This window comes from Halomonas alkalisoli (assembly GCF_021412585.1).
GTDB classification, from domain to species: Bacteria; Pseudomonadota; Gammaproteobacteria; order Pseudomonadales; family Halomonadaceae; genus Halomonas; species Halomonas alkalisoli.
The window spans coordinates 115,343-170,830 of record NZ_JAKCMI010000012.1 but is presented as its reverse complement, the minus strand read 5'-3'; the positions used below and the strand labels follow the sequence as shown (position 1 = coordinate 170,830).

The following is a 55,488-nucleotide window of genomic DNA, read 5'->3' as shown; positions in this document are numbered from 1 at the left end:
AGCTGATCGACGAGAAGCACATCCAGGCGCGCGGCGTGATCGGGCTGTGGCCGGCCAACAGCGTCGACGATGATGTCATCGAGGTCTACGCCGACGAGTCGCGTACCCAGGTGGTCGAGCGACTGCACCACATCCGCCAGCAGACCACCAAGAACCGCGACGGGGTCTGCTACAGCCTCGCCGACTTCGTGGCGCCCAAGGCGTCGGGCAAGCCGGACTGGATCGGCGGTTTCGCCGTGACCACCGGTCATGGTGTCGAGGCACTGGCCGAGCGCTACAAGGCCGCCGGCGACGACTACAGCGCAATCATGGTGCAGGCCTTGACCGACCGCATGGCCGAGGCCTTCGCCGAACGCATGCACGAGCGGGTGCGCAAGGAGTTCTGGGGCTATGTGCCGGACGAACGCCTGGACAACGTCGAGCTGATCGCCGAGAAGTATCAGGGCATCCGGCCCGCGCCGGGGTATCCCGCCTGCCCCGACCACACCGAGAAGAGCACCCTGTTCCGCCTGCTCGATGCCTCCGAGAATGCCGGCATCGACCTCACCGAGAACTTCGCCATGTGGCCGGCGGCAGCGGTTTCCGGCTGGTATTTCTCGCACCCGCAGTCGAAGTACTTCTCCACCGGCAAGATCACCCGGGACCAGGTGGAAGCCCTGGCTGAGCGCAAGCAGATGAGCCTGGAGGAGCTGGAGCGCTGGCTGTCGCCGGTCCTCTCCTACGACCCCGCATGATCGGAATCGGGGCCTGAACGGGCTCCGGAAGCCCTCGTTCGCGAGGGCTTCCTCCCCAGTCACCCTTGTCGACCGGAAGCCGGATGCTGCCCGAATCGCTCCGCCGCCAGAAGATCCTGCGCCTGGCCCTGCCGATCATCGCCGGCATGCTGTCGCAGAGCCTGATCAACCTGATCGATGCGGCCCTGGTCGGTTCGCTCGGCCAGGTGCCCCTGGCCGGCATCGGCATCGGCGGCTACGCCATGTTCCTGATCACCGCCGTGGTGTTCGGCCTGTCGTCGGGGGTGCAGGCACAGACCGCCAGGCGCCATGGAGAGCAGGATTGGCCGAACTGCGCCATGCCGCTCAACGCCGGCCTGGTGATTGCACTCGCGGTTGCGCTGCCCATTGCCCTGCTCTGCCTGTGGCAGGCGCCCGCCCTGCTCGGCCTGATCAATCAGGACCCCGCCGTGAGCGCAGTGGCCGTGGAATACTTCCGCTGGCGCATTCTCTCGCTGATTGCCGTGGCGATGATCTTCTGTTTCCGCGGCTACTGGAACGGTATCCAGCAAACCGGGATCTACCTGCGGATAATCCTGTTCACCCATGTGATCAACGTGGCCGCCAGCCTGGCGCTCATCTTCGGCTACCTGGGGCTTCCGGCGATGGGGCGCGCCGGTGCGGGCGCCGGCACGACCCTGTCGCTGTTCATCGGGCTTGCCATCTGGGCACTGGTCAGCGTGAGGCATGCAGGAAAGCGTGGCTTCCTGGTCGAGCTGCCACGGCGCAGAACCTTCACCACCACCCTGCGACTGGCCCTGCCCCACTCCTTCCAGCAGCTGTGGTTCGCCGCAGGCTACGCGGTGCTGTTCTGGATACTGGGCCAGATCGATTCCGCCAGCGTGGCGGTGGGCCATGTCCTGGTCAATCTGTCGCTGCTGCTGATCCTGCCCGGCGTGGGGCTCGGCATGGCGGCCATGACGCTGGTCGGCCACTCCCTGGGCCAGCAGGCCCATCAGGAGGCACATCGCTGGGGCTGGGACGTGGTACGCCTGGCCTGGCTCTGCCTGGCGGCCCTGGCGCTGCCCATGGCGCTGTTCCCCGAGCTGGTGCTGGGCCTGTTCCTCCACGATCCCGCCCTGGTGGCCCTCGGGCGGTTGCCCCTGCAGCTGACGGCAGCCATGATCGTACTCGACGCCGCGGCGCTGGTGCTAGGCCAGGCCCTGCTCGGCGCCGGCGCCAACCGCACCGTGATGACCACCACGCTGACGCTCCAGTGGCTGGTCTTCCTGCCGCTGGCCTGGTGGGTCGGGGTGGTTCTGGATCAGGGGCTGCTGGGCATCTGGTGGGTTCAGCTCGGCTACCGCTGCCTGAATTCGGCCTGGTTCGCGCTTATCTGGCAACGTCGCCGCTGGCAGCGGCTTGCGGTATAGTCGCTGGCCACTGGACTTGACTCCTTATATTACTTTCAGTATAAAAAATATGAATATTTATTCTTTCATAGAATAACGCAGAGGCGTTAAGGTGCCCCTGACGCTTCGCCACTCTCACAGCAGCAGGACCGGCTGAATGTATCGCTACGACACCTACGACCAGACCCTCGTGGATGAGCGCGTCGCCCAGTTTCGCGACCAGATGGGCCGTCACCTGGCCGGCCGCCTCGGAGAGGAAGAGTTTCGCCCCCTGCGCCTGCAGAACGGCCTCTATATCCAGAAGCATGCGCCCATGCTGCGCATCGCCATCCCCTATGGCATGCTCGGCAGCCACCAACTCAGACGCCTGGCGGCGATCACGCGTCGCTACGACCGTGGCTATGGTCACTTCACCACCCGCCAGAATCTGCAGCTCAACTGGCCGGCGCTGGAGGACGTGCCCGATATCCTCGCCGAGCTGGCCGAGGTGCAGATGCATGCGATCCAGACCAGCGGCAACTGTATCCGCAACACTACCAGCGACCAGTTCGCTGGCATCGCTGCCGACGAGGTGGAGGACCCGCGCCCCTGGTGCGAGCTGATCCGCCAGTGGTCGACCCTGCACCCGGAGTTCGCCTTCCTGCCACGCAAGTTCAAGATCGCCGTGTCCGGGGCTGCCGAGGACCGTGCTGCCATCCAGGTCCACGACATCGGCCTGCGCCTGTGGCGCAACGATCACGGCGAGCTGCGGGTGAAGGTGCTGGCCGGTGGCGGCCTGGGCCGCACGCCGATGATCGGCGACGTGGTACGTGAGGACCTGCCCTGGCAGCACCTGCTGACCTATCTGGAAGCCTGCGTGCGGGTCTACAACCAGTTCGGCCGCCGTGACAACAAGTTCAAGGCGCGCATCAAGATCCTCGTCAAGGCACTGGGCATCGAGGAGTTCCGCCGCCGCGCCGATGCCGAGTGGGCGCATCTCAAGGATGGCCCCCAAACCCTCACCCCGGCCGCCGTGGAGGCCGCTCGAGGCCATTTCCCGGAGCCCGAGCGTCGCCCGGTAAGCGATGCTGCCATCGGCAATTTCGAGCGGCTGCGCGCCGAGAACCGCGCCTTTGGCCGGTTCGTCACCAACAACATCACCGACCACAAGGTGCCGGGCTACAAGGCGGTGACCCTGTCGCTCAAGCGCCGCGAGCATGCGCCGGGTGACGTCACCGCCGACCAGCTCGAGGCGGTGGCCGACCTCGCCGACCGCTTCAGCTTCGGCGAGGCACGGGTGACCCACGAGCAGAACCTGGTGCTCTCCGATGTGCCGGTGGATCAGCTCGAGGCGCTATGGCACGAGCTCGAGGGCCTGGGCATGGCCAACCCCACCATCGGCACCCTCAGCGACATCATCTGCTGCCCCGGTGGCGACTACTGCGGCCTGGCCAACGCTGTGTCGATCCCCATCGCCCAGGCGCTCCAGGAACGCTTCGAGGATCTCGACTTCCTCTATGACCTGGGGCCGCTGGACCTCAACATCTCGGGCTGCATGAACGCCTGTGGCCACCATCATGTCGGCCATATCGGCATCCTCGGCGTCGACAAGAAGGGCGAGGAGTACTATCAGATCTCGCTGGGCGGCAACGCCGGCGACGACGCCTCCCTGGGCAAGATCCTCGGCCCCTCCTTCTTCCGCGAGGACGTGCCCGAGGTGATCGACAAGGTGCTCAAGGTCTACGTGGAGCAGCGCCATGAAGATGAGCCTTTCCTCGACACCTATCGCCGTATCGGTCTGAAACCCTTCAAGGAGCGGGTCTATGCCTGACAGTCAACTCGAGCATGCCCAGATGCTGATCAAGATGGGGCAGCCGGAGCAGGACGAATGGGCCCTCTCCCGCGTCGAGGAAGCGCTGCCCACCCGGCGTCCGGTCATCGTGCCCCTGGCGCTCTGGCAGGCGCACCGTGATGACCAGGGCCTGGCGCCCTGGCTGCCCAGCGACACCGAGCTCAGCCCCGAGTTGGCCGAGGTTCTGGTCCAGTCACCGCTGATCGCCATCGACTTCCCGGCCTTCACCGATGGGCGCGGCTATACCCTGGCGCGGCTGCTCCGCGAGCGCTATGGCTACGGTGCGGAGATTCGTGCCATCGGCGACGTGCTGGTCGACCAGCTCTACTACATGACCCGCTGCGGCTTCGACGCCCTGGCGCTGCGCGAGGACCAGCACCTGGACGACGCCCTGCGTGCTCTGGGTGCCTTCAGCGTCAGCTACCAGCCGGCGGTGGACGTCAAGGAGGCGCTCTTCGAGCGCCGCCTGCGCGAGAACGGCGGCGCCTGAAGCCCGATCCGCTCGTCTCAACACCAGGGCCCCGGCAACTGCCGGGGCCCTGGTGCAAGAGCATTGCGATCAAGTCCCAAGCCAACCGCCCCAGTACCGGGGCTGATCCGGCGACAGGCCTCCGAGGAGGCGCTGTGAATACCTCCCTGTACGCTACCGATTCCTTCCCTGGAATCGGACCTCCTCTACGACCTGTCCCCGGCGCCCCTCCATCTTACAGCTGCAACCGTCAACCGCGACGCTTCTGCTGCCGCTCCCGATTCGCCGCCCTCGCCCGCTCACTCTTGCGCAGCATCACCCAGGTGGCCCCCAGGCCCCCATCGGCCTGCTGGGCGGAGGCGAACGCCTGCACCTCCTCGAACTGGGCGAGCCACTTGACCAGATAGGAGCGCAGCACATTGGGCGGGCTGTCGATCTCGCGGCCGCGTCCGTGCACGATCAGCACCGACCGCAGGTCATGGGCATAGGCTTCATGAATGAAGGACGGCAATACCCGGCGGCACTCCGCCAGCGGGCGGCGCAACAGGTGCAGCCGCGACTGGGCCGGGTAGCCACCGTGGCGGAGGCGGTCCACCACCCCCTGCTGGATGCCCTCGCGCCGATACTCGACCGGATCGAAGGGCGGCAGCAGCTCGACGAAATCGTCGGAGAGAAAGCTGTCCTCGCCGGTCTCGGCCTGGGCACTCTCGCGACGGGCCAGCTGCGCCTCCGTGGGACGACGCTGCCGCCGCCCGGGATTGGCCCGGTTGGCCGCGCCGGGCAGCGGCCGCACGTCACCCATCATCGCTCGGAAATCCTGATCGTCACGGGCAGACTGATTCATGGGCCACCTCCGTCAGCGTCAAGTTCGACAGGCTCCGCATATCCTACCAGAGCCCGGAAACGGGTTTTAACCGGACAGCGCCGCCATGTCGTGGCAGGATGAGCCGTGTCGCGTCTAGGAGGAAGCCTTAATGCAGGGAATGCGATACCTATTGGCCGCCCTGGTGGCCCTGCCGCTGGCCATCGCGGCCTGGCTCTGGTTCACCATGCTCAGTCCCTTCACCTATGATCGCCCCGATCACCTGCCGGAGGTGGCCGAAGGGCCCCATGCAGTCTTCGTCTATGGCACCCTGCGCCTTCCACCGGTGCGCTGGATCGTGATGGGCCGAGCCGGCGAATCCGAGCCCGCGGTGCTGGACGGCTTCCGCCGCGAGGGGCTGGACCTGGTCGAGGCGCCAGGCGAGCGGGTGGCGGGCGAAGTGATCGTGGTAAGCGCCGATGAGCTGGAACGGCTGGACCGCTACGAGCGACTGGGTATTCGCTATGCCCGCGTGGAAAAGCGCCTGCCGGACGGACGCTCGGTGTGGGTCTACCGCAGGCTGGCCGACGAGGACGTCGGTGTCGAGGAGCTATTGGAAGGGGATGTGTAGTTGTGGTGGGTACGGCGCCCCTTCTACAATAGCCGCACTTCCAAGGATCGAGGAACCCGCCATGACGATCACGCTCTACCACAATCCCCGCTGTTCCAAGTCCCGTGAGGCGCTCGCCCTGCTCGAGGAGCACGGCGCCGAGGTGACGATTCGTCGCTATCTGGACGAGCCGCTCGATGAAGCGGAGCTGCGCGACCTGATGTCGCGACTGGATGCGGACGGCGAGGCGCTGATAAGGACCCAGGAGCCCGAATGGAAATCCCTGGACGTCGATCTCAAGGATCAGGAGCAGGTGATCCAGGCACTGGTCGAACACCCCCGCCTGCTGGAACGTCCCATCGCGGATGATGGCAAGCGCGCCGTGCTGGGCCGTCCCCCGGAAGATGTGCTCGCTCTCCTGCACATCGACGAGTGACCCGAGCCCAGCCCCCCCGCCACCAGGAGCCAAGATGCGCGACCCCCTGCCCTATGTACTGATTCTCTACTACTCTCGCCACGGTGCGACCCGCGCCATGGCCGAGCAACTCGCCGCCGGGGTTGAGTCGAATTCCGGCATCGAAGCGCGGTTGCGAACCGTGCCGGCCGTCTCGCCCACCTGCGAAGCCGTCGAGCCCGAGATACCCGATGAGGGCGCCATCTATGCCAGCCTCGATGACCTGCGCCACTGCGCCGCGCTGGCGCTGGGCAGCCCGACCCGCTTCGGTAACATGGCGGCCCCGCTCAAGCACTTCATCGATACCACCACCACGCTATGGCTCAACGGCACGCTGATCGACAAGCCAGCCACGGCCTTCACGTCCACCTCGAGTCTTCATGGCGGGCAGGAAACCACGCTCATCTCCATGCTGCTGCCGCTGCTGCACCACGGCATGGTCTACGCCGGCCTCCCCTACAGCGAAACCGACCTGATGGACACCACCGCCGGCGGGACACCCTACGGCGCCAGCCATGTCGCCGGCCAGCGCAGCGACCAGCCTCTCGCCGACAGCGAACGGCGCCTGGTTCGTGCCCAGGGCAAGCGCATCGCCCGCCTGGCCTTGGCGCTGCAGAGCCTGAAGGAGACCTCATGAGACGCTGGCTGGAGGATCTCGAGGCACGCCATGGCCTGGACAACCTCACCGATCGCTCACGGCAACTGGTGCTGGGCAGTTTCGGCTTGCTGATGGTGTTATTGATCTGGAGCGGCCTGTCGATGCAGGCCGGCGACAATCCGCTGACACCGATTCTGGTGCGGATACTGCCACTGGTACTGTTCCTGCCCTCGATCCTTGGCCGACGTCCCCGGGGGCATGCCTGGCTGGCCTTCGTCAGCCTGCTCTACTTCACACAGGGCGTCATGGTCGCCACGCTGCCCGGCCAGGGCCTACTAGGCGGGCTCGAGGCGATCACCGCTCTGGGGCTGTTTACCGGCTGCATGTTCTACGCCCGCTTTCGCAGCCGTCAGATGAAGGCGGCCAACGGCGCATGAGACCCGGACGACTGAGGCGACAGGAACCACTGCAAGGCCCCGGCCGCTGGAATAGAATGGTACAGAAGACATGCCGCTGCCCCTGGCACAAGGAGGTTCCCCCGTTGCCCCGCCCTCCCTTGCACACAGGCTGGCTGCCAACGCCCCGTGTGATCTCTCTTTGCGGATGGAGCCCTTCGCTCGATGGATTGGCTCCATGCCCCAATGGGCTCATCCGAAGCGACACCGGCACTGGGTGTTGTGATGCAACGCGACAGCAGCGACCATGAACAAAATTTCTAGGAGAACGCCATGACACGCAAGATCGCCGATATACGGCGCGACTATGAGGGCGGCCAGTTGGTAGAGGACAAGGTGCCCGCTGACCCCATGGTGCTTCTGGACGAGTGGATCACCTTGGCGCTGGACGCCGAAGGCGACGATGGCAATGCCATGACGCTGGCCACCGTCGACAGCCAGGGACTGCCCCATGCCCGGATCGTCCTGCTCAAGGGATATGACGAAAAAGGCCTGGTGTTCTACTCCAACTACCATAGCCACAAGGGTAGCGAGCTGGCCAATGTCCCCCACGCCGCCCTGACCTTCTGGTGGCCGTCGCTGGGCCGCCAACTGCGCGTCGAGGGGCGTGTCGAGCTGGTCGATGGGAAGGAGTCGGACGCCTACTTCAATAGCCGTCCGCGAGCCAGCCAACTGGGCGCCTGGATCGCCACCCAGAGCGTGGTCATCCCCGGCAGGCAGTGGATCGAGGAGCGACAGCATCGCTTCGAGCAGGCCTATGAAGGCCAGGAAATCCCCCGCCCCGTTCACTGGGGAGGCTACCGGGTCATACCGGAGATGATCGAGTTCTGGCAGGGCCAGCCCAGCCGGCTGCATGACCGCATCCGCTACGAGTTGCGCGACGGCAGCTGGCACTTCTTCCGCATGGCGCCCTGACCGGGCTCGTCGACAGGGCCCGGGCGACCAGCGTAACCCGGCTGGCCGCTCGGGCTCTGCGCCGACCGGGGCCCACCCGCCTTCAGTCCGGCAGACTCTCCAGGCGATGCCGCTGCCATTCGTTCTCGGGCTCGTTGAGACGCAGCACGGCGTCCACCACCTGCTCCTCCATGTTGTAGCGACAGCGAAAACCCAGGTGCTTCATCAGCGCCCGCATGGGGTGGTTGTCGACCATGACCTTGCCGATCATCTCCAGGGTGCCCACGCTCTTGCAGTAGGCGATCATCTTCTTCATCAGCAGGCTCCCCAGCCCCTGCCCGGCCATGTCGTCCCGTACGATCACCGCGAATTCGGTACGGATATTGTCGGGGTCATTCCATACCCTGACCACGCCCAGCATCTCCTTGCTGCCATCATCCCGTAGATGTTCGGCGATGAAGGCCATCTGCCGGTCATAGTTGATGTGCGACAGTATCGAGAGATCGCGCTGGGTCAGGTCGGACTTGTTGTGAAAGTAGCGAAATCGAATGCTCTCTTCGGACAGCTGGCCGTGGAAGTTGGTGATCAGCGGTGCGTCCTCGGCCCGGATGGGACGCACTTCTACCGCCATGCCGTTCTTGAGCGTCGTCCACTCCCGCAGCTCTTCCGGGTAGGGCATGATGGAGAAGCGTGCCGGCGTGCCCAGGTCCATGGCGAAATCCACTGCCAGCATGCCGTCGCGGTTGAGCAGCAGGGGATTGAGTTCCAGGCCACGCAGCTCGAGCAGGTCGGAAGCCATCTGCGACAGCTGGACCAGCAGTTGGCAGAGGCGCTCCAGGTCCCGCTCCGGGTCGCTGGAGTGTTCGCGTATCAGGCGGGCGGCATGGGTGCGGCCCACCACATCGGCCGACAGCGTCATGTTCAGCGGCGGTAGCGCCACCTGGCGGTCGGCCAGTACGTTGACCTTGTAGCCACCGATACCGAACACGATGATCGGACCGAATATCGGGTCACGGGTGATCCCGGCACAGAGCTGCATCGAGTGCTTGCCCCGCTGCATGGGCTGCAGGCAGTACTCGCGGATTCTCACCGGCGGGAATCTTTCCCGCAGCTTGTCGCCGAGCCGCGTGACACCCTCGGCCGCCTGCTCGGGCGAATGAATGTCCTGCAGCAGGCCCGCCGAGAGCCTGTGGGGCTGTCGGCGATAGCGAAATGGCCGGCAGTTGCTTTCATGCACGACCTTCACCGCCATGGGGCCGTCGATGTCGCCGGCGGCGGCAAAGGCCTCTTCCGGTGTCTGTACATAGTGGCTGGGCGCCACGGATATCCCATAGGCCTCGAGTACCTGGGCGGTCTCGGAGTGGGACAGCGTCTCGCGCCCCTCCTCCCTGGCCGCTTCAATCAGGGTGCGGCAGCGGGCACGGATGTCGGGCGTGGTGGCAAAGGGCAACGTCGGCGGCGTCTCCTGCAGCAGCGCCTGGACACGCTGATAATCGACCATATGCATGAAGGCCTTAACCGCCTTTTCCGGCGAGACATAGGTAGGTATGCCGGCAATGCTGCACTCGTGGCGGGCATCGAGCGCCGCCTCGAGCCCCATCCAACTGGTCAGCAGGTTGCGGCGGAAACGCTTGCGGTTGGCGATTACCGCCTGAGCCGTGGCCTTGGATGGCGCCAGGCGCGTGGGCGCATGTACCACCAGCACGGCGTCTACCCCCGGATCGGCGGCGACGATCTCCAGCACCTCCACCAGCTTTTCCGGCGTGGCGTTGCCGCCGAGGTCCACCGGGTTTTCACCGGGCCTGCTCATGTCGAAATCGCCCTTCTTCAGCAACCGCCGTGTCTCATCACCGAAGTGAGCCAGCTTGCCACCCGCACTGATCAGCTTGTCGATGGCGAGCATGGCCGGCCCCAGGCCGTTGGAGACGATAGCCAGTCGATCGCCCTTGAGCGGCTTCATCTGGGACAGGGTCATCAGCGCATCGAACAGTTCGTCGGAATCGTTCACCCGAACCACGCCGGCACGGGAGAACGCCGCGTCGAAGACGACGTCGCGGTTGGCGATCCCCGGTGTCGGCGGCATGTTGGAGAGGTCGGATTCCGGCGTCCGGCCGCTCTTGATGGCGAGGACCAGTCGATTCCGCGAGGCATCGCGCAGCGCCGTCATGAAATGCTGGGAGTCCTGGATGCGCTCCAGGTGCAGCAGGATCGCCTGGGTGGGAGAGTACTGGTTGATGTAGTCGAGCAGGTCGGGCAGCATCACGTCGACGCTGTCGCCCACCGTGATGAGGTGGGAGAAACCGATGCCCCGACCCGCGGCCCAGTCGATCATGGCGTTGCCGAGCATCCCCGACTGCCCCAGGTAGGCCACCCGCCCCGCCTTGACCGGCTGACTGGCGTAGGAGGCGTTGAGCTTGCGCCCCGGCACGATCAGCCCCATGCACTCCGGACCCAGCACCCGGATACCCGACTCCCGTGCCGCCACCAGCATTCGCTCACGAATCGAACCCTTGTCATCATCGGCCTCATCGAGACGAGACCCTCCGGAGAGAACCAGGGTGGCCTTGACCCCCAGGCGACCCAGTCGGGTAATCACCTTGGGCAGGCTGTGTGCCGGCGTACAGATGACCGCCAGGTCGGGGGGTTCGGGCAGCTCTCGGATGCGCGCCACGCAGGGCTGGCCGAATACCGACGCGTAGCCCTTGAGGTTGACCGCCCAGATGGTGCCTGGAAAGCCGGCCTCCTGCAGGTTGCGAATGACCAGGCCACCAATGGATTGAGGCTTTTCCGAGGCCCCGATCACTGCAATGGTTCGCGGCTCGAAGAAGTGCCGTAGGAATCGGGTACCCAAGTCGCAACCTCCATCAAGTCAGTTCTTGCCATCTTGTGTACGACTTATTGACACTGTTATGCAAGGTCTTACCGGCATTATGGTGACCTCTGTCATCCTGGAGCGCCCGCATGATCACGGCTTACATTACGCACCCCGACTGCCACCTTCATCATATGGGCCCGGAGCACCCCGAGAGCCCCCTGCGACTCGAAGCCATTCGAGCACGCCTCGCCCTGTCGGGCCTGCTGCAGCAGACCATGCAATCGGATGCCCGTGAAGCCACCGAGGACGAACTGGCTCGGGTTCATCCCCTGCGCCACCTCCGGGCGCTGGACAAGTGCGTGCCCGAAACCGGTATCGTCACGCTGGACAGTGACACCATGATGAACCCCGACAGCCTACAGGCCGCGCGCATGGCTGCCGGCGCGGTCATCCGCGGCGTGGAGCAGGTCTATCGCGGCCAGGCCGACAACGTCTTCTGTGCCGTGCGCCCGCCGGGGCATCACGCCGAGGCCACCGACGCCATGGGCTTCTGCTTCTACAACAATGTCGCCGTCGGAGCCGCCCACGCCCGGGCCAAGTACGGTGCCCGGCGCATCGCCATCCTCGACTTCGACGTGCATCAGTGCAATGGCACCATCGATATCTTCAAGGATGACCCCGACATCCTGATCTGCACCAGCTACCAGTACCCGTTCTATCCCTGGCGCTACCTGCGCAGCGAGTGGCAGAACGTGGTCAACACCCCGCTGGATGCCGGTACCGACAGTACCGCCTTCCGCCGTGAGATCGAGAACGACTGGCTGCCGGCCCTGCACGCCTTCAAGCCGGAACTGGTGCTGCTCTCCGCGGGCTTCGATGCCCACCGCGAGGACCCGCTGGCCGAACTCTGCCTGGAAGACGAGGACTACCACTGGGTGACCCATATGGCCATGGAGATCGCTGCCCTCTACGCCGACAATCGCCTGGTATCGGTGCTGGAGGGTGGCTACGACCCGACCTCGCTCGGACGCTGCGCCGAGGCACACGTAAGAGCCTTACTGGGCCTGCCCTTCGATCAATGAGTCGTTCCACCGGGTGAGGAAACATTCTGTCGCGATCCGCTGCTCGGATGTCGCCATGGCAACGCGCTTTGCGCGATTTGTGGTACGCTTTGGGAAAACTTGTTTCCTATAGTGAATCTGCCCATGCCCGCCACCACCGACCAGCAGGCCGCGCTGCGTATCGCATCCGGCCGCAAGCCATTCGTGGAGCCGCTGCGCCTCGGCGAGCGACTCAAGGAGCTTCGCCTGGCCAACCACTGGACGCTCGAGGACGTCAGCCAGCGCACCGGCCTGGCCCGCTCGACCCTGTCCAAGATCGAGAACAATCAGATCTCGCCGACCTTCACCGCCGTACAGAAGCTGATCAACGGCCTCGGCATCGACCTGCCCCAGCTCCTCACCCCACCCCGGGCCAAGCCTCGCACCATGGGACGCCGCGACCTGACCCGACAGGGCAAGGGCGAGCACCACCCCACACCCACCTACGAGCATGAACTGCTGAGCTGTGAACTGGCCCAGAAACGCATGATACCGTTCAAGACCATCGTCCGGGCGCGCAGCTTCGACGAGTTCAGCGAGTGGGTGCGTCATGACGGTGAGGAGTTTCTGATGGTGCTGGATGGCGAGATCTGTCTCTACACCGAGTTCTACGAACCGTTGCAGCTCTCCCAGGGGGACAGCATCTACTTCGACAGCGACATGGGGCACGCGCTGGTCTCGACCAGCGAAACGGATGCCGTGGTGCTGTCGGTCTGTACCTACGGGGAGACGACCTGAGTTCAGCTGCGCCGGCGGTCGCCCGGCCGCCGTACCGGCACCGCATCCAGTTCGAGCCTAGTCCCGGCATTGATCGCCTGGAAGTGGCGCCCCTTGGCCCGGGCGATCAACAGCACGCCGAAACGCTCGGCCAGTTCAACGCCCTTCTGGGTGACGCCGGAACGTGACACCAGGACACTGATCCCCATCTGGGCCACCTTCAGCACCATCTCGGAGGTCAATCTTCCGGTGGTGTAGAAGATATCGCTGCCCGTGGTCTCGCTGGTACCCAGCCACTGGCGCCCGGCCAGGGTATCCACCGCGTTATGCCGCCCCACGTCTTCGACGAAATCCAGCACGTCGGCCTTGCGGCAAAGTGCACAGCCATGGACCGCCCCGGCGCTGCGATAGGTCTCGTTGTAATCACCCAGCCGCTCGAGCAGCGCATAGAGCACCGACTGCGCTAATCGTGTCTCGGGCAAGCGCTTCAACGAGGTCGAATCCAGCAGCCGACCGAAGACCGTGCCCTGGCCACAGCCGGTGGTCACGGTACGCTGCCCCAGCCGGGCCTCCATGTCGTCCGGCAGCCGTCGGGTCACCACGGCGGCTGCCTCCACCTCCCAATCGACCTGTACCACCTCGAGATCCTCGGCGCTCTGGAGTAGCCCCTGGTTGCGCAGATACCCCACCACCAACGCCTCCGGGTCGGCACCCAGCGTCATCAGGGTGACGATTTCACGCTTGTTGAGATAGAGGGTCAGGGAGCGCTCGGCGGCAATGGCCTGGCGACGGCACTCCCCGAACTCGTCGAGCACCTCGACTTCCAGAGTGGTGGGCAGGCGTGCCCGGCTAAGGCTGATGTCGTGCATTGACGGCTCCTCGACAAAGCGTTGATAGACGATGATGGCATTCCGACCGCCGAGTGTCTTTACTGAAGTGACAACTTCCGTGGGAGCGGCATCAATGACCAACCCAAGCAGTCATCGAACCCTGAGTCTTGATATTGCCAGCGAGACTCGGCGTATCAAGGGTTTCAGCGCCACCCGATGGCAGATCGTTGATCTGGTGCCGGGGGATGGTGGGCCCTGGGTCCTGACGCTGCAGCTGTACCTCACCGAAAGGGCCGCCTACCGCTTCAACCTCGATGCCGACACGCCCCGCCTGTTCGTGCGTTGCGGCGAGAGCAGTGGCGAGCCTCGTCCCTCGGCAATCACGGCCAGCCAGGACGTCGCCGCTTCCTGGCTCGATGGTGAGCAACAGGTGCTGGAAGTGGCGATGCCACTGGCGATCCAAGCTTGGCTGGAAGCCTACCTGGCCCGCCACGGCGAGGCCCCGGACGAGGGGCGCAAGAAGAAACGCAAGGGAGCCGGGCGCGCCAGGGAGCATGCCGTATGAGCCGGCTGAGTCGCTGGTCACACCGCAAGCTCAGCGAGGAGGCCGATGTCATTCAGGCCGATGAACCCGAACTCGTCGAGTCGGTGCAAACGTCGGAACAATCAATGCAGGGCCCGGGCAGCGATACGCCCCCCTCCCCTTCGGTGCCACCCGAGCCCGGCAGTCTCGACGCGACCCTTCCCGACCCCGACAACCTGCCCGCCGGCAGCGACTTCAAGGCGTTCATGCAGGCGGGCGTCAGCGATGCCCTGCGCCGGCGCGCCCTCCGCAAAATGTTCTCGGGTGGCCACTATGGGATCCGCGATGGTCTCGACGACTACGATGACGACTACCGCCAGCTTCTCAAACCGCTGGCGAGCGAGATGGCCCAGCGCCTCAGGCAGTGGACCCGCAAGCTCGAAGAGAGCGAACCAGATCCAGAAACCACCGATCCTGTGGAACGTGCAGAGCTCACCACGCCCGACGAGCCGAACATCCAGGCGTCCACACAGGAATCCCCCCGGGAATTGACGTCTTCCCGTGACGAGGACGCGGTAGATGCCCGACGTGCGCTGGAGACCAGCGCCGAAAGCAATACGTCGACATCAAAGGGAGATTAGACCAAGGGTGGTCTAGCAAGATCTCGATAATCAGCCAGACTGAGTATTAGAAACACAATATAACAATTAGGCACCCAGACCGTGAGGTGGCATGAATCATCTAATCCACACAATGCCGGTGGATGAAGCCGGCAATCGCCAGGCAAGGGAGGCGATGCATCGCCGGGTCTCCTGGCCTATCAACCTCACTCCATCCAGCGTCAGCTATGTCAGCCAGGGACATGCCCTGATACTCGGCAACGAGCGTGACGCACGCCGTGCCGCACGCGCACTTCACGACCACGGGCTGGCCTCGGTGTCCCTGCTGATCACCGAGCCGGTCGATCCATCCGCCATCGACGGTGCCCCCGCCGATGACGAAACCCTGTTGGCCGATACCCGGACAGTGACCTGCCACACCCTGACGCGCGAGCAGGCCGCAAGCCTGCGCGTTGATGGCTACCTGGGTCGCTTTCGGGTCACGCTCGAGCAGGGAGGCCAGTCTTTGGACCTGGCCCGGGCACTGGTCGAGCGTGACCATTTCGACCAGATCCTGGACCTTTGCGAGACGCCCGCACTTGCGTTGGAGTTGCCTCCACCGGGCTATGTCACCGTTCGCTGGGGTACTGCCGAAAGCGAATCTCACCTCGAGGCCTTCACTGCACTGGTCGGTGAATTCGACAAGCCCCGCTATTTCCAGATCAATCACGATCTCTGTGCCCATGCCGCCAGTGGCAATACGGGCTGTACCCGCTGCCTGGATGTCTGCCCGGCCGATGCTATCCAGAGCGTGCGAGGCCGGGTCGAGTCGCGCGTCGAAATAGATCCCTACCGCTGTCACGGGGTCGGCAGTTGCAGCAGCGCCTGCCCCTCCGGCGCCATCGAGTTTCGCATGCCCGAGTCCCATCGCCAGCAGGAAACCCTACTGGCCTGGCTGGCGGCCTACCGCCAGGCGGGCGGCGGCCAGCCGGTGGTGCGATTCGTGTCGAGCGAACACCTCCACCCCGACGAGACTCCGGCCGGCCACGTCCTCGACGTGCCTCTTGAGGAGCTCGGCGCGGCCGGTCATGACCAGTGGCTGACGGCCGTTGCGGGCGGTGCCGCTGAGGTTCGCCTTCAGCATCACCCTGACATGCCGGAGCGCCTGGTCGCCTTCCTCGACGATCAGTTGGCCCAGGCACACGCCCTTCTCGAGGCACTGGGCCACCCGCGCGAGCGGATTTCCGCGATCGCTGTCGGCGACACGACGGCCAGGGATGCCCTTCCCGCCCATCCGCCGCTCCCCGCCGACGGCCTCGTGCTTGACAGCACTGGCAAGCGCGATCGGCTCAACGGCGTGCTCGACCACCTTGCCGAGCTGGGTCGGCAGGACGGAGAGCGTCATGCCATACCGCCCGATGCCGCCTATGGCGGACTTGCGGTAGATATCCAGCGCTGCACGCTCTGCATGGCATGTGTCGCCGGCTGTCCGACGCCCGCATTGTCAGCCGGCAATGAGAGTCCCCAATTGAACTTCCGCGAGGCCGACTGCGTGCAGTGCGGCCTTTGCGCGGACGCCTGCCCCGAGGACGCCATCGCCCTGCTTCCCGGCTTCCTGGCCGACCCCGCTCGGAACCAGCGGCGCGTCTGCCACTCAGAGGCGGCCTTCGACTGTATCCGCTGCGGCAAGCCGTTCGCCACCGCCAGCACCATCGCCGTCATCAAGGCCAAGCTGGCCGACCATCCCTATTTCGCCGGCGATGCGATCTCACGGATCGAGATGTGTGAGGACTGTCGCGTGCGGGACGTGTGGCGGGAACTTGCACGGGACCCCGAATCGCAACTGAAGGTGTGAATCCATGAGCGACACTGTCATGCACGAGGAGGCTCGTGAGTTGGACGAAGACGATGCCCTGAGAGCCGATGTCTACCGGCTGCTGGCGCGCTTGCTGCGCGAGCCGCCCCACCCGGAGCTGCTGGCATGGCTGGCGAACCTTCAAGTGGAGGATGACACCAGCCCTCTGGCCGCTTCCTGGCGTGCACTCACCGAAGCGTCCCGTGGTTCGCGCCCTGAGACACTCGCTCGGGCGCACTTCCGCCACCTCGTCGGAGTCATCCAGGGCGACGTGGCGCCTTACGCCTCCTGGTACCGCAATGGCGAGCTGATGGATCAGGCATTGGTCGCGCTGCGCCACGATCTCAAGGCGCTGGGCATCGAACGCAACGAACCAACGCGTGAGCCCGAGGACCACCTCGCCGCACTCTGCGAGGCGATGGCCCTGCTCATCGAGTCCGGCTCTCACGCGGAGGCACGCTTTTTCATGACCCACATCGCCCCATGGGCATCGACCTGCCTGACGGACCTGGCCGGCGTGGAGAGTGATTTCTATTCCGGTGTCGGCCGACTCGGTCGGGCCTTCATCGACAGGGAAGAGGCGCTACTCGCTCGTGAGGCAGCGCATGAACCCGTCAGGCTGGTGGAACCCTGACTCCGGCTGATGCCCGTATACCGACAGCAAGGGAACGGGCAACAGCATCGAAAGAGTGACCATGAAAAACACAACAACGCCAACTCAAGGCCACGGCATGACCGAGGAAACCACCATGAACAAGACCAACAATCCGCAGCGCCGTCGCTTTCTCAAGACCCTGGGGCTCGGCACTGCTGCCGCCGGCGCGGCCGCCGCCGTCGGTCACGTTACCCTGGTACAGGCCGAGAACAAAGCCGAGCCGGTGGTCGATACGGCCCAAGGCTATCGGGAAACCGATCATATCCGCACCTTCTACGCCACCCTGCGGGACTGACGGCTCGACAGCCAATAGCCAGGAGATCACACCATGCGTCTGACTCGTAAAAGCGATGCCCCCAAGGCACACGGGCTGGGCATTTCCCGTCGGCAGTTCCTCAAGCGCACCGGCGCCACCACGGGCGGCCTCGCCGCGGCTGGCTTCATGGGTGCCCCGATGATGCGCCGCAGCGACGCCTCGGACAAGACCCCCGTCCTCGACTCTCCGGTGGAGACCAAGCGAACCATCTGCTCTCACTGTTCGGTGGGCTGTGGCGTCTATGCCGAGGTCCAGGAGGGGATCTGGACCAAGCAAGAGCCTGCCTTCGACCACCCCATCAACCGCGGCGCCCACTGCGCCAAGGGGGCCTCGCTACGTCAGCATGGCCACTCCAGCCGGCGCCTCAAGTACCCCATGAAGCTGGTGGGCGGCGAGTGGCAGCGTCTCAGCTGGGACGAGGCCATCGAGGAGATCGGCGACAAGGTACTCCAGCTTACCGAAGCTCACGGCCCCGACAGCGTCTACTGGCTGGGGTCGGCCAAGTTCAACAATGAACAGGCCTACCTGATGCGCAAGTTCGCGGCCCTGGCCGGCACCAATAACACCGACCACCAGGCGCGCATCTGCCACTCCACCACCGTAGCCGGGGTAGCGAATACCTGGGGATACGGGGCGATGACCAACTCGCTGAACGACATGCAGAACAGCAGGTCGATCATGTTCATCGGCTCCAACCCCAGCGAGGCCCACCCGGTGGCCATGCAGCATATCCTGCTGGCCAAGGAGCGCAGTCACGCCCAGATCATCGTCGTCGACCCGCGCTTCACCCGCACCGCCGCCAAGGCCGACAGCTTCGTGCGCATCCGCCCCGGCTCCGACGTGGCCTTCATTTGGGGCCTGCTGTGGCACATCTTCGAGAACGGCTGGGAAGACCGGGAGTACATCAACCAACGCGTCTATGCCATGGACGAGGTACGCGAGGAAGTGGCCAACTTCCCGCCCAGTGAGGTCGAGCGCATCACCGGCGTCCCCGAGACGATGATGCACGACACTGCGCGCCGGCTCGCCGATAACCGCCCCGGCTGTATCGTCTGGTGCATGGGCGGCACCCAGCACACCACCGGCAACAACAACACCCGGGCCTACTGCATCCTCGAGCTGGCGCTGGGTAACATCGGCAAGTCGGGCGGCGGCGCCAACATCTTCCGTGGCCACGACAACGTCCAGGGCGCCACCGACCTGGGCCTGATGTCCCACTCCCTTCCCGGCTACTACGGCCTCGCCGAGGGCGCCTGGGCCCACTGGGCCCGCGTCTGGGACCTCGACCTGGACTGGCTGAAGAGCCGCTTCGATCAGACCGAGTACGCCGATGGCCAGCCCATGTACAGCAACGGCATCACGGTGTCGCGCTGGGTCGACGGCGTGCTCGAGGAGGAAGACGCGATCTCCCAGCGCTCCCGACTCAAGGCGATGTTCTACTGGGGCCATGCGGTCAATTCCCAGACTCGCGGACCCGAAATGCAGAAGGCCATGCAGCAGCTCGAGATGATGGTCATCGTCGACCCCTATCCCACCGTGGCCGGCGTCATGCACGGCCGCAGCGACGGGGTCTATCTGCTGCCGGCGGCGACCCAGTTCGAGACAACCGGCAGCGTCACCGCCACCAACCGCGCCCTCCAGTGGCGCGACAAGGTCATCGAACCGCTGTTCGAGTCCAAGCCGGACCACGAGATCATGTACCTGCTGTCGCGCAAGCTGGGATTTGCCGATGAGCTGTTCAAGAATATCCAGGTGAACGGCACCGAGCCGCTCATCGAGGACATCACCCGCGAGTTCAACCGCGGCATGTGGACGGTCGGCTACACCGGACAGAGCCCCGAGCGGCTCAAGGCACATCAGCAGAACTGGCATACCTTCAGCTTCCGTACCCTGCAGGCCGAGGGTGGCCCGGCCGATGGCGACTACTATGGCCTGCCGTGGCCCTGCTGGGGTACCGCCGAGATGGGCCATCCCGGCACCCCGATCCTCTACGACACCAGCAAGCCGGTCTCCGAAGGCGGCCTGACCTTCCGCGCTCGCTTCGGCATCGAGCACAACGGCGAGAACATCCTGGCCGACGGCGTCTTCAGCGAGGGATCCGAGCTCAACGACGGCTATCCGGAATTCACCGCCGAGATGCTCAAGGACCTGGGCTGGTGGGACGACCTCACTCCGGATGAACAGGCCGAGGCGGAGGGCAAGAACTGGAAGACCGACCTGACGGGCGGCATCCAGCGGGTGGCGATCGCCCACGAGTGCGCCCCCTTCGGCAATGCCAAGGCGCGCTGCAACGTCTGGACCTTCCCCGATCCCATCCCCAAGCACCGCGAACCGCTCTACACCAGCCGCCGCGACCTGGTCGCCGACTATCCCACCTGGGATGACGTCGCCTCACACTATCGGCTGCCGACCCTCTACAAGAGCATCCAGGACAACGACAACTCCGATCGCTACCCCATCATCCTCACCTCAGGACGCCTGGTGGAGTACGAGGGCGGTGGCGAAGAGACCCGCTCCATGTCGTGGCTCGCCGAGCTGCAGCAGGAGATGTTCGTCGAGATCAACCCGGCATTGGCCAACGAGCTGGCGGTGGCCGACGGCGACATGGTCTGGGTCGAGGGCGCCGAGGGCGGGCGCGTCCGTGTCCAGGCTCTGGTGACGCCCCGAGTATCCCGTGAGGTGGTGTTCATGCCCTTCCACTTCGGCGGCATATTCCAGGGCGAGAACCTGCACGACCGTTATCCGGAAGGATCGGCCCCCTACGTGCTCGGTGAGGCGGCCAACACCGCCACCACCTACGGCTATGACACCGTGACGCAGATGCAGGAAACCAAGTGCACCCTGTGTCGTATCGAGAAAGCCAGCTGATTGCGCTCGCCAACAGGAGATTCCCATGGCCCAGATGAAATTCATGTGCGACGCGGAGCGCTGTATCGACTGCAACGGCTGCGTCACCGCCTGCAAGAACGCCAACGACGTCGAATGGGGCATCCAGCGCCGCCGCGTCGTGACCCTCGACGACGGCGAGCCCAGCGAGGTCTCGATCTCGGTGGCCTGCATGCACTGCGACGATGCCCCCTGCATGGCGGTCTGCCCCACCGACTGCTTCTACAAGACCGAGGACGGCATCGTACTCCACGACAAGGACCTGTGCATCGGCTGCGGCTACTGCCTCTACGCCTGCCCCTTCGGGGCACCGCAGTTTCCCAAGCAGAACGCCTTCGGCGAGCGCGGCAAGATGGACAAGTGCACCTTCTGCGCCGGCGGCCCGGCCGACTCGAAGGAAGAGGAGTACGAGAAATACGGCGCCAACCGCATCGCGGAGGGCAAGCTGCCCCTGTGTGCCGAGATGTGCTCCACCAAGGCGCTGCTGGCCGGCGATGCCCAGACCGTGGCCGACATCTTCCGCCAGCGGGTGGTCCAGCGAGGCCATCCCGACGGGGCCTGGTCGGGCAACCCCCAGGCGGCTGCCGACAACCTCGCCTATGACGCCACCCGCCAGGGGTAAGGAGGCAGCATGTACGTTTCCAATGCATGGCCTGGGTTCTGGCGGGCGGCGCTCTTGGCCCTGGCGTTGCTGGTCGGCCTGGGGGGCGCCCCGACGGTGCTGGCCCAGGCCGATCCCGACCGCGAAGCGGCCACCGCCGTCGGCGGCGTATCGCCGGATACCTGGCGCCAGGTGCGCAGCGGTGAGACCGGGCCCAACTTCCGCGACAGCCGCGCCGAGTCCACCTACAACCTGGTCAATGCCAGCGGGGAGACCTGGCGGCAGCTACGCAATCGCTGGGTCTCGCCCTTCGGCCTGATCGCCATCGGCGGCATGATCGTGGTGATCGCGGTGTTCTACGTGATCGTTGGCCGCAAGGACCTCAGCGGCCCACGCACGGGGCGCAAGCTGCTGCGCTGGCCACTGCTCGTACGCTCGATCCACTGGACTGTGGCCACGCTGTTTATCGTCCTGGCGCTCACGGGGCTGAACCTGCTGTATGGCAAGTTCGTCTTCCGGCCGCTGTTCGGGGATGCCGTGTGGGGCGCGATGATCTCCGCCTCGAAGGTCTCCCATAACTACCTGGGCCCGCTGTTCGGCATCCTGCTGATCGTGCTCCTGGCGCGTGTGCTCAAGCACAATTGGCCGAAGAAGCACGACCTGGAGTGGTTCAAGCAGGGCGGCGGCCTGGTCGGCAAGGGCCATCCCGATGCGGGGTTCGCCAACGGTGGCGAGAAGCTCTGGTTCTGGCTCCTGGCCACGGTGGGCATCGTGGTGGTGGTCAGCGGCTTCGTGCTCGACTTCCCCAACTACGGCCAGGGCCGAGACACCATGCAGTGGGCCAACATCATCCACGCGGTGGGGGCGCTGGGGCTGACCGCCGTGGCCCTGGGCCATATCTACATCGGCACCATCGGCTCCGAGGGATCGCTGGAGGGCATGACCACCGGCTACGTGGACGAGACCTGGGCCAAGGACCACCACAACCTCTGGTACGAAGAGGTGAAGGATCAGGCGGTCTCCGAACAACAGATCTCGGCCGGCCGGCCACCGCCCGACGACAGCGAGGAGGCTGCCACTCGTTCCTGATCAGCCTCGTTGATACACTGCCTTCTCGACACCGCCTTCGGGCGGTGTCTTTTGTTATGCTGGCAACACGCCTCACACCCTTCATGACCGGCAGGGAGACACGCTATGCAGCATCTCGACGATGCCACCCGTACCGAACTGGAAGCCGCGGCATTCCGCCGCTTGCTCAAGCACCTCGACGAACACAAGGAGGTGCAGAACATCGACCTGATGATTCTGGCCGACTTCTGCCGCAACTGCCTCTCCAAGTGGCTGGTGTCGGCGGCCGAGCAGCAGGGTGCCGATCTCGACTATGAAACGGCCCGGGAGTATGTCTACGGCATGCCCTACGACGAGTGGAAAGCCAACTACCAGCAGAAGGCCACGCCGGAACAGATGGCCGCCTTGGAGGCCCAACAGGCCCGTAAAGGGGAGCAGAAAGGGTCATGAGCGAAACGATGATACCGCTGAGGATAGCGGTACTGACCATCTCCGATACCCGGGACCTGAATACCGATCGCAGTGGCGCCCTGCTGGCCGAGCGCCTGGAACTGGCGGGGCATCGGCTCGCCGAGCGTCGGATCGTGATCGATGACATCTACCGTATCCGTGCGGTCGTCTCCGAGTGGATTGCCGAACCGGATATTCAGGTCATCCTGACCACCGGCGGCACCGGGTTCACCGGTCGCGATTCGACGCCTGAAGCCGTGTCCGTGCTGCTGGACAAGCGCATCGAAGGCTTCGGCGAACAGTTCCGCCAGCTCTCCTTCAATGACGTTGGCAGCTCGACGATCCAGAGCCGCTGCCTGGGCGGCCTGGCCAATGCCACCGTGATCTTCTGCCTGCCCGGCTCCAGCGGCGCCTGCCGCACCGCCTGGGATGGCCTGCTGGCAGAGCAACTCGACAGCCGTCACAAGCCGTGCAATTTCGCCAACCTGGTCATACCCGGCCGGGGTCAACATGGCTGAGCTTCAACCCATCGAGGCAGCACTCGCCGCGCTAGTCGAGGGTGTCGGCCCGCTACCGACGGAGGTCGTAAGCTGCAGCCAAGCCGCAGGACGGGTGCTGTCCGATCCGGTGCTGGCCCGACTCGACGTGCCGCCCTTCGACAATAGCGCCATGGACGGGTATGCCCTGCATCACGGCGATGCAGGAAAGACACTGCCGATCACGCAGCGTGTCGCCGCGGGGAGTGCCGTCCAGCCGCTGTCACCGGCAAGCTGCGCACGGATCTTCACCGGCGGCGAGCTGCCGCCCGGGGCCGATTGCGTGGTGATGCAGGAGCGCGTCGAGACGAAGGATGGCCTGGCGGTCATCCCCGCGGATATCCCGGCCGGTGATAACGTGCGCCGCCGGGGCCGTGACGTACGGGCGGGGGCGCCGCTGCTCGATGCCGGCGTACGCCTCGATGCCGCTGCATTGGGCCATATTGCCGGACAGGGCATCACCAAGGTGGCTGTGCGCCGTCGCCCCCGTGTCGCCCTGCTCTCCACCGGTGACGAGATCGTCGATCCGGGCCAGCCTCTGGCCCCGGGACAGATCTACAACTCCAACCGCCCCATGCTCAGGCAGCTGCTGGAACGCTTCGGCGCCGAGGTGGTGCTCGTCGCCTCGGTGCCCGACGACCCGGAAGGTACCCGCGCAACCCTGAGCCGGGCCGCCCGGGAAGCGGATGTGGTGGTCTCCACCGGCGGGGTGAGTGTGGGTGAAGAGGACCACGTCCGCGCGGCACTGGAATCCATCGGCCGGCTCGACCTCTGGCGCCTGGCCATACGGCCCGGCAAGCCGCTCGCCCTGGGGCGGCTGCCCGGGGAAGGCGGCAGGCCAGTGCGCTTCGTCGGCCTGCCGGGCAACCCCGTGTCGTGCTTCGTCGGTGCCTGGCTGTTCCTTCGCCCCCTGGTGGGCGCGCTGCTTGGCTGCCCGGCCCTTGCCGAGCTGCCGACGCTCCCCGCCCGTGCCGACTTCGCCACCAGCACCGGCCCTCGTCGCCACTATATGCGCGTGGCCATCGAGTTCGGTGAGCAAGGGATCGTGGCAAGCGCGTTTCGCGACCAGAACTCCGGCGTGCTCTCTTCCTGCGTCGGCGCCGATGCACTGGCCGTGATACCCGAGCAGTCACGCATCGCGCCCGGCGACGCCGTTGACTGCCTGTGGCTCAGGGTCGATTGAACGATGGGCCCTTCCCGGTATCGGGTACCTCGAGTTCGTCGTTCACTGCGGGCCAGAGGCGCTGAAAGTCCTTCTCCAGGCCGGCATAATCCGCCTCCAGCCAGGGCACAAGCTCCGCCAGGCGGTTGGGGCCCGAAAGCCGCTGACCGATACCGCGCACCGCCCGGCAGGTGAAATCGAAGTCGGCGTAGCGATGCAGCCAGTCCTGCTCCACCAGTACCGGCATCATGAGAGCCAGGCGGGCGGGGGCAGGACGCTGCTCCAGCAGGCGATAGCAGCGCAATACCAGCCGGGATTCCACCACGTCGAGTTGCAGCTGGCGCGCCACGAAGTGGTCCCACATCAGGTCCAGGGCGATACCGGTATAACGCCGAAGCGTCTGCGGCGCCCGGCTCCGTGCCGAATGGATCACCGGATGGCCATCGACGAAGGCATCGACCCGGCGATGGTGCCGGATACCGCTGGCGACCTCGACGGTCCAGGCCGAGAGGTCACTGCCCTTGACGCCGTCGGCAATCAGGTTGCCGTAGAGGAATTCGTCGCTGCCGCCGCGGGCCAGCCAGGCATGAGCCAAAAAATTCATGGGGAACGCTTCATCGAGAGTGCGCTTTCATGGCAAGACCTTCGTGGAAAACCCCTTCATCAGAGGCAATTCGCCGGCTTCGGCAGGCCTGCCAGCCGCGCCGCCACCTTGGCAGGGCTTTCCGGGAAGAGGCGCATGAGGTGAAGCGAACGCCCTTTCTCGCTTCCCAGCGACTGCGCCACGGCCTTGACCAGCGGCCGCATGGCCGGCGAGGCCTCGTAGCGAGCATAGAAGTCGCGCAGTACCGAAATGATCTCCCAGTGCTCATCGGTCAGCTCACGCCCCTCCTCGGCCGCCATGGCGCTGGCCACGGCCGGTGTCCAGTCATCGAGCGCTATCAGATAGCCCTCCGGATCGAGGGCAATGCGCTGGGCTCCCACCTGCAGATAGCGGTCGATTTCCGTGGAAGCCATCAGAACCAGCTCACTGTCTTGTCGGCTTCTTCGGTGAGCGCCACGAAGCCGTCGACGTCCACCACCTGGACACTGGCATCGCAGTGGCCATCCAGTCCGTGGGCCACCAGGTCCTCACGCAGGGCGAACAGCCGATCGCCGATCACCTCGAAATGACGAACCTGGGACGGCAGCGCGCCATGTACGCCATCTTCGACCAGCAACAGGCGATCTTCCGGCCCCATGCCGGCGAGGGCGTCACGGTAGACCAGGCTCGAGCTGGGAGAGCGATTGAGAATGTGCAGGATCATGATCGACCTCGCGATTATCGTCGTGTCACCGATGGCGTCAGAATGTCAGTACTAGCCGGTGCCCGGCTATCAGCGCCGCTATCGATGGCGGCTCGAGGGGGCTTACCGGCAGCTGCAGCGAATCGGTAGACAAGCCCAGGCGGGCAAGTGACGTCGCGTCCAGGAACAGCGACTCGATATCGTACATCGCCAGCATATCCAGCGTGGCAGAGGTGCCCTTCTGCCCCAGGGGACCGGGCCCCTGCCCCTGGAGCAGCGCCAGAACGCCATCGCCCTGGAACAGCAGGCTCACTGCCTGTCCGAAGGCCGCCGCCACCAGGGCGGCATCGAGGCCTTCACGCAGCCAGCTGCTGCCGTGGGGCGGATGGCGCAATATGACCAGCACATCTCCGTCCAGAACGGTCTCTGCTTGCATCGCATCCTCCTCCTCAGGGCGCAAAGGTCACCAGGCGATCGACGCCTAGCCCCAGGTCGATCAACTGGCCCAGCCCCGTCAGTTCGAAAGGGGGCTCGACGCTATGGCCCGACTTGCCGTGGCGGGAGGCCTCACGCTCATCGAGCAAACCCCGGCGCAGGGCGGCAGCGATGCAGACCTGAAGCTGGGTGCCGTGCTCCTCGTTCAGCCTCACCCAGGCGTCCACCAGATGGGGCTCATCCTGAGGGGGCGCCGCCAGCCGTGCGGCGTTATAGACACCATCATGATAGAAGAAGACGCACTCCAGGCGATTTCCCCGAGCCAGCAGGGCCGCGGCAAAGCGCAGAGCGGAATGCGAGGCCTGGCTGCTGTAGGGGGCGCCCTGAACGAGCAATGCGTAGCGCATGGACGGTTCCTGCCCTATCAAACGAGCAAGCCCCGCCTGAGCGGGGCCTGGGGATTACACTTCGAACCTGAGGTCAGTCGTTGCTCATGATACCGAGCAGCATCAGCAGGCTGACGAAGAGGTTGTAGATCGAGACGTAGAGCGTGATGGTGGCGAGGATATAGTTGGTTTCCCCGGCACGGTGCACGATCTCGCTGGTCTGGTAGAGGATCGCCGCCGAGGCGAACAGCACGAAACCGGCCGATACCATCAGCATCAGGGTCGGGATCTGGAAGATCAGGGCCGCCACCATGGCCAGGATCAGCACGATCGCCCCCGCCATCAGGAAATTGGAGAGGAAGCTGAAGTCCTTCTTGGTGATCAACGCCACGGCCGAGAGGCCGATGAAGGTCAGGCCGGTCATGGCCAGCGCATTCATGATCAGCGCGGCGCCATTGGGCAGTGCCAGGTAGGCGCTGAGGATCGGGCCCAGCGTGAAGCCCATGAAGCCGGTGAAGGCGAAGGTGGCCAACAGGCCGGCAGCGGAGTTTGCGGTCTTGTGCACCAGGAACATCAAGCCGTAGGCGCCCGCGAAGAATACGAGAATGTTCATCCGCTCGACGCCCATGGTCATGGCGACGCCAGCCGTCACAGCGGAGAACAGCAGTGTCATGGCCAGCAGGCCGTAGGTATTGCGCAGCACCTTGTTGGTACTGACTACCTGTGACGTATGCTGTGCCACATGTGTTTCGTTATAGGCCATTGATCCAGAGCTCCCTGTAATTGATCTGAGTGATCTCGGCAGTGGACAAAGAATGCCGCCGGTTGGTTCCCGACGCAACCCCTTAGTTCTGAAAGCCTCAACGCACCATCATCGCAGAATTCTCTCCGACAAGCAGCTGGTTCGCAATCATTCGGGCGCTGGCGCAGATCGCTGCGTCATCGTTCAGTGCTCCAGCATCCAACCAGTGGATTTCACTGGCATCGTCACGGGCCACTGCCGTCCCGCCCAGCCAGTGGCATCGTACCACCACGATAACGTAATGGCTCAGCAGCCCGCCACCGGCGTCATACTGCCTATCTTCAACCGCGGTCATGACACCAAGTGGCTCGGCCTCGATGTCGGTTTCCTCCCGTAGCTCGCGAACCGCGGCAGCCAACAGTGGCTCGCCGGGCTCGACCCGCCCTCCCGGCAGGGCGAGCATGCCGGCATTGGGTGGATGCCTGCGCCGGATCATCAATACTCTGCCCTCGTGCAGCAACGCCGCGGATACCGCCACGCGTGGCAAGATGACGGGCGTTGTCAGAGGCATCGCCATGGCCGCCTCCCGGTGCCGGTGCAGTGGAACCCCTTGACCTCATGAAGATAGCTGGTAATATTCGCCCCCGTGAGCCGGAGGGATGGCAGAGCGGTTGAATGCACCGGTCTTGAAAACCGGCGTAGGGTCAAACCTACCCAGGGTTCGAATCCCTGTCCCTCCGCCACCCTGCTCCCTGAGAACCCGCCCTGGTAGGCGGGTTTTTCCATTCTAGACCAGCATAATCGGGGCGTCCGCTCCCATTGGACCACACCAAACGGCAGCGATGAGGCGGGATTCTGTCTTTGGCCGCAGTAGCGCTTGTCGGCGACGGCACGCATCACCGCCGGTCGAGTGAACGCCGACTACAATGCTCACGTCATCGGCGCTTCGGGCAACAGCTTGCCGACTTCCACTTCCCAGTCGAAATCGTTGTTTGCCGCATCGAACGCGAGCTGCTCGGCTTCGCTGAGCGGCAGGGCACTGCCGTCGTCGTCGACCAGTTCGATGCCCTCCATTTCGAGCCTGCTCTCGCCGGCTTCGCTGAAGTCGATATAGAAGTCATAGGCATCTTCCAGTGACGCCTTGCCACCCTGGGCCGTCCAGTCGATAAGGTAGGAAATCTGCGGAAAGGCTTTCGCACGGAGCAGGCAAGTGCCGGACAGCCAGGAAATGTACTGGGTTATCATGGCCGGTTCGCCGTCAGCATCCAGCCCCACCGGTTCTTCAAACTTGTCCAACTGATGCTCGCCAACCTCGATCTCGTCGACGATCCATTCAAGAGCCTCGAACTCCTGTGTCGTGATGGTACGCATCGCACTGCCCTCCACCGGTCACCGATAACGTCGCCTCGGCGGGGCCTGAGGCTTCACCCTTGTCTCCTCTTACCCTAGACCAGGATGTTGCCGATGGGGCTCGCCTCGGTTGGCACACATGACCATCAAGTGGAAGGCGGCAATGCACCTTGAATCGACGGGGTTATTCACCAGCCTTCCCAACTGACCTGCCTAAAATATCAGCATCAGAAGGCCGATAACGACTATCAGTCCGATAAGAAAGATGATGCCTGCAGTGCTGGCGAGAAATTTCAACATGACTACCTCCGTGTATTGGCGCTTCGTGTCCAGGCGGTTTCGCATGGCAGCTTGATGGCTCACAATGCGCATGTAACGGTCCGACAGTTACATTACCCGGCAAAGACTTACGCTGATATTACGCTAATGGTTTTTCGTTTACTTTCGGGTACTTAACCAGTCGAGAAACGTAGACCCGACTGGTAGAAACGTAGACCTTTTACCTCCGGAATGGCAAGCCGGAAGTGAGCCGGCGTCCCCTTTTGTTGTCATCTTTACCGGCGTCGAGTCGAAGCGTGCCCGATTGTGGCATCATGGGCCCTCCTCTGAGCAAGGTATCGACGGCAAATGGCATCGAAGGCAACGATTCACAAGGCCCAGCTGCAGATCGCTGACATGGATCGGCATTACTATGCAGACCACTCCCTGACAGTGGCGCGCCACCCATCGGAAACCGATGAGCGCATGATGGTGCGATTACTGGCATTCGCTCGCCATGCGGACGAGTCGCTGGCCTTCGGCCGGGGCCTCAGTACCGATGATGAGCCCGACCTCTGGGTGAAGGATCTGACCGGGGCCATCGAACACTGGATTCAGTTGGGCCAGCCTGACGAGAAGGACATTCGCAAGGCCTGCGGCCGGGCTCGCCAGGTCACGCTCTATACCTACAGCGGGAATGGCGCATCGCTCTGGTGGGATCAGCACCACACCAAGCTCGCCACCCTTGCCAACCTGACGGTGGTAGATGTCGACGTCGCATCGGTTCAAGCCCTGGCCTCACTGGCAGCCAAAAGCATGTCGCTGAACTGCACCATTCAGGATGGCATGCTCTGGCTGGCGAGTCCCGAGCAGTCGGTGGAGGTCACGCTCACCGAACGCCAGCGAGCGAAGTGAAACGGAGCCCGCCCCACAGCTTCATCATGGCAAACGGCTCAATAGAGGCGTAGACCGACTCGCGTCACCCTGTTGCCATCCATTTCGCTGACCACCCAGTGGATGCCATGCCAGTCCACGTCATCACCGACGACCGGGTGGCCGCCAACCCTCAAGGAGACGAAGTCTGCGAGGGTCATATCGCTCTCGCCAGGGCTCAGGGTCAAGCCGTAGACGCCGGCGATATCGCGCATCAGCGCTTCCCCATCGAAGGTGAAGGTGCCGAAGAAAGCTCGCTCCTGCTTGAGCTTGGCATCGCCACTGAACAGTCGATTCAAGGCCGGGAGATCGTCGCTACGCCCGATCACGCAGATCACATCACCCAGCTTGAGCCGGGTACTGCCCTTGGGATGCAGCATGGCGTGCTGGCGGAACAGCGCCGAAATGACGGCACCGGAAGGAAAGCGCAGCAGCCGTATCGGCACATCGTCCAGGTCCTGGTTGTCGACCTTATAGACGAACATCTCGTAGTCGTTCTCGGGCAGAATACCCAGCGGGCCCCGGTGGTTGGGCGTTACACCCTGGGGGATCTCGACGCGCATCCAGCGCGCCATCAATGGCAGCGTCCCCCCCTGTATGAGTAGTGACATCAAGACCACGGCAAACGCGACATTGAAGTAGAGCTCCGCGTTATCGACCCCGCCGATTACCGGAAAGATGGCCAGCACGATAGGCACGGCCCCCCGCAACCCCACCCAGGAGAGGAAGCCGATCTCTCGCCAGCGAAACTTGAAGAAGGGCTTGACGGTAATCAACACCGCCAGCGGCCGGGCCACGAAGATCAGTGCCAGGGCCACCAGCGAAGCCGGCAGCGCATACTCCAGCAGGCCACTGGGGCTGACCAACAGGCCAAGAATGAGGAAGAGCCCGATCTGGCTCAGCCACGCCAGCCCATCGTGAACGGGCAGGATGAAGTTGAGGTGGCGTCCCGGCTGGTTGCCTATCATCAGGCCGGTCAGGTAGATCGCCAGGAAGCCGCTCCCCCCGAGGAAGCTGGTCAGGCCGAAAACGAAAAAGCCAAGGGCCAGGGCCAGCAAGGCGTACAGGCCCGGCGCGAGATCCAGCCAGCGCAGGAGCTTGCCGCTCAGCCAGCCCGCACCCAGGCCAATCAAGAGTGCCAGGCCGAACTGGGTGATCAGGAACAGCAGGGTGGACGACACGCCCCGGATGTCGCCCACCAGGACCTCGACCAGCAGCAGGGTCAGGAAGATCGCCATGGGGTCGTTGGTGCCGGACTCGATCTCCAGGGTGGCACTGACACGCTCATTGAGATGGACTCCGCGCCCGCTGAGCATGGAGAAGACGGCGGCCGCGTCGGTGGATCCGACGATCGCCCCCACCAGCAGGCCCTGGACGATGGTGAGATCGAACACCCACATCGCGATGACACCGACCAGCGCACTGGTGACGAACACACCGAACGTCGCCAGTGACAAGGCTGGCTTGAAGCCTACCCGAAAGGTCTTGAGGCGTGTGCGAAGCCCCCCATCCAGCAGGATCATGGCCAAGGCCAGGTGTCCGATGAGGAAGGCCATAGAGTAGTCGTCGAACTGGATGCCCAGCACGCCCTCCTCGCCCGCCAGCATCCCCAGCCCCAGGAAGATCAGCAGCAGGGGCAGCCCCACCATGGAGGAGAGACGGCTGGCCAGTACGCTGAGAGCGATCAGAAAACCACTTAACAGGAAAAGGGTATTGATGGTATCCATAGAGGCCTCAAGGCGCGGAGCCCATCATTATGCCATGCAAGGAGGAACGGGGCAGTGAATGGCGCCGCTGGCCTTCGGCCGTTCAGCAAGGCTAAACTGGCCCTCCCCGATTGATTGCTATCGCTGCCGGAGACGCCCCCATCCCATGGCTAGATCCTATCGATGGTTCGCAGTACGCGTTCTGGCGCCAATGGTCTTGTCGTTTTCCCTCACTCCAGCCCTAGCGCTCGCCGATTCCCCGCTGGAATCCTCCGACGCCCTGGTCGCACCGCCACTGATCCTGAAAACCGAAGTCGTCGTTCCTCCGGCGGCATTCTACCGGGCGGAAGCCCTGGCACAGAGTGAGTTGACCCCGCTCGTCCAGCTACCGCCGCAGGTCCCAGAGCCCTCCTTCATCGAACTGTTTCTGCCGGAGGAGCCCACGTCCGTCGCCGACATGGAAGAGGCCGAGATCCCCTCCGTCGCCAGCACACCTGCCGAGCCGATCGTTCCACCCCCCCTGATTCGGCTCGAGATCACCCTGGACTGGTACCTCAACCCCCAGCATGCCGCCCTGCTGGTGGCACGAGAGAAGGGAATGTTCGCTCGCCGAGGGCTGGATGTCACCCTGGTCAGCCCGGCGGACCCCAATGTGCCGGCCAAGCTGTTGGCGGCCGGCAGAACCGATCTGGCGCTGGGCAGGCAACCGCAGCTACATCTGCTGGCGAGCAAGGGGCTGCCATTGATTCGTGTCGCCACGCTCGTCGGCACCCCGATGGCGGGGCTGTTGCTGCGAGATCCGCCGGCCACCGACAATGGCGAACTCGGCCTCGACGGCGCACACCTCGGCTATACCGACCTGGACGGGCGCGACATCCTGCTCTCCCGGCTGCTGGCCAACCTGCTGACCCTGGAGAAGGGGATCGAGCTGGTGGACGCCCGTGACGTGCATTACACGGCGCGGGACAGCCTGCGAGAAGGAATCGTCGATGGCGTGATGATCAACCACCGCTTCCTGCTGCCGCGGCAACTGGTGGATGAAGGCGTCTCCTCCCGCTTTCTGAGCGTCGAGGAGCACGGCATTCCCAGCCATGATGGCCTGATCCTGATGGCCAACCGGGACAAGCTGAACGGCAAGCGCGAGGCCATCCGCGCTCTCGTGGCGGCCATCGAGGAGGCAACCCTCTGGATATTCAATCATCCCGAACGAGCCTGGGAGCTGCTGGCGGCGTCGGAACCGGCGCTGGATGACCCGGCCACCCGCGAGGCCTGGAGCCACATCTTCCCACGTCTCTCGCTGCAGCCTGCCGCCGTGGACCACGGACGCTACCACCGCTTCGAGCAATACCTGCTTGACGCAGGCGTAGTCGAAACGACGACCCCACTGGAACGACTCGCCATCGACCTTGGCGCGCTCACGCCCTGATTCGTGCCCTCGGGAGCGTCAGCTCTCCAGCGAGTCGAGGAAGCCGTTCACCGCTGCCTGGAAGGCGTCGGGATCTTCCGCATGCAACCAGTGTCCCGCCCCTTCCAGGGTCTTGATCTCGGCCCGGGGCAACACCTCACGCAGCCTCGGTATCATCTCGTCGGTGACGTAGCGGGAGTTCCCCCCACGCAGTACCAGCGTGGGCCCATCGAAGGCCCCCTGGCCTGCCGGCGCCTGCATGATCTCCTGATAGCCCGCTTCGATCTCGTCGAGACCGATACGGAGCTCGAGCTCGCCAGCCTCACCGCGCTGAAGGTTGGTGGCCAGGAACAGGCGCGTGCCACGCTCCTCGACGTGCTCCGCCAATAGTGCGTCGGCCTCGCGTCGGTTGGCAGGCCTGCCCTCCTCCAGTCGGCGAAGTCCGGCAAAGACGTCGTCGTGGCCATGGCCGTAGGCCTGGGGCGCGATATCGGCGACGATCAGCGAAGCGACACGCTCCGGGGCCAGCCGCGCGAGTGAGACAACCACCTTGCCGCCCATGGAGTGTCCCAGCAGGTGAGCCCGCTGGATACCGAGTCGCTCCATCAGCGCCAGTAGGTCCTGAGCCATCTCGCTGTAGCTCATGCCCTCGACATGGGGAGAGCGGCCATGGTTGCGAAGATCCACGGCCACCACTCGGTGGCGCTCCTGCCATTGCTTGACGTGGGAACGCCAGTTGTCGGCGCTGCCCAGCAGGCCGTGCACAACGAACAGCGGCGTACCTTCGCCACCGGTATCGACATAGTTGAGTTCGACAGTCATCGGGCCTCCAGTGCAGGTTCGAGTCGGAACGGTTCGAGTCAGGGGTGCTGCGGCGCCAGGTCCTGCTGGCCGGTCAGGATGACCAACCGGCGGCTCAGCCAGGCGAGGAGCACACCGTAAAGCGGAAGGAAGAACAGCAGGCTGATGCCAAGCTTGATCACATAGTCGACGGTGGCGATCTCGACCCAGTTGGCTGCCATGAAGGGGTCGGGGCTGCGGTAGAACGCCGTGGCGAAGAAGGCTGCGGTATCGGCCAGGTTACCGAAGACGGTCGATATCGCAGGCGCCACCCACCAGGACTTCAACCCGCGAAGCCGGTCGAAGACCTGGACGTCGAGCAGCTGTCCCAGCACATAGGCCATGAAGCTCGCCAGGGCGATACGCGCCACGAAGAGGTTCCACTCGCCCAAGGCCTCCACCCCGGCAAAGCCCCCCCGAGGAAAGATCACCGATACCACATAGGAGATAACCAGTGCCGGCAGCATGACGCGCATGACGATGGCGCGCGCCGCTTCCTTGCCGAATAGCCGAACGGTCAGGTCGGTGGCCAGGAAGATGAAGGGAAAGCTGAAGGCGCCCCAGGTCGTATGGAACCCGAACAGCGTGAAGGGCAGCTGAACCAGGTAGTTGCTGGCCGCGATAATCAGGATATGAAACGCCACCAGCAGCATGAGGCAGCGGCGGTACTGGGCTTCCTTCAACACGAACATCGGCCGGTCCTTTTTGACGACCCCGCCGAACGGAGTCGTGTCGTTGCACAATGAGGGGTGAGGGAACCCTCGGAAAGGCGCGGATTATACGTGTGATGGCGGGCACTGGCCAATGCGCCGCCCCCGAACGCAATGACGCCACCCGGTGGGTGGCGTCACGCAGCCCAGGGGGCATGGTCAAGGCGGCACCGCTCAGACCTGGCGTGCCTCATGGGCAGCGCCCACCGAACGATCCTTCATCGCATCGTGGACGTCTTGCAGGCTGGCCGGGTCATCAATGGTCGAGGGGACCCCGAACTCCTTGCCATCGGCGATATTGCGCAGCAGCTTGCGCAGTATCTTGCCGGAGCGCGTCTTGGGCAGACGGTTCACCACCAGGACCTGCTTGAAGCAGGCAATGGGCCCGATCTTCTCCCGCACCAGGGCAATCAGTTCGTTTTCCAGGGCCAGCTCATCGCCTTCGAAACCATCCTTGGGAATCACAAGGCCCACTGGCACCTGCCCCTTGAGCGCGTCATGGATGCCGATCACTGCACATTCAGCGACGGCCTTGTGGGCACCCACGACTTCTTCCATCTCGCCGGTGGAGAGGCGATGCCCGGCGATATTGATGACGTCATCGGTGCGCCCCATGATGAACAGATAGCCATCCTCGTCGAAGTAGCCGCCGTCACCGGTCAGGTAGTAGCCCGGGAATGCGGCCATGTAGGCACTGTGAAAGCGCCGGGAATCTCCCCAGACACCGACCAGGCAGCCAGGAGGCATTGGCTGCTTGATGACGACGCTTCCCTGCTCCATCGGCTTGGCCTGCTCGCCCTCACGGTCGAGGACCTGAACGTCGAACCCGGGAACCGGCACCGTGGCACTACCGGCCTTGGTCGGCATCGGGTCAAGGCCATGCAGGTTGGCGGCAATGGGCCAGCCGGTCTCCGTCTGCCACCAGTGGTCGATCACGGGAACATCCAGCAGGTCGTCCAGCCAGTGGAAGGTCGGTGGGTCGAGCCGCTCTCCGGCAAGGAACAGCGCCTTCAGGCTGGAAATATCGTACTGCGCCAACAGCTTGCCGTCGGGGTCCTCCTTCTTGATGGCGCGAAAGGCCGTGGGTGCGGTAAAGAAGCTCTTCACGCCATACTCGCTGATCAATCGCCAGAAGGCGCCGGCATCCGGGGTGTTTACCGGCTTTCCTTCGTAGACCACGGTGGTACAGCCTCGCAGCAGCGGGGCATAGACGATGTAGGAGTGCCCCACGACCCAGCCCACATCCGAGGCCGAGAAGAACACCTCCCCGGGGGCCACGTCGTAAATCGCCTCCATCGAGTAGTGGAGTGCGACGGCATAGCCGCCGGTGTCGCGAACCACACCCTTGGGTTTGCCAGTGGTACCGGATGTATAGAGCACGTAAAGCGGGTCGCTGCCCTTGACCGGCACACACGCCACCGGCTCCGCTTTCGCCACCAGCTCTGCCCAGTCGTGGTCGCCTTCGCCAAGCTCGGCGAGCTGCTGGTCACGCTGAAATATCACGCAGGCGTCCGGCTTGTGCTCACTCTGTTCGATGGCGGCATCGATGATCGGCTTGTACGAGATGACACGGCCAACCTCGATGCCGCAGGAGGCCGCCACGACCACCTTGGGCCGGGCATCGTCAATGCGCACAGCCAGTTCGTGCGGCGCGAAGCCGCCGAAGACGACGGAGTGCACCGCCCCCAGACGCGCACAGGCATACATTGCCATGAGGGCCTCGGGCACCATGGGCATATAGATGACCACCCGGTCGCCCTTCTCGACCCCCAGCTCTTTCAGTGCCCCGGCGAATAGCGCCACCTGATCGCGCATCTCGCGGTAGCTCAAGGTTCGCTTGCTGTCGGTAACCGGAGAGTCCCACAGCACAGCGGGCTGATCGCCCCGCCCCTGCTCGACATGATGATCCAGCGCCGCATGACAGATGTTCAGCTCGCCATCGACGAACCAGCGCGCATGCTGCTGCTCATCGTAGGAAAGTATGGTCTTGGGCGGCGTAAACCAGGGAATGCGACGAGCCTGCTCGGCCCAGAAGGCTTCGGGCTGTTCGATGGAACGGCTGAATTCGGTTTTGTAGGTTGTCATGAGCGTCCTGTCCGACACGAGGTTGCCTTGGATTGTTGACACTCTAGAGAGTTTCCCGAGAATTTCCTTCATACCATCGGCTAATCAGCCCTAGCCATGGGGCAATTGTTGACAATATCGGCGGATTTTCCGACCGAAGTCAAAGTCCCGTTGATTCGACGTTTGACAGCTAATGGGCCACTATCAATGATAACTAAATGAGCAATGCCATAACCATGAAGGGCACTGCCACACCCCTGCCTCCTGCCGCAGCTCGCTGGACAGCTGTTGTCGCAGGCCGAGGTAGCCGCCCGAAGCCGCCCGCCCCGGCCTGCAGCAGCCGGGCAGCCAACACCGGGAGATCGACATGAGCACCTCGCACAGCAACGCATCCCGCCTGCTCGAAGCCGGAGATGTCGCCATCGACCAGGCCACTGCCCTTCTGAAGGCGCTGGCCAATGACAACCGACTACGCATTCTCTGTCTGCTCGACAACTCCGAGCTGTCGGTGACCGAGCTCAATCAGCGTCTAGCGCTGAGTCAATCGGCCCTGTCGCAACATCTCGCCATCCTGCGCCGGGAAGGCCTGGTGACAACACGCCGGGCATCGCAGACCATCTACTATTCCCTGCAGGGCGAACAGGCGAAGGAACTGATCGGGACGCTGGTCAAGCTACAGGAGCCGTGAGCGGCTTTGCTGGCTCAACGCTTCTCCCAGCGGCCGGCATCGAGACGCTCCATTACCCGCTCGATGCCGCCCTCGATCCCTTTCGATATGGCCATTCCGAGGCGCTCGCCCATGGCACGGCGCGCCTCGAGGCGCATGCTGATCACGCGGGCCTCCTCCATGCGCGATACCAGGTACGCCTCGCTGGTACCCAAGGCATCGATCAGCCCCTTGTCGAGGGCGTCCCGTCCATACCAGGTCTCGCCGGTAGCGACCGCCTCGATATCCAGCCGGGGGCGGCGCTCGGCCACATGGGTCTTGAACAGCTGATGGATGTTTTCCAGGTCCGCCTGGAACTTCTCCCGGCCCTCTTCGGTATTCTCGCCGAAGACCGTGAGGGTTCGCTTGTACTCGCCGGCGGTCAGCAGCTCGACATCGATATCGTGCCGCTTGAGGAGCCGATGGAGGTTCGGCAGCTGCGCTACCACGCCGATGGAGCCCAGTACCGCAAAGGGCGCTGCGCGCAGCTGGTCGGCGGCACAGGCCATGAGGTATCCCCCGCTGGCAGCCACCTTGTCGACACAGACGGTGGTCGTCAGGCCGGCATCCCGAAGCCGATCCATCTGGGCGGCGGCAAGGCCATAGGCGTGCACCAGCCCGCCGGGTGATTCAAGGCGTACCACCACCTCGTCGCCTTCCGAGGCGGCGGCAATGACGGCCGATATCTCCTCGGCCAGCCGCCCCACCCCCGATGCCTTGATGTCGCCGCGAAAATCCAGTACCCAGACCGTCTGTCGCGGCTCCCCCGGCGCCTTGCGCCCCTGGCGTCCCTGTGCCTTGTCATCCCGCCGGAACGCCTTGAGCAGTCGCTTGCGAGCACCTGGCTCGCTGGCGGCAAGGGTCAGCCGTCGCCGCCGGTACTCATGTCGATGGTTGAGCTCCTCGATACGCATGCGCAGACGGTCGCCACCTTCGCTCCTTGCCCGGGCGACGATGATCACCACGATTCCCACCAGCAGTATCAAGACCGTCAGCTGGGCCGTGAAGCGCCCGATATCCATCAGCCACTCGTTCACGTTGCTTTCTCCGCTTCCTGGTTGGACGACTTATCCTGACGCCGCCTGACGCCCGGTACAATGGCCTTGATTAAAACAGTTGTTTAAAATACCCTCATCAGAAGTGCCCGACCCTCCCTTGATCCCCAGACAGAGGAAGCCCTCGCATGTCCAGCAACACCTTCGACAAACTACAAGATCGCTTCGACCCTCAGGCCGCAAAGGGCATGGATGACATCTTCCAGTTTCACTTCAGCGACAATGGCAGCCACTATCTGGTCATCAAGGATGGCAACCTGGCCATTGAAGAGGGCGAGCACGATGATCCCTCGGTCAGCCTGAGCATGAGCACCGATACCCTGAAGGGTGTGATGAATGGCGAGATCAACGGCATGACCGCCTTCATGACCGGCAAGCTCAAGGCAACCGGTAATGTCATGCTGGCAACCAAGCTGACGAGCCTCTTCCCGTCACGCTGATCCGGCGCAGCAACAAGAAGCCGACGCGGGCCGCCATATGGCGGCCCGTGCGGTTTTCATCGAAGGCTGCCCTTCACCTCGGCGAGATGCGTCTCGATCAGGGCTCGTGAGATGGAATAGGGCGGCGGCAGCTGAGGCAGCCGCTCGGGACTGAACCAGGCTGCATCGGCTATCTCGACACCGTCGATACGGATGCGCCGGCTGGCGGCTTCGGCGAAGAACCCCAGCATCAACGCATGGGGAAATGGCCAGGCCTGGCTACGGTAGTAGCGGATTCGCCCGACCGTCACCCCCACCTCCTCGAATATCTCCCTGTGCACGGCCTCTTCAGCGGACTCCCCAGGCTCGATGAAGCCGGCCAGCGTGGAATAGCGCCCGGGAGGAAAGCGCGGACTCCTGGCCAGCAACATGTCGTTTCCATGGGTCACCAGGGTGATGATACAAGGAGAAATCCTGGGGTAGTTGCGAAGCCCGCAGGCCGAACAGTGCATGGCAAATTCACCACCCAGCCGCACCGAAGCGGCGCCGCAGCGACCACAGTAGCTATGGTCGCGAAGCCAGGCCGAAACCTGCAGTGCCGTGGAAAGCAGCGGAAACCAGGACTCGGGGAGCCTCGCCAACCATTGCCTGCCGTCCGGCCAGTCGTTACCTCCCTGGGTCTCCACTGCCAGAGCCACCGGCTCGTCGTGCCAGTAGCACAGCGGCTGCATGGACGATGTCCATTCCTGTTCGGGCTGCAGGGGCGTTGCATCCGGCCCGGGCGCGATGCGGCCAGCGGCAACCCGGATTACCCGGCCTCGAGCCACATGGAGGGGAAGGTCGCGGCGCAGCATCAGATCGGCTTTTCAGCCAGGCCGCTCGCCGCGGCGAGCTCATCCCAGTGGCAGGACCCGGCAGCCTGACGGATCTGCTCGAGCTTGGCCTGATGCGCGACCAGTTCCTCCGCGCCAGGGCGCAGGACGCTCAGGCTGGCCGTCGATGACAAACGTCGAATCGACAACCCCCCAGCCATGGCGTCATCGGCACGGCGCTCTTCGGCATCCAGTGTCAGGGCCGTCTGGCCACCGGTCATGGCGAGGTAGACCTCGGCCAGGATCTCGGCATCCAGCAGGGCCCCGTGGAGTACCCGACGGCCGTTGTCGATCTCGTAGCGCTTGCACAGCGCATCGAGGTTGTTGCGCTGTCCCGGGTGACGGTCGCGGGCCAGTCGCAGGGTGTCCAGGATGGAGCAATGCTCAGCAACCGGGCCCAGGCGTGGCTCGCGGCGCTGGGCGTGAAGCAGCATGAACTCGTGGTCGATGAACCCCACATCGAAGGCCGCGTTATGGATCACCAGTTCGGCACCGACAATGAAGTCCCAGAACGCATCGGCGATATCGGCGAAGACCGGCTTGTCGTTCAGGTCGTCGTTGGTAATGCCGTGCACCGCGATGGCTTCGGCTTCGATCTCCCGCTGCGGATTGATGTATTGATGGTAGGTCTGTCCGGTAAGGCGGCGGTTCACCAGTTCCACGGCACCGATCTCTATCAGCCGGTGCCCTTCCTTGGGATCGATACCGGTTGTTTCCGTATCCAGAACAATCTGACGCATGACACATGACTCACGATGATTTGATGACGACGCCTGGTTTGGCGCGATGGGCATCGATGGCGGCATTGGCCAACGCATCGGCACGCTCGTTGCCCGGGTGGCCGCTATGGCCCTTCACCCAGTGCCACTGCACCTGATGCCGGCTGGCCTCCTCCAGTAGCTCTCGCCACAGCTCAGCGTTCTTGACCGGCTGTCGGTTGGCCGTCTTCCAGCCACGCTTCATCCAGCCATGGATCCACTCGGTAATCCCCTTTCGCAGGTATTCGGAGTCGGTCCAGAGGTCGACCCGGCATGGCTGCTTGAGCTCACGCAGCGACATGATGGCCGCCATCAGCTCCATGCGATTGTTGGTGGTATCGGCTTCGAACCCATTGAGGGTCTTTTCGTGCCTGCCACTGGTCAGCACCGCCCCCCAGCCGCCCGGCCCCGGATTCCCTCGACATGCCCCATCGGTGTAGATGGTGACGCTGGATAACGGCTTGGCTTGATCGGTATCACTCAACCTCGGTGGTCCTTCTGCTCGGTTCTTCTACTGCGGGACGCCCGACCCGGGAGGCATGGCCCAGGGAACTGCCACCCAGCGCGCCACCGAGGCGAAGACGGGGGCGCTGAACCTGAGCCAGCTTCGTTCGGCGACGCGCGCGAATGATGTAGCTGTCCCCCAACGGCACGTTATGACGTCGCCCCAGGGTCTCCAGGGCGGCGTTGCCCGGCATTCTGCCGGGGAGGTGAAAACCACAGTAGTCTACCCGCTCGATTCGGAAATCCACAAATGCCAGCCAATCGCGCAGCTTGGCCGGTGTTCGCCACTGCCCTCGCCACGGTAGTCGACGCCGTCGGCCCGGCGAGAGTCGCGATAGCCCAGCCACGCCAAGCGGGGCCCAGCCGAAAATGATCAGACAGCCATCGTCGCCGGTAAGCCGAGCGGCCTCCTGCAAGAGTCGATGGGGGTTCGGCACGATTTCCAGCAGATGGTGGATGACCACCAGCTGCAGGCTCTCATCGGGCAGTGCCAAGGCATCGGGAGGACAGACCAGGGTCGACGGCTGCTCGGCCAACTCTGCAGTCGGCGCCCAGCGCATGCTGTGGTGAATGGGCGACATGTCGGTCAGGGTAGGCCCCATTCCGAGCTCGAGGCTGTGGAGCCCATGCAATCGCTCACAGACAGGGCCCAGGCAGGCGCGTTCGGCTCGCCAGTGGGCGACACCGTCAGGGCTTGACCAGTAATTCCGCCCTTCCCGGAACAGTTGAGCCAGAGCCAGCAGGTCCTCTGAGTTTGACATTGGCTACAACACCCTCCATTATCACCGGTTTTGCAGGCAATTTATAGCAAAATGGCAGCGTTTAGCCGCCATGGCAATGGTTCTCGGCTATAGCGCGCAGTGATCGTTCGTGCCTGGAAACCTTGTGCACGCATCGATAGTGCGGCTTGCGAGAACAAGGCTCAGAGCCCTGCAACACACCGGTTGACGACGCGACGAGGACGTTAGGCCTATGCTGAGCGTGACACCGATTCCCGCTTTTGGCGACAACTATATATGGCTGATGCGCCAGGATACGAGCCCCGATGTCTGCATCGTGGACCCCGGCGATGCTGCCCCGGTCATTCAGATACTGGAGCGGGATAAGCTGAATCTCGCCAGCGTTCTCATTACCCATCATCATCATGATCATGTCGGCGGCCTTGCCGAACTGATCGAACGCTACTCTCCCCATGTCATCGGTCCGCACAATCCCCAGATCGCCGGTATCGATGAACGCGTCGGCGAAGGTGACACCTGCCGTGTCATGGGGCGCCTTTTCGATGTCATGGAAGTGCCGGGGCATACCCTGGATCATATCGCCTTCTTCACTGCCGGCATCCCGCCCCTGCTGTTCTGTGGCGACACCCTGTTCTCGGCCGGCTGCGGGCGACTTTTCGAGGGCACTCCGGAACAGATGCACCATGCCCTGCAGGCGCTCTCCAGGCTGCCCGACGACACCCTGGTCTTCGCCGCCCACGAATATACCCAGGCCAATCTGACGTTCGCCAGTGCCGCCGACCCGAACAATCCAGACGTGGCCGTGGCACTCAAGGAGGCCCAGCGCGCCAGGGAGCTAGACCGGCCGACCCTGCCCAGCAGCCTGGGGCGCGAGAAGCGGATCAACCCCTTCCTGCGCTGCGCCGACCCCGACGTGCGTGCCACGGCCTCGCGACATGGCAATACCGATACCGACCAGGCCACCTTCGCCACCCTGCGGGCCTGGAAAGACACATTCTGATTTTCGACGCATCCCATGGAAGCCTGGCGGCACCCCGTCACGCCGCCTCAGCTACCTGAAGGAGAACGCATGACCTACCATACCGCTCGACGAAGGGCCCTGGGCCTCGTCAGCAGCCTTGCCCTGTTCGGAGCCCTGGCTGCCGGAGCACACAGCCAGGCTGCCCCCCACCCGGGAGCCAGCAATACGTTCTCGACGACGCATTTCTGGAACGACCTCCAGCTCGACTTTCTTCCCGGCGACACCTGGGAGCGGCTGCGTGACAACCTGCAATGGCAGGACCGTACCCATGATGCGCGCGTCCAGCACTGGATCGAGCACTATCGGGCCAATCCGTCCAATGTGATCGAGATCATCGAGCGGGCCCGCCCCTGGATGGCCTGGATCAACGAGAAAGTGGAGACCCGCGGCCTGCCGGGCGAAATCGCCTTGATCCCCTTCGTGGAGAGCTCCTTCGACCCCACGGCGCGCAGTCATCGCGGCGCCGCCGGGCTCTGGCAATTCATGCCCGGCACGGGAGATGCCCTGGGCCTGAGCCGCCGCAATGGCTACGATGGTCGTCTCGATGTCGTGGCCTCGACCGAGGCTGCCCTGGATTATATCGAGCTGCAGGCAGAACAGTGGTATGAGGGTGACCTCGAGCTCTCTCTCGCCGCCTACAATGCCGGCGCCGGGACCGTAAACCGGGCACGACATGCTGCCGGCGCCCGCGGAGAGCCCACGGACTACTGGCACCTCCAACTGCCCAACGAAACCATGAACTACCTGCCAAAGCTCAATGCCATCGCGGCCATCATCGCCGACCCCGATGCCCACGGCATCGATTTGCCGGAAATCGACGATGCGCCGGCCTTTGCCAAGATCACGGTGGAGACACCGATCAATCTCGGTCAACTGGCCACCATGTCGGGCGTGGACCAGGCCGAACTCTCGGCACTCAACCCCGGCCTGACCAATGGCAGCGCCCACCCGGCCACTGCCAAAGTGGTGCTGGTGCCGATCGAGCACGAAGAAAACGTCCTGGCCCACCTTACGGCGCCGGCATCGCCGAATCCCGGCACTGGGGCGGAGCAACATGTCGTCGCCAGAGGCGACAGCCTGTCGGCCATTGCCGCCCTGCACGGCAGCAGCGTGGAAGAGATCCGCCAGCACAATGGACTCAACGGGGATGTCATCCACGAGGGTCAACGCCTGGACATTCCCCGGCGCAGCCTGGCCGCTCGTTGACAGCTAGCGTCATCAAATTAGACAAGATAGGTTTACAAGCAACGGAAGGACTGACACCTTAAGGCGGCACCCCTCCTGACGGGGCATGTTTCAGCAAGGATGTCATCGATGCGGTTCGTCATGCGTTGCCTCTTCCTAACTGCCCTGGCCTCGGGCTGGGTTTCGTCGATACCGGCCGACGAGCACGGCACCATTCCCACGGTGCATGGTCTTGCGCTCTATGACGAGCCAGCCCTGGATGAAGACTTTGCCCACTTCCCCTACGTCAATCCGGATGCTCCCAAGGGGGGCAGCCTGGTCCGTGCGGCCGTGGGCAGCAGTTTCGATTCGACCAACCCCTTCATCATCCGCGGCACGCCCGCCATCGGCATCGGCGAGATCTATGACACCCTGCTGGTGGAAAACGTCGATGAGCCATTCAGTGTCTATGGCCTACTGGCCGAAGGCATGCGCCTCGACCCCGACCGGTTCTGGATCGAGTTCGACCTTCGGTCCGAGGCACGCTTCCACGACGGCGAGCCCGTCACCGCCGATGACGTGGTCTTCAGCTTCAATCTGCTGGTGGAGGAAGGCAACCCGTTCTATCGAGGCTACTACGCCGATGTGGAGAGCGTCGAAGCGCTGAACCGCCATACCGTCCGCTTCGAGTTCGCCACCAACCACTCCCGCGAGCTGCCCTTGATCGTGGGCCAGTTGCCGATCCTGCCGAAGCACTACTGGGAAGAGCGCGACTTCAGCGCACCGACCCTGGCACGCCATCCCGGTTCCGGTCCCTATCGCCTCGCCGATGTGGAACCTGGCCGCCGCATCGTCTATGAGCGAGTGCCGGACTACTGGGGCGTCGAGCTGCCCGTCAATCGTGGACGCCACAATATCGACCGGCTCATCTACGATTACTATCGAGACCGCGATATCGCCTGGGAGGCCTTCAAGGCCGGCGTCATGGACTATCGCACCGATGCCCGTGCCGCCACCTGGGCCATCGGTTACGACTTTCCCGCCTACAACGACGGCCTGGTGAAACGGATCACCGTGCCGGACGGACAGCCGTCACGCATGCAGGCCTTTGTCTTCAACCTGCGAGAGGAAAAATTCCAGGACGTTCGCGTACGCGAGGCGCTCAATCTCACCTTCGACTTCCCCTGGCTCAATGCCAACCTCTTCTACGACTCCTACAGCCGGACAGAGAGCTACTTCCAGAACTCCGAGATGGCCGCCGAGGGCCTGCCGAGCGAGCCGGAACTCGCCCTGCTCGAGCCGCATCGTGACGACTTGCCCGAGCGGGTCTTCGGCAGCGAACTGCCCATCGACCACCCGACCGAGCTACGTGAACGCCTGCGCCTGGCCTACGAGCTGCTGCTGGAGGCGGGCTACGAATTTCGGGATGGAGTCCTGGTGAATGGCGATAGCGGCCGTCCGCTGTCCGTCGAGGTCATGCTGTTCGACAGTGGCCTGGAGCGGGTCGTGCAGCCCATGCTGCGCAACATGTCACGCCTCGGCATACAGGGCAGCCTGCGTATCGTCGATATCAACCAGTACCTCAACCGCCTGAGAAGCTTCGACTTCGAGATCATCACCGGGCAGTTTCCCCAGTCCAACAACCCCGGCAACGAACAGCGCGAATTCTGGACCAGCGACTTCGCCGAAAGCCCTCAGAGCCGCAACCTGATGGGGTTGCAGAGCCCCGTGGTCGACGAGCTGGTGGAGCGTCTGATACGGGCCGACAGCCGGAGCGAACTCAACACCGCCGCCCGTGCCCTGGACCGGGTGCTGCTGTGGAACTTCATCACCATCCCCCACTACCATTCCGGCGAGACGCGAATTGCCGTCTGGGACAAGTTCGGCTACCCCGAGCCCTTCCCCAAGTACGGCTTCGACCTCTCGGCCTGGTGGGTCGACAGTGAACGGGAAGACGAAATCAACCGTCGTCTTCGCCGTCGATAAGCCGTGCGGGTACCCACAGCCACTGCTGCTTTCATAAGGACGACCCCATCGTGAGCCGCTACATCCTGCGCCGACTGCTGCTTATGATCCCGACCCTGATCGGGATCATGCTGCTCAATTTCATCATCGTGCAGGCCGCCCCGGGCGGGCCCATCGACCAGATGATGGCGCGCTTCGAGGGTATCGACGCCATGTCCAGCACCCGCCTCGATGCCGGCGGCGGCGACGTCGTGGTACGGGACGAATCACGCGGTGCTCGCGGCGTGGACCCACGCTTCATCGAACAACTCGAGCAGCAGTTCGGTTTCGACAAGCCCGCCCATATCCGCTTCCTGGGGATGATGCGCGACTATGCCACCTTTGACTTCGGCAATAGCTTCTTCCGTGACCGGCCGGTCGTCGAACTGATGATCGAGCGATTGCCGGTGTCGATATCCCTCGGCCTCTGGACCACGCTGCTGGTCTACCTGATATCGATTCCGCTGGGTATCCGCAAAGCGCTGCATCATGGATCACGGTTCGACGTCTGGACCTCGGGGCTGGTAATCGTGGGTTACGCCATCCCCGGCTTTCTGTTCGCCATCCTGCTCATCGTGCTGTTTGCAGGGGGCAGCTACTGGGACCTGTTCCCCCTTCGCGGCCTCACCTCGCCGGATTTTCACGAGCTCTCCACCTGGGGCAAGATCAAGGATTACTTCTGGCACATTACCCTGCCGGTGGTGGCCATGACCGTTGGCAGCTTCGCCACCCTGACCATGCTGACCAAGAACAGCTTCCTCGACGAGATCCACAAGCAGTACGTGCTCACCGCCCGAGCCAAGGGCGCCAGTGACCGTCGGACACTCTATGGCCACGTGTTCCGCAACGCCATGCTGATCATCATCGCCGGCATGCCCGGCGCGCTGATCACGATCTTCTTTACGGGCTCGCTGTTGATCGAGGTGATCTTCTCACTGGAGGGGCTGGGGCTCCTGGGGTTCGAAGCGGTAATGCAGCGCGACTATCCGGTGATCTTCGGCACGCTGTTCCTCTATACCCTGATCGGGCTGATCCTCAAGCTGATTTCCGACCTCACCTATGTCTGGGTGGATCCACGTATCGATTTCGAGACCCGGGAGTCCTGAGCCAATGACCCTTGCGTTCACCTCCAAGCTCTCCCCCATCGCCCGGCGACGCATCAGCGTCTTCCGCCAGAACCGCCGGGCGCGGGTATCGCTGCTGATCTTCCTGGTACTGTTTGGCCTCAGCCTCCTCGCCGAGCTGATCGCCAACGACAAGCCCATCGTGATGCAGTTCGATGGGCAGTGGTATGCCCCCCTGCTGGTGGATTACCCCGAAACCGAGTTCGGCGGCTTCCTGCCGACACGCACCGACTACCACGACCCGTTCATACAGGCGCAGATCGAGGATCACGGCTGGGCTCTCTGGCCACCGATCCCGTTCTCCTACCAGACCCTGGACATGCAGATGATGCGTCCTTCGCCATCGCCCCCCGACAGGCGGCATTGGCTGGGCACCGATGACCAGGGACGCGATGTCCTGGCCCGGGTCATCTATGGTTTCCGCTTGTCGGTGTTCTTCGCCCTGGTGCTGACTGCCGGCTCCCTGGTGATGGGCGTGCTCATCGGTGGCATACAGGGCTACTTTGGCGGCAAGACCGACCTGGTCGGCCAACGGCTGACAGAGATCTGGTCGGGACTGCCGGTACTGTTTCTCCTGATCATCCTGGCCAGCCTGGTGCAGCCCGGCTTCTGGTGGCTGCTGGGCATCATGCTGCTGTTCTCCTGGCTGGGACTGGTGGACGTGGTACGCGCCGAGTTCCTGCGGGCACGCAACCTGGAGTATGTGCGTGCCGCCAAGGCCATGGGCCTGCCCTCGCGCCTGATCATGTGGCGTCACGTCCTCCCCAACGCCATGGTGGCGACACTGACCTTCATTCCCTTCCTGTTCACCGGTGCCATCACCACATTGACCGCCCTGGATTTCCTCGGCTTCGGCCTGCCGCCCGGCTCACCATCGCTGGGTGAGCTGGTGGCCCAGGGCAAGAACAACCTGCACGCCCCATGGCTTGGGATCACCGCCTTCGTCAGCCTGTCGCTGATGCTGTCGCTGCTCGTCTTCATCGGCGAGGGGCTGCGCGATGCCTTCGATCCGCGCCATATCCAACACGCCCCGAGTGCCACTCCCCAGACCAGGACTCAGCCCAATGCCTGAATCGCATTCACGAGACTTGCTGCGTTTCGACAAGCTGACCATCGCGTTCAACGGCGTTCCGGTATTGCAGGAGCTGTCCCTCGAGGTGCGGCGTGGCGAAACTCTCGCCCTGGTGGGCGAATCCGGTTCCGGCAAGTCGGTATCGGCGCTGGGCGCCATGAACCTGCTACCCGACAATGCTCAGGTGGAGGGTGGCCGCTGGCTGGGCGAAACTGACCTGACCCGCCTCAGGAAGCGCGACTGGCAGGGGCTTCGTGGTGGGCGTGTCGGTTTCATCTTTCAGGAACCGATGACGTCGCTCAACCCGCTGCACACCGTAGCCAAGCAGATCGGGGAGACACTGCGGCTGCATCAGGGACTATCCGGCCGGGCGGCACGCGAACGCACGCGCAAGCTGCTGGAGCAGGTGAAACTGCCACGCCCCGATGAGCTGCTGGACGCCTGGCCACACCAGCTCTCCGGCGGCCAGCGACAGCGGGTGATGATCGCCATGGCCATTGCCAACGACCCCGAACTGCTGATCGCCGACGAGCCCACCACCGCGCTCGACGTCACCGTTCAGCAGGAGATTCTCGCCCTGCTCGCCGAGCTGCGCGATCGCCACGGCATGGGCATGCTCTTCATCACCCATGACCTCAACCTGGTTCGTCGGCATGCCGACCGGGTCTGCGTGCTCTACAACGGCCGGGAGCAGGAGACCGGTCCGGTTTCCGAGGTCTTCCACTCACCTCGTAGCGACTATACCCGCACCCTGCTGGATGCCGAACCCGCCGGGCACCCCTCGCCGGTGCCGGCCGGCGCCCCGCTGATCAGCGCACGCGGTGTGACGGTCAGTTTCCAGCGACCAAGGCGGCTGTTCGCCAAGCGTCCGCCAGCCTTCGTGGCGGTCAAGCCGGTGGACCTGCACATCGCCCCCGGCGAGACCCTGGGCATCGTCGGTGAATCAGGCTCCGGCAAGACCACCCTGGCCATGGCGCTACTGCGACTCACGCCCTGTGACGGCGAGATCGACTTCGGCGGCGAACGTCTCGACCGCTTGAGCGGTAACGCCCTGCGCAAGCGTCGACGCCGCTTCCAGGTCGTCTTCCAGGACCCCTATGGCTCGCTATCCCCACGCCTGCCAGTCTCGGAAATCGTCAGTGAGGGACTGCGCTTCCACTATCCCAAGCTTACGGACAGCGAGGTCCTGCAACGGGTTCAAGCCACGCTCCACGAGGTCGGCCTACCCGCCGATTGTGCCGCACGCTACCCCCATGAGTTTTCGGGAGGCCAGCGCCAGCGCATCGCCGTGGCTCGGGCGCTCATTCTCGAACCCGACCTGGTGATACTCGACGAGCCGACTTCGGCGCTTGATCGAACCGTACAGAAGCAACTCGTGGAACTGCTTCGCGACCTGCAGACTCGCAGGGAATTGAGCTACCTCTTCATCAGCCATGACCTTGCTGTCGTGCGTGCCATGGCCCACCGGGTGATGGTGCTGAAGGACGGTGAGCTGATTGAGGAAGGCAACTGCCAGGATGTACTCGAGAACCCCACCAGCGACTACACGCGGGCGCTGGTCAAGGCGGCGGGACTTCGTCCTGACGCCTGAGACGGTGCTTACCGTCCTGTACGCATGAGCGCTTTGCGAGGTCAGGGCCAGGAGGCGGCTGACAGGAAGATAACGGTATAAATAGCATGGCCCGTCCAATCCAGCGTTGATAATTACGTACCACCTTGTGAACAACGAAGGCGGTTTCGACGAATTGTTGCTCTATACTGTGGCCTGCCTTCCTGCCCCAAGTGATGCCTATGAGACTCTCCCTTTCCCTGCTCTGGGCGCTGCTGCTTGCTATCACACCACAGCTTCTTCTCGCCTCCACGGCGCCGCTGGATCTCGATGCGGGTTGGGAGTACCGCTGGGGGGATTCGCCGCTGCAAGCCGATGGCACGCCCACGTGGACCCAGGAAGAAGCCACGGAGGCGTGGCAGGCGATCGACTTCCCTTCCAATCCGCCGGGCCGAGATGGCGAAAGTAATGCCTGGTTCCGCATCACCCTGCCTTCGGGCGAATGGCGTGATCCCGTGCTTTATATCTACAGTGTCGATCTGATCGTACAGGTCTACCTGGAATCGGAATTGATCTACCAGTACGGTCATTTCGATGAACAGGGCAAGGGGCGCTTCGAAGGTTGGCCTTGGCATATGATCAGCCTGCCGGAGGATTTCGCCAACAAGCCGCTCTATTTCCGGATCTTCTCCAACTATACCGATATCGGCCTGTGGGGCGAGGTGAAGCTCATGGACCGCCCCGACCTCTGGCAATTCATACTCACGAATTCAGCCGTCGATCTGGTGATCAGTGCCTTCTCCCTGCTTCTTGCCTTGCTGGCCGGCGTCTTTGCCTTGATCCACTCCAGGCGACGCAGCTTTGCCGGTATCGGCCTCTTCTCTTTCGCCTCCGGCATCATGATTCTTGCCGAGACCCAGGCCAGCCAGCTGCTGCTGAACCTGCCGCTGTTGTGGGACTACCTGGCAGCCGCTGGCTATTATGCGTTACCGATCGGTATAGGACTGCTGCTCGAGCACTGGTTCGATTCACGGCACTCACGCTGGATCCGTCTATTATGGCAACTCCATCTCGCCTACCTCGTGGCAGCGTTGACGCTAGCCATGAGTGGGGCCGTCAATCTTTCCAGCACCTTTCCCGTTTACGATGTCCTGCTGGCCATCACCCTGCCATCCCTGTTCATCATCCTTGCGCTGCGAGTGAGCGCGCTCAATGGCGAGCAGCGATGGATCGTCGCCACCTATGCGCTGTTCGGGCTGCTCCTGCTGATCGACATGGCCGTGGCTCACGGGCTGCTGCCCTGGGCCCGCGTGCCGGTCAGCGCCGGCGCCCTGGCCTTCAGCCTGACTCTCGTGGCGATTTCAATACGCCACTACTCTCGCACCCAGACTGAGCTGGTTCGGCTCAATCAGCGTCTCGAGCAGCAAGTGGAAGAGCGTACCCAGGCGCTCCAGAAGATGGTCGAGAAGCTGCTCGCCTTCTCCTATCAGGACCCCTTGACGGGGCTGAAGAACCGGCGCCACTTCGACGAGATGTTCCAGCAGGAGGCCGCGATCGCCCGGCGGGGGAAGCCTGTGACCCTGGTCATGCTCGATATTGACCATTTCAAGCATTTCAATGATCTCCATGGCCATGAGGCCGGCGATACCGTACTCATGACCATGGGAAAACTACTCAGTGACTATTTCCGCGAAGACGATGCGGTCTGTCGGTTGGGCGGTGAGGAGTTCGTTGTCGTCATGCCGGGCGCCACGTCCGCCGAGGCGACGGATCGCATCGAACGGTTCCTCGTGTCGATGCGTGACCAACGCTTTATGCATGGCGAAAAGGAACTGGGCCGCGTCAGCCTCTCTTGCGGTATCGCCACCTACCCCGATCATACCGACGATCCCGTGGAATTGATTCGGCTAGCCGACCAGGCGCTCTACCGCGCCAAGCAACGCGGCCGAGACCGCTTCGAAACCTACGCCGCGTCCTGAGTTCAGAGAAAGGCCGCCACCTCCACGTCAGTCAGCTCCCGCCACTCACCTGGCGCCAGCTCGCCGAGGCTCAACGGCCCGATGGCTGCCCGGTGAAGCGCTTCCACACGGTTACCGATAGCGCCGAACATGCGCTTTACCTGATGATATTTTCCCTCGTAGAGCGTCAGCTCGGCGTCGACAGGGGTCAGCATGGCCAGCTCGGCGGGCTGCGTCGGTTTCTCCTCCCCGTCGAGCAGGAGCCCTTCGGCAAAGCAGGCCACGGCGCGCTCCAGCGCCTCACCCTCGAGCGGCTCAGCCAGGGTGACCCGGTAGACCTTGCCACAGCGCTTGCGGGGCGACGTGACACGATGAGACCACTGCCCGTCGTCGGTCAGCAGGACCATGCCGGTAGTGTCGACATCGAGCCGCCCCACCGTCTGCAGGCGATCGGCCTTGGGCAGGTCGATCAGGTCGATTGCCCGAGGATATAATCCATGCCGGGCGGTGCACTCCACGCCAGCCGGCTTGTTCAACATGATATAGCGCAGTCCGACCAGCACCAGGGGCTCATCCTCCCAGAGCACCCGGTCCTGCTCGCCCACCTGAAGCGCGGGCTGCTTGATCACCTCGCCATTGACGGTGACCTCGCCCCGGTGCAGTGCCTTCTTCGCCAGGCTGCGGGTCAAGTCGGTAGTCTCGGAAAGAAATCGGTCCAGCCGCATCAGAAACCCACCCCATCGGCGACATTGAAATGATCGGCATCCCGCCACGCCGGAAATTTCTCGCGGAAGGCATCGAGCGCATCCCGGGAAAGCACCCCCGTCTTGATGAAGGGCTGGTCCCGGGGCTCGTCGATCATCGCCTCTCCCTTGAAGTCCACCAGCATCGAGTCGCCGGCGTAAGCCATGCCATTGGCATCTTCGCCGACACGATTGACGCCGATCACCGGGCAGAGGTTCTCGATAGCCCGCGCCTGGAGCAGGATGCGCCAGGGATGGCGCCGCGGGGCGGGCCAGTTGGCCACGCAGAGCAGGGCATCGTATTCGAAATGCTCATTCGCGGCGGGTTGTTGACGCAGCCAGACGGGGAAGCGCAGGTCGTAACAGACGCTCAGCAGGATGCGAAAGCCCTTCAACGTGACGATCACACGCTCGTGGCCCATGGAGTAGCGCTCGTGCTCGCCGGCCATACGAAACAGGTGGCGCTTGTCGTAATGGGCGCGGCTGCCATCCGGACGTGCCCAGATGAGACGATTGTAATAGTGCTCGCCTTCCACCACGGCTACGCTCCCGGTCACCACACAGCCACGATCGATGGCCTGCTGCTGGATCCAGGCCACGGCGCGGCTCTCCTCCATGGGCTCGGCCATTTCACGCGAGTTCATGGTGAAGCCGGTGGAGAACATCTCCGGCAATACGATCAGGTCGGTCTGCGAACCATCGAGTTCGCCCAATTCCTCTTCCAGCATGCGGCAGTTGGCATCCGGGTCTTCCCAGCGCAGGTCGCACTGCACCAGTGTCGTACGCAAATCGGTCATCTCGGCTTCCCTTGGGTGAATCGCCATCTTCACAGCCTAACTCAGCAGGGCTGCGCCGTCAGCCAGCGCTCGCCGCCATGGAAAAGAGACAAATAGCCTGCTAAGTTATTGCTTTCACCAAGAGACGATGGAATGTTCACCAAGCCCCTCTCCGACCCTGAAGCCGCCAAGGGTGTTGCCTTCGGGCTTACCGCCTATGTGATGTGGGGCTGTTTTCCGCTGTTCTTCGCCCTGTTCCAGGGTGTGCCCGCCTTCGAGGTCCTGATTCACCGCGTCATCTGGTCGTGTCTCTTCCTGGTGGGGCTTGTCACGGTGATGAAGCGCTGGCACCCGATACGCCAGGCGCTGGCCGAACCCAGGCGGCTCGGTCGAGTACTCGGCTGCGCCGTGTTGATTGCGATCAATTGGGGACTCTATATCTATGCCGTGGAGACCCGCCAGGTCTTCCAGGCAAGCCTGGGCTACTTTCTCACGCCGCTGGTCAATGTCGCGCTCGGCATGCTGGTACTACGCGAACGCATGGCGGGGCTGCAGAGCCTGGCCGTACTGCTTGCCGCGACGGCCATCGTGATACAGCTGGTGCTGCTGGGGGAGCTGCCATGGATCAGCCTGACCCTTGCGCTCTCCTTCGGCACCTACGGCCTGCTGCGCAAGCAGGTGCCCTTGGACGGCCTTTCCGGCCTCTTCGTGGAAACCCTGCTGCTCCTGCCCCTGGGGCTGATGGCGCTCTCCTGGCTTTCGATGGCCGAGCTATCCCATTTTCTCGACGCGCCTCGCACGACCCTGCTGTTGATAGCCAGCGGGGTGATCACCGCCCTGCCCCTGCTCGCTTTCGCCGGTGCCGCGCGACGGCTGCGCCTGGCGACGCTCGGCTTTCTGATGTATCTCAACCCCACCATTCAGTTTTTCATCGCACTGCTGGTGTTTCGCGAGCCGCTCTCCCCGGTCCAGCTGGCCACCTTCGTGTTGATCTGGACCAGCCTGGCGCTGTATTCCTGGTCGGCGTGGCATACCCGTTCCCGGCCACCACTGGCTCCAGCAGGGAGCCAGTCGAAATGACCGGCTAGCGCCAGCAACGATCAGGCCGCTTCGGGCTTGTAGCCGACACGGAAACCACCCCAGTGCTTGCCACCCACGTAGATCGGCACCGAGAGGTCGTGCATGATCTCGCCGGTGTCACGCTTGTAGGTCTGCAACAGCAGCGTTTTTTCATGGGAACCGCAGCGCTGACCGGTGGGGTCTTCGTAGATCCGTCGGTTGCGGCAGAACTTGAGATCGTGGTCATAGTCGCCCCGGGGCGGCTGGCTGACGTTCTGGTTATGCGTCGGTATGTAGCCGCGGCGGTCGATGCCGATGGCGTAGGCCACCCCCAGACGCTCCAACAGCGGCTCCTGGATGGCCGGAAAGTGTTCGTCCGTATAGCTGACGAAACCGGTCATGTACTGCGGGGGATTGGTATCGGGTATCGGGGTGTAGGTGGCTTGGAAAAGGGTCTGCTCGTCGAGCTCACCGCGCTTGATGGCCGAATCGAGCAGTGAGCCGAGCTTGGCCGCGGCCTGTCGTGCCGCCTCGAATACCTGCTGGTGACGCCCTTCCAGCCGCTGTTGCGCCAGCGCCCCATCGACGGCTTCCGCCCCCTCCATGAGCGAGCGGGCCTGGCTTGCAAGGCCATGCATATCGTGGGTGCCCTGCTCGGTCTCACCCTCCAGGGTCGTCAGCGTTCCTGCCACTCGCTGGGAGTGCCGGTTGGTATCGTCCATGGCCTCGGCAATGGAGCGGATCTCGCTTTCGACCTGATCGAAGTTGCCGGTCATCTCGGTGAGCTGTTCACCGACCTTGCTCATCTCCTTGGCACGATCACCGACGCGCTGCATCAGATGACCGATGGTATCGACCACGCGATGGCTGCTGTCCCCGATATCACCGACCAGGGCTTCGACGTTGCGGGTGGCATCCGCCGTACGCCCCGCCAGCTGGCGCACCTCACCGGCCACCACGGCAAAGCCACGACCGTGCTCGCCGGCACGGGCCGCCTCGATCGAGGCATTCAGTGACAGCAGATTGGTCTGTTCGGCGATCTCCTCGATCAGCGAGGTGACGTGGCGCACGCTGTCGGCCTTCTGGCTCAGCATGTTGAGCAGTTCCAGCGCCTCTTCCGAACGCTCGGCCAGCGCCTGCATCTCCTCGATGACCTGGCCAAGCGCTTCACGACTGACATGGCTGGCATCCCGGGAGCGGCTGGCAAGATTCGCCACGTTGGCCGCACTGGCTGCCACCTGTTCGATGGCAGAAGTGATCGAGGCCATGCTGGCGGAGGCCTCGCGCACCGTGTGCCCCTGGCGCTCGAGGCGCTGATCCATGCGGTCGGCATGATGCGACACTTCGGCGGAGGCGATCGCGGTGTTGCTGGCCTGGCGTATCAGGCCATGGGCCATGCGCCGCAATGAGAGGTAATCCCGTGTGGCCGGCAGCCAGGCCTTGATGCCCTGCGTCTCCAGGGCTGCGGCATTGGCTCCATAGACATTGGCCAGCCCGA

Annotated in this window: 58 protein-coding genes and 1 tRNA gene (2 of these 59 only partly in view); 35 read left to right on the top strand and 24 right to left on the bottom strand. The window is 63.8% G+C overall.

All coding sequences use genetic code 11. From position 1 onward, the window contains the following. The 4 genes from metH to LY622_RS02835 form a co-directional block, all read left to right on the top strand. Positions 1–734, top strand: the final stretch of a protein-coding gene (gene metH / locus LY622_RS02850) for a methionine synthase (protein ID WP_234289501.1). It extends 2,968 nt beyond the left edge of the window; only the last 734 of its 3,702 coding nucleotides appear in the window; its start codon lies off the left edge, out of view; its stop codon occupies positions 732–734. A gap of 83 nt (positions 735–817) precedes the next feature. Next, on the top strand, positions 818–2,146 hold the full coding sequence (locus tag LY622_RS02845; protein ID WP_234289500.1) for an MATE family efflux transporter: 1,329 nt from the start codon (positions 818–820) through the stop codon (positions 2,144–2,146). Between the two features lie 136 nt (positions 2,147–2,282). After that, on the top strand, positions 2,283–3,935 hold the full coding sequence (locus LY622_RS02840; RefSeq protein ID WP_234289499.1) for a nitrite/sulfite reductase: 1,653 nt from the start codon (positions 2,283–2,285) through the stop codon (positions 3,933–3,935). Further along, the gene (locus LY622_RS02835) at positions 3,928–4,446 is read left to right on the top strand and encodes a DUF934 domain-containing protein (protein WP_234289498.1); all 519 of its coding nucleotides are present in this window, start codon (positions 3,928–3,930) and stop codon (positions 4,444–4,446) included. Before LY622_RS02840 ends, LY622_RS02835 begins: the two co-directional genes overlap by 8 nt. A gap of 229 nt (positions 4,447–4,675) precedes the next feature. Here LY622_RS02835 and smrA read toward each other — a convergent pair whose 3' ends face one another. Next, the gene (gene smrA, locus LY622_RS02830) at positions 4,676–5,269 is read right to left on the bottom strand and encodes a DNA endonuclease SmrA (RefSeq protein WP_234289497.1); all 594 of its coding nucleotides are present in this window, start codon (positions 5,267–5,269) and stop codon (positions 4,676–4,678) included. A gap of 130 nt (positions 5,270–5,399) precedes the next feature. Here smrA and LY622_RS02825 point away from each other — a divergent pair, with 130 nt between their 5' ends. The 5 genes from LY622_RS02825 (at position 5,400) to pdxH (ending at position 8,259) form a co-directional block, all read left to right on the top strand. Beyond that, positions 5,400–5,858, top strand: coding sequence for a gamma-glutamylcyclotransferase family protein (locus LY622_RS02825; RefSeq protein ID WP_234289496.1), 459 nt, complete (start codon positions 5,400–5,402; stop codon positions 5,856–5,858). A gap of 61 nt (positions 5,859–5,919) precedes the next feature. Beyond that, a complete protein-coding gene (gene arsC, locus LY622_RS02820) occupies positions 5,920–6,273 on the top strand; it encodes an arsenate reductase (glutaredoxin) (RefSeq protein ID WP_234289495.1) in 354 nt (117 codons plus the stop codon). A gap of 34 nt (positions 6,274–6,307) precedes the next feature. Then, complete coding sequence (wrbA, locus tag LY622_RS02815) at positions 6,308–6,928, top strand: NAD(P)H:quinone oxidoreductase (RefSeq protein ID WP_234289494.1); 621 nt, start codon at positions 6,308–6,310, stop codon at positions 6,926–6,928. After that, positions 6,925–7,326, top strand: coding sequence for a DUF2069 domain-containing protein (locus LY622_RS02810; protein WP_234282785.1), 402 nt, complete (start codon positions 6,925–6,927; stop codon positions 7,324–7,326). The genes wrbA and LY622_RS02810 overlap by 4 nt, the downstream gene beginning before the upstream one ends. 291 nt (positions 7,327–7,617) lie before the next feature. Continuing rightward, on the top strand, positions 7,618–8,259 hold the full coding sequence (pdxH, locus tag LY622_RS02805) for a pyridoxamine 5'-phosphate oxidase (protein ID WP_234289493.1): 642 nt from the start codon (positions 7,618–7,620) through the stop codon (positions 8,257–8,259). Positions 8,260–8,341: 82 nt separating this feature from the next. Here pdxH and LY622_RS02800 read toward each other — a convergent pair whose 3' ends face one another. Beyond that, the gene (locus tag LY622_RS02800) at positions 8,342–11,089 is read right to left on the bottom strand and encodes a bifunctional acetate--CoA ligase family protein/GNAT family N-acetyltransferase (protein ID WP_234289492.1); all 2,748 of its coding nucleotides are present in this window, start codon (positions 11,087–11,089) and stop codon (positions 8,342–8,344) included. 110 nt (positions 11,090–11,199) lie between these two features. On the opposite strand from LY622_RS02800, the gene LY622_RS02795 reads away from it, so the two are divergent. Together LY622_RS02795 and LY622_RS02790 are read left to right on the top strand one after the other, a co-directional pair. Next, positions 11,200–12,135 (top strand): histone deacetylase family protein, encoded by a 936-nt coding sequence (locus LY622_RS02795; protein ID WP_234289491.1) that lies wholly within the window; start codon positions 11,200–11,202, stop codon positions 12,133–12,135. A gap of 123 nt (positions 12,136–12,258) precedes the next feature. Beyond that, positions 12,259–12,891, top strand: coding sequence for a helix-turn-helix domain-containing protein (locus tag LY622_RS02790; protein WP_234282777.1), 633 nt, complete (start codon positions 12,259–12,261; stop codon positions 12,889–12,891). Between the two features lie 2 nt (positions 12,892–12,893). Here the strand turns inward: LY622_RS02790 and LY622_RS02785 are convergent, their stop codons facing one another. Further along, positions 12,894–13,739: a formate dehydrogenase accessory sulfurtransferase FdhD gene (locus tag LY622_RS02785; protein ID WP_234289490.1), complete on the bottom strand. Its 846-nt coding sequence runs from the start codon at positions 13,737–13,739 to the stop codon at positions 12,894–12,896. Between the two features lie 94 nt (positions 13,740–13,833). Here LY622_RS02785 and LY622_RS02780 point away from each other — a divergent pair, with 94 nt between their 5' ends. The 11 genes from LY622_RS02780 (at position 13,834) to LY622_RS02730 (ending at position 24,372) form a co-directional block, all read left to right on the top strand. After that, on the top strand, positions 13,834–14,265 hold the full coding sequence (locus LY622_RS02780; protein WP_234289489.1) for a DUF3305 domain-containing protein: 432 nt from the start codon (positions 13,834–13,836) through the stop codon (positions 14,263–14,265). Then, positions 14,262–14,864 carry a DUF3306 domain-containing protein gene (locus tag LY622_RS02775; protein WP_234289488.1) on the top strand — a complete coding sequence of 201 codons (603 nt, stop codon included), beginning with the start codon at positions 14,262–14,264 and terminating at the stop codon, positions 14,862–14,864. The genes LY622_RS02780 and LY622_RS02775 overlap by 4 nt, the downstream gene beginning before the upstream one ends. Positions 14,865–14,955: 91 nt before the next feature. Then, positions 14,956–16,677, top strand: a complete 1,722-nt coding sequence (locus LY622_RS02770; protein WP_234289487.1) for a 4Fe-4S binding protein — start codon at positions 14,956–14,958, stop codon at positions 16,675–16,677. 4 nt (positions 16,678–16,681) lie between these two features. Continuing rightward, positions 16,682–17,311, top strand: coding sequence for a TorD/DmsD family molecular chaperone (locus LY622_RS02765; protein ID WP_234289486.1), 630 nt, complete (start codon positions 16,682–16,684; stop codon positions 17,309–17,311). A 115-nt stretch (positions 17,312–17,426) separates the two neighbouring features. After that, entirely contained in the window at positions 17,427–17,627 is a 201-nt protein-coding gene (locus tag LY622_RS02760) for a twin-arginine translocation signal domain-containing protein (protein WP_234289485.1), read from the top strand. A 33-nt stretch (positions 17,628–17,660) separates the two neighbouring features. Next, entirely contained in the window at positions 17,661–20,516 is a 2,856-nt protein-coding gene (locus LY622_RS02755) for a molybdopterin-dependent oxidoreductase (RefSeq protein ID WP_234289484.1), read from the top strand. A gap of 25 nt (positions 20,517–20,541) precedes the next feature. After that, on the top strand, positions 20,542–21,156 hold the full coding sequence (gene fdh3B, locus LY622_RS02750) for a formate dehydrogenase FDH3 subunit beta (RefSeq protein WP_234289483.1): 615 nt from the start codon (positions 20,542–20,544) through the stop codon (positions 21,154–21,156). 9 nt (positions 21,157–21,165) lie between these two features. Continuing rightward, a complete protein-coding gene (locus LY622_RS02745; RefSeq protein ID WP_234289482.1) occupies positions 21,166–22,224 on the top strand; it encodes a formate dehydrogenase subunit gamma in 1,059 nt (352 codons plus the stop codon). Between the two features lie 105 nt (positions 22,225–22,329). Then, complete coding sequence (locus LY622_RS02740; protein ID WP_234289481.1) at positions 22,330–22,653, top strand: DUF1244 domain-containing protein; 324 nt, start codon at positions 22,330–22,332, stop codon at positions 22,651–22,653. Beyond that, a complete protein-coding gene (moaB, locus tag LY622_RS02735) occupies positions 22,650–23,171 on the top strand; it encodes a molybdenum cofactor biosynthesis protein B (RefSeq protein ID WP_234289480.1) in 522 nt (173 codons plus the stop codon). Before LY622_RS02740 ends, moaB begins: the two co-directional genes overlap by 4 nt. After that, positions 23,164–24,372, top strand: coding sequence for a molybdopterin molybdotransferase MoeA (locus LY622_RS02730; RefSeq protein ID WP_234289479.1), 1,209 nt, complete (start codon positions 23,164–23,166; stop codon positions 24,370–24,372). Before moaB ends, LY622_RS02730 begins: the two co-directional genes overlap by 8 nt. On the opposite strand, the gene LY622_RS02725 is transcribed toward LY622_RS02730, so the two are convergent. The 7 genes from LY622_RS02725 to LY622_RS02695 all read right to left on the bottom strand — a co-directional run bounded on the left by LY622_RS02725 (position 24,359) and on the right by LY622_RS02695 (position 27,777). Further along, a complete protein-coding gene (locus tag LY622_RS02725; RefSeq protein WP_234289478.1) occupies positions 24,359–24,955 on the bottom strand; it encodes an acyl carrier protein phosphodiesterase in 597 nt (198 codons plus the stop codon). The two genes, LY622_RS02730 and LY622_RS02725, sit on opposite strands and share 14 nt — an antisense overlap. Before the next feature lie 59 nt (positions 24,956–25,014). After that, entirely contained in the window at positions 25,015–25,368 is a 354-nt protein-coding gene (locus tag LY622_RS02720; RefSeq protein WP_234289477.1) for a TusE/DsrC/DsvC family sulfur relay protein, read from the bottom strand. Further along, positions 25,368–25,658, bottom strand: a complete 291-nt coding sequence (tusB, locus tag LY622_RS02715) for a sulfurtransferase complex subunit TusB (protein ID WP_234282751.1) — start codon at positions 25,656–25,658, stop codon at positions 25,368–25,370. The genes LY622_RS02720 and tusB overlap by 1 nt, the downstream gene beginning before the upstream one ends. 37 nt (positions 25,659–25,695) lie before the next feature. Then, positions 25,696–26,073, bottom strand: coding sequence for a sulfurtransferase complex subunit TusC (gene tusC, locus LY622_RS02710; RefSeq protein ID WP_234289476.1), 378 nt, complete (start codon positions 26,071–26,073; stop codon positions 25,696–25,698). A 13-nt stretch (positions 26,074–26,086) separates the two neighbouring features. Next, on the bottom strand, positions 26,087–26,479 hold the full coding sequence (gene tusD, locus LY622_RS02705; RefSeq protein ID WP_234282746.1) for a sulfurtransferase complex subunit TusD: 393 nt from the start codon (positions 26,477–26,479) through the stop codon (positions 26,087–26,089). A gap of 73 nt (positions 26,480–26,552) precedes the next feature. Further along, positions 26,553–27,221 (bottom strand): Bax inhibitor-1/YccA family protein, encoded by a 669-nt coding sequence (locus LY622_RS02700; RefSeq protein ID WP_234282744.1) that lies wholly within the window; start codon positions 27,219–27,221, stop codon positions 26,553–26,555. Positions 27,222–27,318: 97 nt separating this feature from the next. Then, positions 27,319–27,777 (bottom strand): NUDIX hydrolase, encoded by a 459-nt coding sequence (locus LY622_RS02695; RefSeq protein WP_234289475.1) that lies wholly within the window; start codon positions 27,775–27,777, stop codon positions 27,319–27,321. 76 nt (positions 27,778–27,853) lie between these two features. On the opposite strand from LY622_RS02695, the gene LY622_RS02690 reads away from it, so the two are divergent. Beyond that, positions 27,854–27,943 (top strand) — tRNA-Ser (locus LY622_RS02690). 187 nt (positions 27,944–28,130) lie between these two features. Here LY622_RS02690 and LY622_RS02685 read toward each other — a convergent pair. Together LY622_RS02685 and LY622_RS22750 are read right to left on the bottom strand one after the other, a co-directional pair. Continuing rightward, positions 28,131–28,571 (bottom strand): hypothetical protein, encoded by a 441-nt coding sequence (locus LY622_RS02685; protein ID WP_234289474.1) that lies wholly within the window; start codon positions 28,569–28,571, stop codon positions 28,131–28,133. A gap of 192 nt (positions 28,572–28,763) precedes the next feature. Then, positions 28,764–28,850, bottom strand: a complete 87-nt coding sequence (locus tag LY622_RS22750) for a small membrane protein YohP (protein WP_459637834.1) — start codon at positions 28,848–28,850, stop codon at positions 28,764–28,766. A gap of 327 nt (positions 28,851–29,177) precedes the next feature. Between LY622_RS22750 and LY622_RS02680 the strand changes: the two genes are divergently transcribed. Beyond that, positions 29,178–29,723, top strand: coding sequence for a YaeQ family protein (locus tag LY622_RS02680; RefSeq protein ID WP_234289473.1), 546 nt, complete (start codon positions 29,178–29,180; stop codon positions 29,721–29,723). 38 nt (positions 29,724–29,761) lie between these two features. On the opposite strand, the gene LY622_RS02675 is transcribed toward LY622_RS02680, so the two are convergent. Next, positions 29,762–31,468 carry a potassium/proton antiporter gene (locus tag LY622_RS02675; RefSeq protein WP_234289472.1) on the bottom strand — a complete coding sequence of 569 codons (1,707 nt, stop codon included), beginning with the start codon at positions 31,466–31,468 and terminating at the stop codon, positions 29,762–29,764. A 196-nt stretch (positions 31,469–31,664) separates the two neighbouring features. Here LY622_RS02675 and LY622_RS02670 point away from each other — a divergent pair, with 196 nt between their 5' ends. Beyond that, a complete protein-coding gene (locus LY622_RS02670) occupies positions 31,665–32,873 on the top strand; it encodes an ABC transporter substrate-binding protein (protein WP_234289471.1) in 1,209 nt (402 codons plus the stop codon). Positions 32,874–32,891: 18 nt separating this feature from the next. Here the strand turns inward: LY622_RS02670 and LY622_RS02665 are convergent, their stop codons facing one another. The 3 genes from LY622_RS02665 to LY622_RS02655 form a co-directional block, all read right to left on the bottom strand. Further along, the gene (locus LY622_RS02665; RefSeq protein ID WP_234289470.1) at positions 32,892–33,674 is read right to left on the bottom strand and encodes an alpha/beta fold hydrolase; all 783 of its coding nucleotides are present in this window, start codon (positions 33,672–33,674) and stop codon (positions 32,892–32,894) included. Between the two features lie 38 nt (positions 33,675–33,712). Then, positions 33,713–34,384: a 7-cyano-7-deazaguanine/7-aminomethyl-7-deazaguanine transporter gene (locus tag LY622_RS02660; protein ID WP_234289469.1), complete on the bottom strand. Its 672-nt coding sequence runs from the start codon at positions 34,382–34,384 to the stop codon at positions 33,713–33,715. Between the two features lie 192 nt (positions 34,385–34,576). Beyond that, positions 34,577–36,559, bottom strand: a complete 1,983-nt coding sequence (locus tag LY622_RS02655; protein WP_255761869.1) for a propionyl-CoA synthetase — start codon at positions 36,557–36,559, stop codon at positions 34,577–34,579. Positions 36,560–36,833: 274 nt separating this feature from the next. On the opposite strand from LY622_RS02655, the gene LY622_RS02650 reads away from it, so the two are divergent. Further along, entirely contained in the window at positions 36,834–37,154 is a 321-nt protein-coding gene (locus tag LY622_RS02650; RefSeq protein ID WP_234289467.1) for an ArsR/SmtB family transcription factor, read from the top strand. A gap of 14 nt (positions 37,155–37,168) precedes the next feature. On the opposite strand, the gene sohB is transcribed toward LY622_RS02650, so the two are convergent. Further along, a complete protein-coding gene (gene sohB / locus LY622_RS02645) occupies positions 37,169–38,209 on the bottom strand; it encodes a protease SohB (RefSeq protein ID WP_234282727.1) in 1,041 nt (346 codons plus the stop codon). Positions 38,210–38,355: 146 nt separating this feature from the next. Here sohB and LY622_RS02640 point away from each other — a divergent pair, with 146 nt between their 5' ends. Continuing rightward, positions 38,356–38,667, top strand: a complete 312-nt coding sequence (locus LY622_RS02640; protein WP_234282725.1) for an SCP2 sterol-binding domain-containing protein — start codon at positions 38,356–38,358, stop codon at positions 38,665–38,667. Between the two features lie 56 nt (positions 38,668–38,723). Here the strand turns inward: LY622_RS02640 and nudC are convergent, their stop codons facing one another. From nudC to LY622_RS02620, 4 genes are read right to left on the bottom strand one after another with little or no spacing between them, the layout of a single operon-like run. Continuing rightward, a complete protein-coding gene (gene nudC / locus LY622_RS02635) occupies positions 38,724–39,500 on the bottom strand; it encodes an NAD(+) diphosphatase (RefSeq protein WP_234289466.1) in 777 nt (258 codons plus the stop codon). Continuing rightward, entirely contained in the window at positions 39,500–40,258 is a 759-nt protein-coding gene (gene dnaQ, locus LY622_RS02630; RefSeq protein ID WP_234289465.1) for a DNA polymerase III subunit epsilon, read from the bottom strand. The genes nudC and dnaQ overlap by 1 nt, the downstream gene beginning before the upstream one ends. A 10-nt stretch (positions 40,259–40,268) precedes the next feature. Then, the gene (rnhA, locus tag LY622_RS02625) at positions 40,269–40,760 is read right to left on the bottom strand and encodes a ribonuclease HI (RefSeq protein ID WP_234282719.1); all 492 of its coding nucleotides are present in this window, start codon (positions 40,758–40,760) and stop codon (positions 40,269–40,271) included. Then, complete coding sequence (locus LY622_RS02620) at positions 40,753–41,541, bottom strand: methyltransferase domain-containing protein (protein WP_234289464.1); 789 nt, start codon at positions 41,539–41,541, stop codon at positions 40,753–40,755. The genes rnhA and LY622_RS02620 overlap by 8 nt, the downstream gene beginning before the upstream one ends. A gap of 211 nt (positions 41,542–41,752) precedes the next feature. Here LY622_RS02620 and gloB point away from each other — a divergent pair, with 211 nt between their 5' ends. The 7 genes from gloB (at position 41,753) to LY622_RS02585 (ending at position 51,433) form a co-directional block, all read left to right on the top strand. After that, a complete protein-coding gene (gene gloB / locus LY622_RS02615) occupies positions 41,753–42,520 on the top strand; it encodes a hydroxyacylglutathione hydrolase (RefSeq protein WP_234289463.1) in 768 nt (255 codons plus the stop codon). A gap of 69 nt (positions 42,521–42,589) precedes the next feature. After that, the gene (locus LY622_RS02610) at positions 42,590–43,747 is read left to right on the top strand and encodes a transglycosylase SLT domain-containing protein (RefSeq protein ID WP_234289462.1); all 1,158 of its coding nucleotides are present in this window, start codon (positions 42,590–42,592) and stop codon (positions 43,745–43,747) included. 108 nt (positions 43,748–43,855) lie between these two features. Continuing rightward, positions 43,856–45,691 carry an extracellular solute-binding protein gene (locus LY622_RS02605; protein WP_234289461.1) on the top strand — a complete coding sequence of 612 codons (1,836 nt, stop codon included), beginning with the start codon at positions 43,856–43,858 and terminating at the stop codon, positions 45,689–45,691. Between the two features lie 50 nt (positions 45,692–45,741). Next, positions 45,742–46,815, top strand: a complete 1,074-nt coding sequence (locus LY622_RS02600) for a microcin C ABC transporter permease YejB (RefSeq protein WP_234282708.1) — start codon at positions 45,742–45,744, stop codon at positions 46,813–46,815. Positions 46,816–46,819: 4 nt separating this feature from the next. Further along, on the top strand, positions 46,820–47,905 hold the full coding sequence (locus tag LY622_RS02595; RefSeq protein WP_234289460.1) for an ABC transporter permease: 1,086 nt from the start codon (positions 46,820–46,822) through the stop codon (positions 47,903–47,905). Beyond that, on the top strand, positions 47,898–49,496 hold the full coding sequence (locus tag LY622_RS02590; protein ID WP_234289459.1) for an ABC transporter ATP-binding protein: 1,599 nt from the start codon (positions 47,898–47,900) through the stop codon (positions 49,494–49,496). Before LY622_RS02595 ends, LY622_RS02590 begins: the two co-directional genes overlap by 8 nt. A gap of 200 nt (positions 49,497–49,696) precedes the next feature. Further along, positions 49,697–51,433, top strand: a complete 1,737-nt coding sequence (locus LY622_RS02585) for a GGDEF domain-containing protein (protein WP_234289458.1) — start codon at positions 49,697–49,699, stop codon at positions 51,431–51,433. A 2-nt stretch (positions 51,434–51,435) separates the two neighbouring features. Here the strand turns inward: LY622_RS02585 and LY622_RS02580 are convergent, their stop codons facing one another. Both LY622_RS02580 and LY622_RS02575 read right to left on the bottom strand, forming a co-directional pair. Then, positions 51,436–52,137 (bottom strand): pseudouridine synthase, encoded by a 702-nt coding sequence (locus LY622_RS02580; RefSeq protein ID WP_234289457.1) that lies wholly within the window; start codon positions 52,135–52,137, stop codon positions 51,436–51,438. Further along, a complete protein-coding gene (locus LY622_RS02575) occupies positions 52,137–52,952 on the bottom strand; it encodes an amidohydrolase (RefSeq protein WP_234289456.1) in 816 nt (271 codons plus the stop codon). The genes LY622_RS02580 and LY622_RS02575 overlap by 1 nt, the downstream gene beginning before the upstream one ends. A 132-nt stretch (positions 52,953–53,084) precedes the next feature. Between LY622_RS02575 and rarD the strand changes: the two genes are divergently transcribed. Next, the gene (gene rarD / locus LY622_RS02570) at positions 53,085–54,011 is read left to right on the top strand and encodes an EamA family transporter RarD (protein WP_234289455.1); all 927 of its coding nucleotides are present in this window, start codon (positions 53,085–53,087) and stop codon (positions 54,009–54,011) included. A gap of 20 nt (positions 54,012–54,031) precedes the next feature. On the opposite strand, the gene LY622_RS02565 is transcribed toward rarD, so the two are convergent. Further along, positions 54,032–55,488, bottom strand: the 3' portion of a protein-coding gene (locus LY622_RS02565; protein ID WP_234289454.1) for a methyl-accepting chemotaxis protein. It continues 136 nt past the right edge of the window; the window shows 1,457 of its 1,593 coding nt (coding positions 137–1,593); the start codon falls outside the window, past its right edge; it ends in the stop codon at positions 54,032–54,034.

What these genes read in the sequence shown, in the direction of transcription:
- LY622_RS02680 (WP_234289473.1), top strand. Translation starts at nt 29,178, where the DNA reads ATGGCATCGAAGGCAACGATTCACAAGGCCCAGCTGCAGATCGCTGAC.
- LY622_RS02610 (WP_234289462.1), top strand. Translation starts at nt 42,590, where the DNA reads ATGACCTACCATACCGCTCGACGAAGGGCCCTGGGCCTCGTCAGCAGC.
- LY622_RS02725 (WP_234289478.1), bottom strand. Translation starts at nt 24,955, where the DNA reads ATGAATTTTTTGGCTCATGCCTGGCTGGCCCGCGGCGGCAGCGACGAA.
- gloB (WP_234289463.1), top strand. Translation starts at nt 41,753, where the DNA reads ATGCTGAGCGTGACACCGATTCCCGCTTTTGGCGACAACTATATATGG.
- LY622_RS02575 (WP_234289456.1), bottom strand. Translation starts at nt 52,952, where the DNA reads ATGACCGATTTGCGTACGACACTGGTGCAGTGCGACCTGCGCTGGGAA.
- LY622_RS02675 (WP_234289472.1), bottom strand. Translation starts at nt 31,468, where the DNA reads ATGGATACCATCAATACCCTTTTCCTGTTAAGTGGTTTTCTGATCGCT.
- tusC (WP_234289476.1), bottom strand. Translation starts at nt 26,073, where the DNA reads ATGCAAGCAGAGACCGTTCTGGACGGAGATGTGCTGGTCATATTGCGC.
- LY622_RS02795 (WP_234289491.1), top strand. Translation starts at nt 11,200, where the DNA reads ATGATCACGGCTTACATTACGCACCCCGACTGCCACCTTCATCATATG.
- nudC (WP_234289466.1), bottom strand. Translation starts at nt 39,500, where the DNA reads ATGCTGCGCCGCGACCTTCCCCTCCATGTGGCTCGAGGCCGGGTAATC.
- LY622_RS02825 (WP_234289496.1), top strand. Translation starts at nt 5,400, where the DNA reads ATGCAGGGAATGCGATACCTATTGGCCGCCCTGGTGGCCCTGCCGCTG.
- tusB (WP_234282751.1), bottom strand. Translation starts at nt 25,658, where the DNA reads ATGATCCTGCACATTCTCAATCGCTCTCCCAGCTCGAGCCTGGTCTAC.
- LY622_RS02810 (WP_234282785.1), top strand. Translation starts at nt 6,925, where the DNA reads ATGAGACGCTGGCTGGAGGATCTCGAGGCACGCCATGGCCTGGACAAC.
- LY622_RS02845 (WP_234289500.1), top strand. Translation starts at nt 818, where the DNA reads ATGCTGCCCGAATCGCTCCGCCGCCAGAAGATCCTGCGCCTGGCCCTG.
- LY622_RS02760 (WP_234289485.1), top strand. Translation starts at nt 17,427, where the DNA reads ATGAACAAGACCAACAATCCGCAGCGCCGTCGCTTTCTCAAGACCCTG.
- LY622_RS02740 (WP_234289481.1), top strand. Translation starts at nt 22,330, where the DNA reads ATGCAGCATCTCGACGATGCCACCCGTACCGAACTGGAAGCCGCGGCA.
- LY622_RS02785 (WP_234289490.1), bottom strand. Translation starts at nt 13,739, where the DNA reads ATGCACGACATCAGCCTTAGCCGGGCACGCCTGCCCACCACTCTGGAA.
- LY622_RS02700 (WP_234282744.1), bottom strand. Translation starts at nt 27,221, where the DNA reads ATGGCCTATAACGAAACACATGTGGCACAGCATACGTCACAGGTAGTC.
- smrA (WP_234289497.1), bottom strand. Translation starts at nt 5,269, where the DNA reads ATGAATCAGTCTGCCCGTGACGATCAGGATTTCCGAGCGATGATGGGT.
- wrbA (WP_234289494.1), top strand. Translation starts at nt 6,308, where the DNA reads ATGCGCGACCCCCTGCCCTATGTACTGATTCTCTACTACTCTCGCCAC.
- fdh3B (WP_234289483.1), top strand. Translation starts at nt 20,542, where the DNA reads ATGGCCCAGATGAAATTCATGTGCGACGCGGAGCGCTGTATCGACTGC.
- LY622_RS02720 (WP_234289477.1), bottom strand. Translation starts at nt 25,368, where the DNA reads ATGGCTTCCACGGAAATCGACCGCTATCTGCAGGTGGGAGCCCAGCGC.
- LY622_RS02660 (WP_234289469.1), bottom strand. Translation starts at nt 34,384, where the DNA reads ATGTTCGTGTTGAAGGAAGCCCAGTACCGCCGCTGCCTCATGCTGCTG.
- LY622_RS22750 (WP_459637834.1), bottom strand. Translation starts at nt 28,850, where the DNA reads ATGTTGAAATTTCTCGCCAGCACTGCAGGCATCATCTTTCTTATCGGA.
- LY622_RS02765 (WP_234289486.1), top strand. Translation starts at nt 16,682, where the DNA reads ATGAGCGACACTGTCATGCACGAGGAGGCTCGTGAGTTGGACGAAGAC.
- LY622_RS02835 (WP_234289498.1), top strand. Translation starts at nt 3,928, where the DNA reads ATGCCTGACAGTCAACTCGAGCATGCCCAGATGCTGATCAAGATGGGG.
- LY622_RS02730 (WP_234289479.1), top strand. Translation starts at nt 23,164, where the DNA reads ATGGCTGAGCTTCAACCCATCGAGGCAGCACTCGCCGCGCTAGTCGAG.
- LY622_RS02665 (WP_234289470.1), bottom strand. Translation starts at nt 33,674, where the DNA reads ATGACTGTCGAACTCAACTATGTCGATACCGGTGGCGAAGGTACGCCG.
- LY622_RS02755 (WP_234289484.1), top strand. Translation starts at nt 17,661, where the DNA reads ATGCGTCTGACTCGTAAAAGCGATGCCCCCAAGGCACACGGGCTGGGC.
- LY622_RS02620 (WP_234289464.1), bottom strand. Translation starts at nt 41,541, where the DNA reads ATGTCAAACTCAGAGGACCTGCTGGCTCTGGCTCAACTGTTCCGGGAA.
- LY622_RS02775 (WP_234289488.1), top strand. Translation starts at nt 14,262, where the DNA reads ATGAGCCGGCTGAGTCGCTGGTCACACCGCAAGCTCAGCGAGGAGGCC.
- LY622_RS02605 (WP_234289461.1), top strand. Translation starts at nt 43,856, where the DNA reads ATGCGGTTCGTCATGCGTTGCCTCTTCCTAACTGCCCTGGCCTCGGGC.
- dnaQ (WP_234289465.1), bottom strand. Translation starts at nt 40,258, where the DNA reads ATGCGTCAGATTGTTCTGGATACGGAAACAACCGGTATCGATCCCAAG.
- LY622_RS02695 (WP_234289475.1), bottom strand. Translation starts at nt 27,777, where the DNA reads ATGGCGATGCCTCTGACAACGCCCGTCATCTTGCCACGCGTGGCGGTA.
- rarD (WP_234289455.1), top strand. Translation starts at nt 53,085, where the DNA reads ATGTTCACCAAGCCCCTCTCCGACCCTGAAGCCGCCAAGGGTGTTGCC.
- LY622_RS02585 (WP_234289458.1), top strand. Translation starts at nt 49,697, where the DNA reads ATGAGACTCTCCCTTTCCCTGCTCTGGGCGCTGCTGCTTGCTATCACA.
- LY622_RS02590 (WP_234289459.1), top strand. Translation starts at nt 47,898, where the DNA reads ATGCCTGAATCGCATTCACGAGACTTGCTGCGTTTCGACAAGCTGACC.
- moaB (WP_234289480.1), top strand. Translation starts at nt 22,650, where the DNA reads ATGAGCGAAACGATGATACCGCTGAGGATAGCGGTACTGACCATCTCC.
- LY622_RS02790 (WP_234282777.1), top strand. Translation starts at nt 12,259, where the DNA reads ATGCCCGCCACCACCGACCAGCAGGCCGCGCTGCGTATCGCATCCGGC.
- LY622_RS02685 (WP_234289474.1), bottom strand. Translation starts at nt 28,571, where the DNA reads ATGCGTACCATCACGACACAGGAGTTCGAGGCTCTTGAATGGATCGTC.
- LY622_RS02580 (WP_234289457.1), bottom strand. Translation starts at nt 52,137, where the DNA reads ATGCGGCTGGACCGATTTCTTTCCGAGACTACCGACTTGACCCGCAGC.
- LY622_RS02780 (WP_234289489.1), top strand. Translation starts at nt 13,834, where the DNA reads ATGACCAACCCAAGCAGTCATCGAACCCTGAGTCTTGATATTGCCAGC.
- LY622_RS02840 (WP_234289499.1), top strand. Translation starts at nt 2,283, where the DNA reads ATGTATCGCTACGACACCTACGACCAGACCCTCGTGGATGAGCGCGTC.
- tusD (WP_234282746.1), bottom strand. Translation starts at nt 26,479, where the DNA reads ATGCGCTACGCATTGCTCGTTCAGGGCGCCCCCTACAGCAGCCAGGCC.
- LY622_RS02650 (WP_234289467.1), top strand. Translation starts at nt 36,834, where the DNA reads ATGAGCACCTCGCACAGCAACGCATCCCGCCTGCTCGAAGCCGGAGAT.
- pdxH (WP_234289493.1), top strand. Translation starts at nt 7,618, where the DNA reads ATGACACGCAAGATCGCCGATATACGGCGCGACTATGAGGGCGGCCAG.
- LY622_RS02770 (WP_234289487.1), top strand. Translation starts at nt 14,956, where the DNA reads ATGAATCATCTAATCCACACAATGCCGGTGGATGAAGCCGGCAATCGC.
- LY622_RS02595 (WP_234289460.1), top strand. Translation starts at nt 46,820, where the DNA reads ATGACCCTTGCGTTCACCTCCAAGCTCTCCCCCATCGCCCGGCGACGC.
- arsC (WP_234289495.1), top strand. Translation starts at nt 5,920, where the DNA reads ATGACGATCACGCTCTACCACAATCCCCGCTGTTCCAAGTCCCGTGAG.
- LY622_RS02745 (WP_234289482.1), top strand. Translation starts at nt 21,166, where the DNA reads ATGTACGTTTCCAATGCATGGCCTGGGTTCTGGCGGGCGGCGCTCTTG.
- LY622_RS02640 (WP_234282725.1), top strand. Translation starts at nt 38,356, where the DNA reads ATGTCCAGCAACACCTTCGACAAACTACAAGATCGCTTCGACCCTCAG.
- LY622_RS02655 (WP_255761869.1), bottom strand. Translation starts at nt 36,559, where the DNA reads ATGAAGGAAATTCTCGGGAAACTCTCTAGAGTGTCAACAATCCAAGGC.